The following is a 52,821-nucleotide window of genomic DNA, read 5'->3' on the forward strand; positions in this document are numbered from 1 at the left end:
AATCTAGAAGGATCTTGTCGTGTGTCTATTGGGCTACTCCAAGTGCTTTCTCTAGGTCTAGAGTCGTCGCTTGTAAATGACAATGACAGTATGAAGACAAGTGCTCCTGCAAATGCAATCAGCAACCAAAAAGTAAAGTCATACAATACAGCGCATCCTACAAGTAACGTAAACACGCAAATGAAAAAAATAGTGGCGATGCTGCCCATTATACAGCAGTCACCTTTTGTTTTTTGGTTTGTACAGTTTGTTTTGTTGCTTGTCTTGGAGATTTTGTTGTGAGTTCGAATGGGTCGATGTCGATTGTTTTGATTCCACTGACACAAGAACGAACTAATGACGTAACACATCTGTTGTACGTTTCCCGTGGATCTTCGCAGTTTATTCTTGCAAGATCGTTGACTGAAGTTCTGAACTGTCTGCTGTCAAGGGACAACAGGGAATTCTTTATGATGTCGATTTTTACAACGTCCTCTAAAATTTCTTTGATGATGTTGCTAGTTCTGCCAGGAATTTGTTCTATGACGATTATCACCGGGTCGCTGTACTCTCTTTGTCTTGCCTGCACGTCAAAGTCGATGACGTTAATTGAATCACCGTCCTTTGAGAAGACCGCGCTTCCTCGTGGAATTAATTCTGCACGTCCTGTAGAAAGTTGATTTCTGAAAGAAGTGCTCAGAGTTCCGATGATGTCTCGTATTGCATCCAGACTCACAGGATTGTTAAGAGAGGCAAGGTTGTATCCTGCCTTCTTTATGCCGTTTACTACGTCATCTTGGTGGCTTCCCTCAATTGAGAAGATGGTTTTGTATCCGCTCAAGATGAAGTTACCTCCACGAAACCTTTAGCAGTCCAAAAATAACCAACTACCTTGGGTGATTTTGTGCCTGATTTTGGTTCAACTTTTTGAATCATACTTAGGTAACAGTTACCCCATCTATTAAATATTAGGTAACAGTTACCCCATCATATTTAACCTTACGTAACAGTTACCTAAAGAAGGGATTAGATGAGTATAGAAATTACAAAAAAAGGCAAACAAAATTATGCATATTTCTACCCTGGAAGAAATAAGAAGATCTATCTAGGTCCAATAGATAATCCAGAAAAAATCAATTCACAGAAAGTACTTGAATCACTATCATATGTTACTGAGAAAAACAACCATTATTCTGAAATTGAACAGCAATTGGTCTCATATTTACCATTATTAGAAAAAAACCAATATCTATCGAATCGTTTGATAGAACTTGACAGTTATTCCGATAAGAAACTGATTTCATCATTGTCTGAAGATGCTAGAACCAAGTATTTGGAGAAAAGAACCGCAGAACTTCAGACTAGACTTCGGCAAATAATTCCTATGGAGATTAATCCAAACGCATTAACTCCATTGTCTCCATCAGATATTGATAAAATGTTTGAACTTGAAGAACCTACTCCACATACAGTTTATGAAATTTTTGATGCATTATGGTTATGGTATATTGACAAAAAGAAATCAGGAGAAACACTATTTATTGAATTCACCACATTACAAATAATAATAAAACATAGCAGATACACACTAATGAAATATTTAAAAGAAATGGAAAAACAAAAATTAATAAAAATAAGACAAGACCCTGCAACACGTATAGAACTTAAAGATAGAATTAATGAATTATTTTCAGAGAGAATTGGAAAAACAATCAACATGGCAAGTAAAATAATTCAAGAACGTAATTCTGAAACAATTACAAAACAAACAAAAAATAAAAAAACCAACTGAAAACTCACCGCCTCCTGTACTTCGGCTCGAATATCCTGTATCTTCTGTACGACACTGCGAGCGGTCTCATCGTCGCAACGAGTTTCTCGACTTCGCCGCCGAACTTTCTAATCGACGCAATCTCGGACTCCTTAGACCTTATGGCGCGTCTCAGGAACTTTGAGAAGTCTGTCGGAGTGTACCACTTCGGCGTTCCGTCTACTTTCACGAGACCTCTGTCTTCCAGAGATTCCAAGACGAAGTATATCTTGCTCTGGGGCACACCGCTTCTGCGCGACGCGTCCACAGCCTTCGACCTGCCCGTCACCAGCAGGGTGAAGCAGACTTTGGACTCGTATTCGTTCAGACCGCAGGACATCATCGAGCGGAGAATTTTTCCTTGGCTTCCGTTGAGCAGGTACATCTCACTCACCTCCCGTCTGGGAGAGAGGACTTTCGTCCTCTTTCGTTTCCCACAAGGCTATCCTTCCGATAACCTTCCTCTTCTTGGGGTCTTTTTCTGCTGACTGTATCAAGCCAGTGTAAATCGGTTTGTTCATTTCAAATCCCTCCTGTGGGTTAATCTGGGCCGAGACCATCTCCTTTCCAGCGACGGGCTACCATAATGCAGGAGCGGGTCGAAGACCGGGAAGGAGAATGAAGCGAAGGCCGGGCAGCGGTAAATGCCTAGACTCTTTTAATTGACGCAAATTGACTTTGTAATTGAGCATTTGAAAAAACTCGGTCAAAATCAGAATTTCCAGATATCAAGGTAGTACAGTTATTTTTGGACATGAACCAGATTGTGCTCCATTCAGACAGGCTAAGATCATAGTCAGGATATTCTTTTATGGAATCTACTGAACGCTTGATGCATTCAGAATCAACATATACGATGTGAAAATAGCTAGAATACGGAGGATACAGCGTAGTTATTATTGATTCGCGGGAAATTCCGTGATGTTTGGCCTCAACGGTAACCTCGTTAAGTATCTGGTCAGTAATGATGCAGGATTCGCTCAGAAATGCATTTAGTGGTTCAGTCAAGTAGGATCTAAGTTTTTGTTTTAGTTCTTTGGTATCCTCTCTTTTTAATAATCGTATTAGAACATCAGCATTTACAATTGGTGATCTACCAATGATAGCATCCAATCTTCTACATCACCGGACTTAAGACACAAGTAGTTTGTAGAAAGGATCTTGCATCTTGTCAAATTCGGTAATCTTTCTGGTGGTTGGTTCTGATACAAGATCGGAAAAAACATTAATGATTTCTTTGGCTTTCTTGTGGTCTCCATATTTTACGTCTGCTTCACGTGTGCCTACAGCTGTAATGTTGTCTGGATCCTTGTTAATAGATATCACCATATTCTTGTCATCTACCAAGAGGTAGTGGGTATCAAGTCCTCTCTTTCCTATGTAAAGTTCGTATCCTCTGGAAACGCAGTAATTCTGAAATGTTTTCGGAGTGCGTCCTGTTGCATAAGCATGCACCTTAACTCCGCGTCTTGCGGCATCTTCAGTGGCGTTTCTTACATCATCAAACTTCAAAGAACCGAGTTCTCCTGCAATTATGTAGACGTCATGCCTTGCAGAATCTAACATCTTGACGCATTCTTCACGGAACTTTTCGTCAAACAGACTTTTTTCAATATGGTATTCAGTCATGTGTAATTCACCTAAGCCATCATACTACGATGCTATGTCAAAGGCAGTCTTTGTTCTGGATATACAGTAATTATTATGATATTGGTACAGATAAATGAATACGTATGGCAAAAGTCTGTTTTGACACAGTAATTCCGGTTTGCTCATGCAGTGAATTTTGTTTTGAACTATTTAATGGTATTGAATAATTTATCCAAACTTGAGTGAAATATTGTAAAAATTTGAATTTTAGTAGAAATTTTCAGACGCACAAAATCTACAGATGATATGAAATTCATCTGATAAAATATTTCAAATGAATAACAATGAAGACCAAAACGGAGAAAAGGCAGATATTGAATAAGATTCCAAATTTGGGTTCAGATTGCTCGCACCGTATATGGTGCAGGGCATATAGACAGAGCCTTAGAAATGTCACAAAAATTCTCAGTTTAGAAAAAAACAGTATTAAAATGAGATATTTTAAGAATAAACAAATTAACCATTTTTTGTATAATCTAAAATTAGATTGCTTGATTTCACAGAAACAGGTAAAATGAGACATAATTTGGATGTGATGATTTTAAAACATACTGTATCCAAAATCAAATCATGTTTTTAAATAACATTCAAACAATCTATTCGATACATAAAGAAACTTCTAGTTCATTATTTGATCTAGGAAAACATATTTGTTGTAACTGACTGACCAACACTTGCCATTTTTTTTAATGCTTCATCATCAATTTCAGTTATTATTTTTTCAAACATCATATGTGACATAGAAATACTTGGAAGAATATTGAGTCTTTGTTCATTGAATGTATTTTTGATTAGAATTTTGTTGATTAATGCATTGATTGGCAAGTCATGCTCTTCTGCTTGTGTTTTTAGTTCATCTAGTTTTTTTTTCTAACCTTAAAGTTATTCTTTCAGTGGCAGTTTTTCTAGTTTTTGCGGCTAATTCACGAGATATCATATTTAAACTCCTTCAACATAATATGAGTAATATTTTCATACATTACTACTTTTTCATATGTTCATATATAAAATATTACGTATGCATTCTATAAACGACACAATTCATGACACATAGATAATCAGTTATGTTCATACAGTGTTTTAATGAATAATGTCTACTAGTGCCCAAATAATAGAAACAATCCATAGAAATCCAAGCAAAATCGGCAGATAGATTCCCAACACGATATTTGGTGAAAACCATTTAGTTACAAATTTACTATTTATTGGAACTCCAAAGAAAGGATGAGTTGCAAGATTTTTCTCTCCTTCTCCAATTCCTCTACTTCTTGCATTAAAAATATCTAAATTATTTTTTATATATTCTTCTTTAGAATTAGGATACCAAAAATCATCATTGTCTTCTATGTTTGTAATCATTTTTCTCCAATGATTAGCGCTGTAAACATTTTGTCCAATGATAAAAAGGAAAAAAATAGTAAATATGAAACCAACAATAGCAATAACAAGACTTCCAAAAGAAGTCCATAGAGTCTGGGTGATTACTTGGGTTTTCAAAATAGAGAACGCAGCAAACAAGATTCCATTAAAAATAAGAAACACATTAGTTCGCTCAGATATAAAACGACCTTCATGTATTAGAAGCTGAAATAGTTTATCGTAAAGAAAATGTAAGTCTTCTCTCTTTTTGTCTTCCTTACTCATTAAAAGCAAAAATGTATCATTTGACGTTGGATTTATCTTTTCTTAGTATTAGTACAAAATAGCATTTTTGGCATAATCTGCAGGATTCTGTAATCGGTTTTTATCTAATTTAAAATGTATTAATTGAGTTGTAAATTTTTTCAAGAGATACAATACATCAATATTCTTCAGAAATGCGGTAGATTAAATGTCAATCATCATACTGAAGGCCATGTTGTAATGTATCTTTGACTAAATTCTTTTCTTCCTATTCCAGGTCTAAACAAGTCTTTAACTAACGACGCAGGATTTGTCCATAACATTCCCAGAGCATCATCAGATGAATGACTCAATCCAGGTTTCCACAGCCATGGTGGATTTGCAGATCCTCCGTGAAGTTTTCCATCCTTATCAAAAGTATTGTTTGGTCTTTTCTTCCATCTCTCCCACAATCCCTGTTCTGAGTCAAAGATGTCCACAAGTTCATAATAAAATGACGGATCATATGGAGTTTTTTTCCCTTTTTTCAAGCGTTTAGCAGAATACATAGTTGCTTTTTTTCCAGGATAGTATACGATAACATCGGGGGATTTGTTTAGAACTGCAAGAAACCATCGTACTATTTTGGTTCCAATATTGATGTGTGTTCCAAGGGCATAGAGTCCATGTTTTCCTTCTTCTTGTTGAATCAATGGGTGTTCACCATCTACATCATCGTCAGTCTCCAAATATTCATCAGGGGAAAATTGTTCTCCAGATGATTTTAACAGGTTATTATCATACGAGTATTTCCAAAAATCAAGATGTGCTATTGTGATCATTCCAAGTAGTAATTCACCATTTTCAATTTTTTCTAAAATAATCATACATCCTTCCATGTCATTTGGATGAGTATCATCATCAGCATGATAAAATGAGTACAAGATAAAATAATGAGAATCGGTTTCAGAAACGGCATAGTAGCACACAGGGGTCAAATTCTCAATGAGTGTTTTTCTTAGTCGTTCTCTAATATTTTCAGTGTTCCAGCATTCTTCAGAGGTAGAATTAGGATAGCAGTCAAGATTCACTGCACATAGCAAGTCTTTTTTTGTTTCATAAGATTGAGGGTTTTTGTTCAAACGTATGTACTGATAATCTATTGGAGCCCATCTTAATGCAAGGTCATAATAGTTTGAAGTCACGTCACTATGGATTGATGTATTTTGGATTTTTGTCCGGCGATGTGGAAAACACAGCCCACATTGGCAAGTGATCAGTAAGTTTGAATTTTATTTTTGGATCATTTATGTAAACAGCGCCCATAAAATCAATCACACCACCTTTGACAAATTTTATTGTAGAATCAGGATATTTGTGATATCCAATCTGATCAAAGTGCTTTGTTTTGCTTAGGTTGCTTGGGCTATCTTGTATGTCTTGCTCTATTATCAAGCCCTGTGACTGTAATGCATCAAAGAGACTTTTTAAGATATTTTTTGATTTGCTGCTAGTTTTTTTCATTTCTGTATATACATCTTCAATGTTAAAATCCCCACAAACAATGTAATCAGAATCAAGCTTATCAGTATCAGATGAACTTTTTTTCAAATATTTTGCAATGTTCCGTATCTCTTCTAGTCTATATTGTACGGCAGACCCTGAGCCATAGTAAATATGGACTGTGACTATGATGAAATTGCAGCCATTACTTCTAAATGATGCCATGTATGGCGTACGATCAAACTCCAATTCAGGCGTTACAGTTTCTCTTCCAGAGCCAGGAGACATTACTACTTCTGCAGCAAGTCCAGTAAACTGTACTTTGGACGAATCATATACGAACACTAATCTTTCACTATTTCCAGATGCGTCAGAAAACAAGAAACGGTATTTCTTACCTAGCTGTTTTTGTAGTTTTTCTAATCCACCAAGGGAGTCCTTTACTTCTTGTATTGCAATAATATCAAAATTCTTGCAAATCTCTGAAATGTACAATATTGCCTTATCTTCTTTGTTGTTATTGAAATTTCTAATGTTCCACGTTAGTAATCTAAGATTTCCTTTTGCTGAAATTGGGATATTTGAATCAAATATTTTTTTTCTTAGATTTTTTAGTTCGGTGTTCATATCATAACTCATTTATCATATGTAATCAATGAAAGTTTTTCAAATTGGAGAAGATTTTCAAAATCAGCCATTTCATTATAGCTTTTAGGTATTGGAACAACGGTCAGTGCAATCTTGTTTGTTTTCTTTACTAATTTTTGTAATTGCCTTGTGATTGTAATGTATCGAAATGTGGGTGTGAGTGGGTTTGACCTTCTAATGTCATATGGATCATCGGAATCTTTTTGGGGTATTTTGCAATGCCCAGGTCCGCCATAGCATCGTCCTCCATGACCAAATATGTAAAAAGAACCAACATAGCCAGTACTCTCAGATTTTTTTGTTTTTTCGTTTGCATTTTTGTTGTTTAAAAATACTCTTGCCTCATACGACGGACCAGCATGATTTATCCCATGAAATTCCAGTGTAGCTCTTGTGATATTCTTTGAGTCTTTTAATGAAACTGCAATATCAGTCCTAAAAATTTTAGCATGTATCTCGCTTCTAGCCATTTGATTCTCTACTCCAATTACCATTCACAGTTGTCTCAGTTCCAGCATAATCATATCCCAAATTGAAAATATCCAATGTCTCATCGACAGTCATTCCAAATGGCTCCAAAGACATTTCTCTATAATGATCTGGGATTTCATCAATCCCGTTCTTTTTTTGCCATTCCCACCACAATCTATCAATCATGCAATGGTGAGACCAAAAGATAGGATCAAACGCAGCAGTTGCAATATCAGACATATCCCCTGACACTATCTTACCTTCCTGCCTTGTTTGTCCTCCCGTCCACACATGAATAAATCCGTGTATGTCTTCTAAGGAATCACTGAATTCATCAAAGTGATTATCAGGAATGTCTAAAATTTCTTCTATATCATCTGGGTGCGGTAATGAATCTGATGACCGTAATGATTTTCCTGGAAAACGTCTTGTTTCCCTATCGATATTATGTTCTGGAAATCTCATATGGTAGTTGTACAATGAATTTGGTTCCCCATCTACATCTGTTTCTGAGAACGCATTTGGTATTTTATTTTGTTCTGAGTTAGCAGAGCGCCAATCCCACCACGGCAAAACAACTCCTGGCTCCAAGTCTTGTAGTGCTTTTTCAAATCTATACAGATATGCTCTATGCCATGGTAGAAACAACCTGACGCCGGGCCATCCATCCTTTGCTTGTGGTCCATGCCAACACCAAAAGTTTGGTATGCCGTGAAATCCCGCAAAATACGCATACCCACGATTATCCATTAATCTCATTGCTTTTTTGTAAGCTAAACGAAGTTTTTTTAATTCATCATGAGTTAGATTATTAACATTTTTTCTCAGATTAATTATATCGCTCAAGTAATCCTAACATCGTAAAATAATACTTAAAGTTATTGCGACATCACGTTATTAAACACTATTTTGTTCAGATACAATTGTCTCAAATTTGAGTAAAACCGTAACGCTCCGACGTTAGAGAATCTGAAACAGATCATGCATCTGCAAAGACATTAAGGATTGTAAAGGTTGCAATTATGCACTTATTGATGATGTTTGCATTATTCAAGATAGTAGATATCAGTATAATTTACAATGGCAGAAAGAATAACCATAATGCTAAACAGTGATATTATAAAGAGATTACAAAATGTGCAGGCAAAAAAACTGCGAAAATCTGCATCCTCTGTCAGATTTTCAAGAATCATAAATGAGATTCTAGAAAATGGACTAAAATAACGATATTTGCTTTTTATTCTGATTTGATCGATTTGTGAACTGTTCGTATGTGTCTTTTCAGATTGCCATTTCCTGCAAGTGATTTCTCACAATGAGGGCATTTTATTCTAGAAGCCATCGATTATTTTCATAAAAAGTATGAATATATTATAAGTTATTATACCATAAAGATCAAAACAACATATCAACATGACAAGTTGTATTGTGGTGGATGATGATCAAGACACTGTTAACGTATTTTGCGATATGCTATGTATTATAGAAATAGAAGTTCTTGCCACTGCAAATGATGGTAATCAGGCAGTAATTATGTACAAAAAGCATCATCCGGATATTGTTTTTACTGATTTGTCCATGCCAAAATATGACGGATTTTATGCAATTGAAAAAATCAAAAACATGAATCCAGATGCCAAAATAGTTGCAGTTACAGCAGACTCTACTGCTAAAGAGTCATTATTTCTTGAATCATTAAACGTGACAGTCATTAGCAAACCCTTTGAGATACAGGAAATAAGACAAACCATATCAAAACTCTGCACAAGCGATAAAGACCAAGCACAATTTAAAATTCAATACAAGTTCAATGGAGAAGATACGGTATATTCATGTACAGTTAACTATGAACAATACAAGAACTTCAAAGAACTACCTATCGTGGAAAAGTGTGAAATAATCAAAAAAAGCAAAAAGCAATTTGACAAGTATGCTGATGAGATGCGCAAAGCCATCAATCTGGCAATCAGAAATGATACCAGCCACATTCGCAGACTGTCTGATATGGTAACCTGATTAAACCAAAAAATATTAATATGAAAGTATGAACTAATGAATATCATGACTGGCGTTACCCAACTGTTGGCAAAGTCACTTGAAAAAACAATGCTGAAAAATCTTGGTGAAAATACGGTTCACAAGATACAGGATAGATTATTTGAGAGATATGGCATATCCATAACCCAGTCCATGGAAGAGTTTGAAAAACTAGATTCTGTATTGAGGGAATTTTTTGGAGCAGGAGCTGAGGGACTAGAAAGAAAATTCCTTGAAAGTCTGTGCAGCATTAAATCAAAAAAAGACCAGACACAAAAGAGATTTACCATATATGATCAATCAATTAATCAGTCAATCCTAAAAGCATACAGTGATGATGAGGCATCAAAGATACTAAATGCGTCAATTGGCGAGTCATGGACAATTTTAGAAATGCTAGAAAAATTACAGATTCCGCAGACATCAGGATACAGAAAAGTCAATTCACTAATCGAAGACGGACTCTTGATAAAAGATGGACACGAGATATCTGCAAGCGGACGCAAGACTGACAAATACAAGTCATTGTTTGACAATGTGGAAATTGACATCAAAAACAACAAGGTTACAGTAAATGTCCAGTTTACACAAAACGTTATTGACCAAAGTCCAATACTTCAGACAGTGTATAGTATTTAGTTAAATCAGAACAAAAGATCAGGATAGTTTATGAGTCAGATCTAAAACGAATTCCATAGACATAAAATTGACCACAGAAAGATACGTAAAAGCAGGCATAATTGCAGGAATAGTTTTAGTTGGATTTACAATAGTATTTGGCATATTGCCAAACTCTATCAATAGCTATTCTCAGTACTTTGTATTTACGCCAGATGAGAATTCAATAAAGGAAAAATTTCTTCAGTCAGCAGAGTATAATCTATTTGATAAAAGATTTCCAGATAATACCATTGATTTTTCAATGACAAAATATGATGCACAATTTAGCGCATCTGCTACAAATAAAGAAACTCAAAATATTTTGATGCTTAGCATGTCTATGAATTTTAGTGATGATAGAGTATACAAGTCTGCACAGTGCAGTGCACTTGTAATGAAATCAGGAGTTAGATACAATTCTGATAATGTGATGGTCATGCCATTTTTAGAAACTACAACATGTCTTGATAGCATAAAGCCATAAAATATGATTTATTTTTGTATTTTCTTTTTCTCCAAATGGTTATTTTAGATAATCCCATCTTGTAGTTGTCCTAACACCTGTTTCATCGATAAATGCACAGTCACATTGAGATTGTACATTTGCAATAGAAACACCTAGTTTGGCATAATTAAGCATCAGATAGTTCAAACGATAACATGCATATTGACAAATAGAAAATTACAAATACATGACTTGGTAATGTAATTATCAATTATAAAAAAATGAAGTCAAATATTTTAAAAATTATCGGTATTTCATTCACAGTACTAATCTTAATCGGAGTGGTAGTTTTGTATAATGAGACATATTATTTAGATACAAAAGGAATCATAATCACTCCATTTTCGGATGAAGAAATAAAACTATATCTTGATGAATTCAACATACTCGAGACAGATGTTGTCAAAATTACAGATGAAGATCTGGACAATGTTCCAATAATTGAAAAATTAATTCATCAAGTGGATGCAGGATCAGAGGACAATCTTGATAGAATGACAGGTCTATCGGAATCAGAACTAATAAAATATAAAGAATGGATTGATGGAAAAGAAATTTTTAAAGGGCATCCATTATTTGAATATAATAGCAAATATTATAGAATTCAGTATTGGATTAATCAAGACTTTACAAAATAAGATATATGCAGATTATAAAAAATTCATAGATAAGACTTGAAAGAGAAAAATAAATAGAATCAAAATTTCTCTAATATGTCATAATTTAAACGATCATATAAAAATATTCACGAAAAAGAATTATTAAAAAATGAAAATATTATAGAAATTGGCGTTGTTTTAAAAAAACTACACTTGAAATTATAACCATGAAAATAATGATGTAATTTACAGGCGGATCTAATAATTTTGGCCACGAGCCAAGAGAGTAAAAAACAAACAAGACTTTTCCAACATAATCGCTCTTAGTAATAGGATAATCTATATCTGGAATTGAGGATATGCCATAATCTCCTTTAGTTTTAATTAATTTTGCATCGTCTATTTCAATTATCCTATGTATAAAGATATGATCAGAATCAACAAAAAATTTCTTAAAAGCAATTACATCACCAATTTTCAGACTATTATATGAAACAGGAACTACAAAGACTACATCTCCTTGTTTTAATGTAGGCAACATACTACCACTTGTAATTACATAGAAAGGATTATGGAAATTAACGAATAGAAGCAAGATACAAAACACTACAATAAAACTAAAAATAATTATTTTATATCGAGATAAAAAATGGATCTTGGTTTTATGCATTATCTAAATAGGAAAGACTAGTAAATAATTTTATCGTAATAATGTCCAATGTTATGCAATAAAATTAAAAATAGACAACGTACAAAACAAATGTAAAACAACAGAATAGTAAAAAATAATTGTAAAAAATTATAAAAAATAAAAAGATTGGTAGGAACTACCAATTAATTAGAGTTTCACAGGTAGCACTGTCGCCATCAGATGTATTTCTGCGACATGAATCGGTTCCACTGCCACCAGTTAAGGTGTCTGCAGAACCGTCAGCGCCTGAAGATGAAGAACCATGATAAAGATTGTCATTATCAGCTCCACCATCAATGTTATCTGCGCCATTATAACCGTAGATGTTATCATTTCCACCATTGCCAGTTATTGTATCATTGCCATCATAACCAATGATAATGTCTCTATTTGCAGATCCAACAATTGTATCAGCGCCACTTGTTCCATGACATTGTTCTGTTCCAGGAACAGTAGGACAGTTGATTACCGCTATTGCATTTTGTTGAGCCATAGTGGGTACAACAGACACACCTGTAACAATTATTGCCATTATAGACATGACAACAATAGTTGATGTTTTTTTATTGTTTGACATTTTTCTTGTCATGATTATTTCAATAAATAGAAAGTAATTAAACAACATGAATTACAGTAATTCATAATAGTTAAATAATACAATATGAACATCTTATAAAATTATTTTAGGTAATTATGCATAAAGACTAAACCAGATTCTGTGAGTGAAACAGTATTTTCTGTGATATGTATCAGATCAAGTGTCATAAGCAATTCTAGATATAAAATTAGGCGTGAATAACTTAAATTCGCCTTTTCCATGAGAGGTGTTTTTCGCAGTGGACCATTTTCATGTAATAATTGAAAAAGTATGGTTACTATCTGCATATCAACACGTTTTAATTTTTTACTATTTTTTATTAACATATATAGTATGAAAATAATCACATCATACTAGATAGGCATTGTTAATGAGGGGTGAACAAAAACACATTTTTAAATATTTTGATATGATCTAAAACACTAAAAAGAATAATAAATTGCACAAGCATAAAAAACAGAGATGATTGCAATATATGCAGTGGTAGGATCCGTTTTGATGTTTACATGCATGTTAAATAATATAATATTATAAGGGATCCTAATGACAAATATGACTTCTAAAAACAACAGTAACAAAATATTTCAAATCAGATTTGATTTTTTTTAGTGTCGCGTATCGAGATGAAAGCAAAACTGTGAAAATTGAAAACAAAGAAAATAAAAATGAAATAAAAAAGAATGAAAAAATAAAAATGGTAAATAAAAAATGTAAATGTGATAAAAATGAAATAAAAAAAATTGAGAAAATAATTAATGAAAAAATAAAACAAATGGAGACAAATATGAAAAAATACAAGAAAATAGAAATTGTAAATGTAATAAAAATAGCATAAAAATAGATAGAATGAAAACAGGAATAGAAATTGTAAAAGACATAGTATTGATTGGAAGTGCCCTATTGGGCCTCCTCCCATCTCTAAGAAAGGAATTGATTATGCAAATAATTCATTAATTTGAGTTATCCAAAAAAATTCTTCATTACATGATTTAGATTAATTTCATAGTTTTCTTCTCTGCCGACATAGATTACCTGCTTTGCTCTTTTCTTTATCTGCGCCTTTGTTATCTTGAACTATCTTATGCACGTTGCAATATCTTCCTTGTCCCTTTCGTTTAGTCTGCCGATCTTTGTAATGATGATGTCAAGCGGATCCAGTGTCCTGAGTTTCATGTTTTTCATCTTTGTTCTGACCGGCTTGCTTTTTTCAAGATAGTCCTCTGGCAGGTCCTGGCTGAAGACCATTCCGTTGTTCCACGTATCTACTTTGAACCCGTGTGGGACCAGGTCAAGAACACGGTGAAACTCGCCAAAGTCTTCTGCAGTGATGGTAAAGTCAACGTCTATTGTGGAGGCCTTTGCGTTGTGAAGAGTCATCGCAGTGCCGCCTACTGCAACTACTGTTATCTTGCGCTCCAGTTCCTTGTCCAGCTCCTCAAGAAAGTCCAGCAGCTGCCTCTTATTCAATGACATTGTAGAGCCTCATCTTCTTTTCCATGTCTTTTAGACTCAATTCAATTGCATTCTGGTCTGTCTTTACTTTTTGAACCATGGCATTTGATATTTCCTTCATTATTTGTTGGACTTCTTTTGTAGGTTTGAGTTCATTTAGTACTTTGAGTATATTGTAGAGTTGTTGTATGACTTTGAATTTGCTTGCAAGAAAGACAAGGAGAGAGTAGTTGACTTTTTCATTGTTCTTTGCAAGAATTATCGGTATTGCTTCCAGTCTTCGAATGTTGTCTTTTTTTACCAAGATAGCAGTAACAACATATTCGATTCCAATAGCTCTGCTCTGAATAACTTTGGTTCCCATTTCTTTGTACCCAAATCTTGCCAGATTAAACACAATGTCCTGATCTGAAATTTTTGTAAGCGAAATGGGTTTTTCATCTACTTGTATTTTCATTCCCTTGTCCAGAATGTTTTTTATCATGAGCCAAAATGCCTGGGGGGAGAACAGCACAATCTTGTCATACATTATTTCTTTTATCGGGTTGGCGTCATCGTACCGTATAAAGTTCTCAAAACTTTCTTCGCTGATTAGCAGATAGTCTATGTGGATATTGTGAACCCGTTGTAAAAGATACATTGTCTTTTCAATGTCTTTACTAGGTGAGCTTTGCGTGTCACGTAACAAAATAAACAATTCGAGTCGATTTAGTTTTGCATGTTTTTCCGGCCTGACAGTTATGATCGAACTTATTGCAGGCATGTCTTTTAGGTATCCGATTATCTGCAAAACGAGTATCTGCCAGTCTTTTCTTCCTTCCAAAAAGCGTACTTTTTTTATCAGTTCGACTTGTGCCAGACTGTCAATTAGAAGAGAGTTGTCAAAGTTTAATACTGCAATAGAAGATTTTCCTATTTTTTCAATTCGGATTAGTTCAGATTCTGCCATTTCGTGTATCGATGTATGGATGTTCTTGTAGTCGGCAGACCCGTAGAAGTGATTGGTTTTGTTTTTTATCTCGTTAATTGACATTGGGTTGCCAATCTCTCTGGCAAGTATGTCCAGATCTTGTACGTGTTTTCTTTCATATCTAGGCACCTATCATGGTATTTCTACCATATTACTATGGTTTAATACCATAATATTATGGTAAAAGTACTATAAATACATAGTACATGCTCAGTACAGCCAGGTAAAAACAGAAAAAACTATGCAGTTACAATAAAAGACGATTCAATAAAATTACACATACCACTTGATTTTACGGTTGTTTGCTCATATAGAAAATCATCCATATATTCCGTGTTACATACAGGTTTGTGTTTAAAGATCAACGCAGCCTCTGCTATCTCCCGGTCAGGATTTGAAACAGATGCAAATGAATAACATAATACTTCACCGGATTGTAATTTACCATTCCAACATTCAGTTTTCTTTTCGTGTCCAGATATACGTTCATTTACTTTACTTGATTCGCCTATGTAGATTAGTTTCCTGATTGCAACTGTTTTTTCTGCTGTGTTGTATTTGCAGCAATACACCAAGTATATCCCAGAACTGTTTGGAATTCCCCCACTGTTGATCTCACGCCAGTATCCATCAAACTTCAATTCAATTGCTTTTGCCATAAGAGATATTGGTACAGATGTTATTTATGTGAATATTATGACGATGAAAGTATTTGTACTTGCCAAGTCAATTTGAATCATGGTCAAGATAGTGTGCACCATCAATTTGAAAGGAGGGGTTGGTAAAACATCGATGACCGTTGCTTTGTCAGAATTTCTTGCAAAAGAACATGGCAAAAGAATTCTTGTTGTCGACTTAGATCCTCAAACTAATGCCACCGTAGCTTTGATGGACGATAAAAAATGGTTGGAAAAAGACGAAAGGGGAGAGACGCTCCTACAACTATTCAAGGACAAATTAGATAAGACATCAAAGTTCGAATTAGACAAAGCAATAGTGAGAGGAGTGTCTAATGTTGGTGGGGGGATTGACAATCTTGATTTAATCCCATCTAGTTTAGGATTAATCGAAATTCAAGACACATTGCCAATGATACCTCATGGGAGATTCCATATGACAAGTCCAGTAACAATATTGAAAGACACCATATCCAACAAACTAGATGACTATGATATTGTGTTAATTGATTGCCCACCGAATCTGGGGATAATAACGTTGAACGGATTGTTCATATCAGATTATTTTTTGGTTCCCTGTATTCCAGACATTCTATCAACATATGGGATTCCACAGATATTGAGTCGCGTTAAATCATTTTCCACAGAATCAAACCATCAGGTGACTCCAATGGGAATAGTAATTTCAATGTACAGAGCACAGAGCAGGCTACACAATACAGTAATGCAAGATCTCAAAACCAAAGCAGCGTCAGGAGATTATCCAAAAATATTCGATACTATTATTCCATTAACTGTTAGAACTAGTGAAGCTGCAGATGTAGGAGCTAGCGTCAACACACTTAAACAAAAATATGGATATGGTAGGATATATGATGAATATGATGCACTTGCAAAAGAATTTTTGAGATGTGTGTAATTTATGAACAAAGAAGAAATAAAAAAATTATCAAACATTCTACAGATAATAGCAGACAACTTAGAGAAAGATCCCGATCTGCTAGATAAAATAGAGACCCATTTGTTTAGACTAACAAAAAAATCCAAGAAGACAATAAAACAAAAACAAATTGATTTGTTTGAAATATTATCAAAAGAGGGAGAATCGGCATTGAATGAAAAGCTAAACTCCATGGAACTGATTCAGCTTAAAAACATTGTTCGAAGTTACAGCCTAGACTCATCAAAACTGGCAGAAAAATGGAAAAACAAAGAGAGGCTAATCAAATTCATAGCAAAGAGAATAATAGCTAGGAGTGCCAAAGGAAAAGTATTTTCGACATACTAAGATAGAAGTAATCTGCAAATGGATACTTTATTTCAAATAGTCACAAATACATGAAAAGTATAGGATGGTTGGAATGAAGGCATTTACACCAAGAAAACAAACTAGCGATGAGGTATTCAAGCAATTTGTAGAAGCAACAAGGCAAATTGCAGATGATCTAAACATCACACAAAAAAATGTCAATATAGAAAGATACGAGACTCCGACAGTCGGAATATCATATATTGCAGAAGGGATTAGTAAGAATTATCGATTTACATTTGATCTGAAGACGTGGGCAAAAGGAAAAGATGTTTTAGATGGAAGAATGTCACCTTCTTTAGAAATTTCTTATTCTGATAGTAGCGCACCGTTTTGGGTTCATGAAGATGACTTGAAAGAGTTCATACATCATCCAAATTTCATAAGCAGGTGGGCCGCGTGGGGTGTTTTTAATTTTAATCTGAAACACAATCCTGCAAATTTAGAGTCACTATTTAACGACATGAGCATCAGAGTATACGGAATACCGCAACACACATCTCCAACAATCGGAGAAGCATATCTTCTATTTGGCGGTATTAACAAGTATCATTCTAAAAGATTGCTTGTCTACAAGTTCCGTCATGTCGAACCAGGTGATAAATACAGATCATTTAGCTATGCGTTTCTTTGTTCGCATAACAACTTTCATGATTTTTGGGTATTTTTTCCAAACTGCGGAGGTTTGGATAGCGGAGGAGCTAATGGAGACTTGCAAACTATTGAAGAGTTAATTTCATCTGTAAAGGTAAAAGTAGAAAAGAAAAACTTGGACATAAAGTATGAAGAATTAGAGTCATTTTTAAAAATAAATCTAGTGCATTTAGATTAGAAATAGAAACTTCAGATCCACATATTGTCCGTTACGTATCTTCTGATTATTTTGGAGAAGATTTTGAGGAATCATATTCAAAATTTGAAGAGAGATACAACCAAAAAGACTATGCAGGAGCCATGAGGGATTTGCGTGCTTTGGTACAAGAGGCCATGGAGATTACTTGTGAAAAAAAGAAAATAAGTTTGGGCAACATACAGAATAAAAAAATCATCAACATAACAGACAAAATGAAAAAAGTAGGAATGATTGACGATGTCCTATACAATTGGTTTTTGACATTTAGTTCTGGTGCAAACCTCTCGTCTCATAAAGGATTCCCAACTAGAAAAGACATGCAGAATGGAATAACTCGTAGACGCATAATGACCACTTTTTTCATGGGGACTCATTTGATAAGTGAATTAGCATACATTGTAAACCCTCCAAAACTAATTACAGTCAAGACAAGCAGTGAATTTAAGATAAAAATTTCGAAAAAGAAAGTGCCAACAGACAAGACGCTACACGAGACTTATGATGGAATAAACAAGATGAATATTTGATACAGAAGATCATGCGCACATGCTATTTTTTTGAAACATAATAAATTATCATTCATCTGAAGCTGGAAAATCACCAGGACATTCCTGAAGTTCTCTCACCAAATCATCATCACCCATAACAGGTTCTAAAATAAAGAATCCATCATCATGTTGTTCCGTTCTAATTTCTACAGAACGTGTTTTATCCTCACTTCGTACAAGAAATTGATAAAACCCTAAATTCATAGTTTTTTCTTGATTATCTGTGGAATCAACATATCTGGAAATTTCTTCGGTGTCTTGAACTTTATGTATTTGTGAAGCAGACCAATATTGGTGTACATCTTGTCCTAGACTGTTTTTATGCACAGTTCCAATACCAACAATCACATCGTTATTTCTTCTAGCACATGTTGCAAAACGAATTCCCATAAAAGATTTGAAGGAAAGTGATATTTACTGGTTACTATAAAAAAGTTAGAAAACATAGTTTAACAATTGCCCTAAAAGAAAACTAATTCCAGCTAAAGAAAATATTTCTATTAACTTTGGAAATGGATGTTTGCTTCTTGAACTTGTAGATTGAATATGTTCGCCTAGTTCTTTGATTGTTATTTCATACAAGGATTTATCTAAATTCTTTATTGTTTCACATCTTTTGATGAAACTATCTAAAAGTTCATTTATTGTTATTGAACTGAGTGTATTTTTATTTTCATTAAAATACGTTCTAAGATCTATCACAGAATCAAAATTATAGTTTAATTGAATAGATTTTTGACGCAGATTCTGCAAAACATCCGTAAGATTTGAATCGTATTTTGATATCAAAAAATATCCAGGTATTTCTATAGTTACAACATAACTGATAATGATTGAATATCCAATGAATGCAACAAAATCAATCAATTTAAAATCAATAAAATAAGTTCCAATTGAAACTAATAACACAAACACAAAAGCATTGATGGCAAAAAGAATTGGCAAATGCTTTATTCTTTCATTTTTTTTCAAGTACCCAATTATTATAATGATAATTGAAACAATTATGTGAGATGCGATTATACCGTAGAAAATAATTTGTAATGCATCTGTTAATGCCATCCAATCATTCTACCTTGTTTGAAGAATCGTGAGTCTCTTGTTCAGATTTTTGCTCTGATTGATTATTTTGTTTTTTATTTTGTTTTTCTCGCCAAGAAGTCAAAAGACTTTTGAATGGTTCTTGTGCTTCGAAATTAATCGAGTCGATGATATCTTGTCTTTGAAAGAATTTGGTTGTTCCAACTTTAATCTCTGAAATATATGATTTTTTATCTACAAATGGTGTTACAAATTTTGTCAGATTCTTAGGATCAATTCCAAGATTAGATGACAATTCTCCTGCACTTATTTTTTCTTCAGTTAAATGAAGTACAGCAGCCTTGATTTCAGAGGTTCCTATTATGTTCTTTAGATCATTGATTATGGTTGGTAAATTGGATAGTGTGAGTATTCTATCGATATTACGTGTATTTCCTTTGATAAACTCAACATTATTAGTAGTATCTCGCATATCATTTTTTATTTGCTCTATATCTGCTTGGATCTTCTTGAGTTGTTCTGTCTCGCTATCCTTTGAATTTGATTTACTCATATAATCACCTAAAATCTCTGCTCGTGTACTTTATTGCCGTTTTTCTCTACTGTTTTAATCAAACCTTTATGTCGTAGAATTCCAAGTACTGTGTTTGTGTATTTTTGATCTTTCTGAATGCTTGTCATAATGTCAACAGTTGTATTTGTTCCATCACATAATTTGTAAACAGATTCTTCCACAGAACCAGGTTTTAGTAATTTTGATTTTGCTTCCTCAATCTTGTCTTGATTAGATAAAAGCAATAGTCCTTTGATATCTTCTAGTAAATCTTGAATGTTTGCTAATTTGTCATCAGACATTTTGTCCCTCCACTGGTTCTGTTGATTGTTTTACAGATTCCTTCTTCTTTTTCTTTCTGAGTGTGGTTTGTGTCACGTATATCTGGTTTTCAGTTTTATCTAAGATGACTGCCATATCTCCTACCTTCAGTCCTGCTTTCGTAAGAATTTCTATCTGTTCATTTACTGATTTGTCCTTAATTAGATCAAAGGCAAGAAGTCTTGTTACTGTATCCAGTTTCTTGCTAATGTCTTCCAGTTCTTTACTCATTTTGTTCACCTATTTCTTTAGAGTCTTTTGGCTGGTCGATTTGAACCGGTTTGGAATTTTCTAGTAATACAATCCATGATGCAGGTACGTATGATATACTTCTTGTAGGCGGTTGGTTGTAAGGTCTTTCCACTAAACTTACTCCTTCCAAGGTTTGTAGAAATATGTCTACTGCACGCTTAGTTTTTCCAATTATTTTTGCGATATCATCTGATTGTTTTGTACCGTCGATTAGAACCCAGATTTTTTTTCTATCCTCACTTGTGGCATATTTTTCTAATTCTTTTTCAATTGTAGGACCATTAGTCAAAATCAGAATTTTTGAAATTTTTTTCAGTTCTTTGAGCATCTCTTCGTCATTAGTCATGTGATTCTGCCTCTGTTGTTGATTGTTCATCTTGTTTTGATTGCGGAGTAGATTGTTCTACTCGTTTTGGTAATTCAGGAACATTAATTCCAAAGTCTTCTATGTCAAATGAGCGTTTGAATCTCTTTCCTCCCATCACAGTAACAGATTCACCCAATCCAAATTTTTCCCAAGACTTCCAATAGTTTGAGATTGACATATGAGATATCCCGCCAACTAGTTTTGCTATCTCTTGTGTTCCTTTAGTACTATCGCTCAGATGGTAAATGATCTTCTTAGAGTCGTTTGGTAGCTGGGCCTCTAAAACAGGTTTGATTTCTTTCATTCCTGTAAATTTTGCCCATTTTGAAGAGTCTTTTATTGCGTCTCTAATATCCGTTAAGATGTCATAAACATCTTTCAGTTCAATTGGTTTTTGATTGGAATTACTGTTGCTCATTGTTTCCTTCACTTCCTGCTGCCTGTTCTAATGTTTCATTTGTTTCTGAAGTAGATTCTTTTCCTGTTTTTTGCAATTCAGGAATATTAATTCCAAATTCTTTCAAATCGAATGATTTCTTAAATCTGTTAAAACCATTAACGATTTCATATGACCCAAATCCTAGTTTTTCCCATTCTTGCCAATAATTAGAAACAGATCTAGCAGATATGTTGCCAATTAGTTTTTCAATATCTCTGGTGCTATTCTTTCCGTCGCTTAAATGATAGACCATTCTTTTCAAAGCACTATCCAACTTCAATTCCAAGACAGGTTTGACTTCTTTAATTCCTGAAAATTTTGTCCAGGTAATAAGTTCCCTAAGATCATTATGAATATCCTTCAGTGTTATTTCATCATTAGTCATTTTGATTCTCTCCTACCGTTTCAGACTCGGTTGGAATTTGTTCGATTGTTTTCTGTCTTGATTCCTTCTTTGCGATTGCAGGTATTTCAATGCCGTAACTTTCTAAATCAAAACTTTTGATGAATCGTTCTCCACGACTTACTGGTATTGATTTCATCAACCCTAATCGATTCCAAATACTCCAGTAATTGCTAACAGTTGCAGTAGATCCTCCAGATACTGCAATTATGTCACGAACAGTTCGTCCATCACTCAGATGATAAATGGTAATTTTTTCAGGCGAGTCTAACGTTTTCTTTAGAATTTCTTGCACTTTTTCTACACCGTTGATTTTTGCCCAGACTTTAATTTCTTCAAGTGTCTCCTGATTCTTCTGTAGTGCAGCAACAACGTCATCTAACGTTGCAGGCTTTTGGTCATTGCTCATGACTGGTTTCCTCCAATGTAAAATCAGTGTTTTCTTTTGATTCAAGCGATTTTTGTTTTATTTCAGGTAATGAAAAACCAAACATCTTTGGATCAAATGATCTTTTGAATCGGCTTCCACCGCTGACAGATATTGATTCTCCAAGCCCCATTGATGCCCATTCTTTCCATAACTCAGTAACTTTTGGTTGGTTGATTCCGGTTGTCTTTGCAATCACAGTGCTGGTGTTCTTGCCGTCACTTAGATAGTATGCAAGTGTTTTCTTTTCGTCTGTTAATTGAGATTCAAGTACTTCTTTTACTTGCTTGAATCCCATGAATCGGGACCACTTTGCAATTTCTCTTAACAGTTCAATCTGTTCACTGTTGTCGCTCATTTTCTTCCTCCATGTGATCTTATGTTAGATACTTTCGACCATTTGATAATTTCTCCAAGCAAATGAACTATCTGTTTTTGGTTATTGTCGCTCATTCAAACTCCTCCGTGTTCTCATTGTTGCCAGGTATGTTTACTTGAATTCCAACATCGGCCAACGAAAAAGATCTCTTCATTCTCCTTCCTTCATATTTTTCCGATTTTTCCATGATCCCCATGTTGTGCCATTTCTTCCACAACATTGCGATTTTTGTGCGACCTACATTTGTAATCTTTTCAATGTCTCTAACGCTTTTCTCCCCGTCGCTGAGCTCGTATACTTTTCTCTCTTCATCAGAAGAAAGATTTTTTTCAAAAATTGTCCTCAGTTGTTCCATGCCAGCCAGACGAGTCCATCTTAGATGCTCTGCCATAATACCGGCGATCACATTCAACTTTTCTTCTGTTGCAGACATACTTATTTCACTATAGTTTCAATAGACATTCTAGTATAAATGTCTTCTTTTTCTCTATAAAAATGCCATTTTTTGGCTTTTCTTTATATAACTATGCCTAATTTTATGGATTTAATAACGACGTAATAATCATGTCCATGGTGGGACAATGTAAAATTAAGTACATTTACCCTCAGTTTTGCCGTTAAATTAATCATGTATCTCATAGCCGTATTGTTTTAATAAATTGTCCGTATTTTTAATATAATAAAGATATTTCAAGCGTGATCTAATTCTGATCGTTTGGACAAAAACATTAGAATGACTACTTATACAACATATAATTAAGTAGATAGGATTGAAGTAAAGATGAAGATGTTCTCCAGTATTATGGAAAAACTTCCAAGTAGGCGTGGCCTTCCAGAAAATATTTTTAATAATGACAATTTCAAGAATGATGGGCAGATTCATACCTAGACTTACAGAATGAATCAAAATTGTCATGGTAATTATGACATAACCGATCATATTCTTCCATCAGATCGGTGATGTTGTGCCTCATCCAGGTTTTGTACTGGATCCTTTCAAACTCTTCACGGAGTCGTGTGTCTTCCTTTAGATCAGATGCGGACATTAACGTCCACTTATCGTGAACAAATCCCAAACAGAATCCGAAAACATCGATATCGTAGAGCATGACTTCGCCGAATCTAGAGTACGGATCGTATCCTCGAGCTTCTCCTACTAACTTGCCATTTTCATCGACAAGATACCCTTCAACCTTTTCATCGTTGATTGAATCCCCTCTTGTAGTCTCGGATTATCTTTTGCGCGTTTTCAAAAGACGTGGGCTTCCAGTTCCTGTCCTTTGACGCGCCGACATCAATTATCTCAGAGATGCTGTAGCCCCATTCTGCCATCTGCTCGTCGTTGAGATTTGCGTAACCAAACGCAAGATTCTCCTTTCTATCAAGCTCTGCAATGAGCCAATAGAATCCAATTCGTTCAATGTCCCACTTTTCGTAGATTGTCTTTTTCTCAAAGGGCACTCCGTCAGTCTCGTACAGCGCAGTAATTTCATCTGAAATAAAATCACCTCTCCGGATTTTTTATCGTCTCTCTTTGTGTGTCAAAGTAAAATGCAGTCTGGAAATAATCAATGCATTCTGCAAACATGCTAGTTAGAAACTCTGTTAGTTCTCCCTTGCACTTTGAGACATAGTATCCGCGGCAGAACTGATCAAAGTCAAGCAAGTGTCGTCTTATTCTTTCATAGTCGGACTGCAAGATACCACGGTTTTGGAATCTCCACACCTGATACTGGGCCTCTGTAAGCGACTTGGCCAACTTTTCGTCTTTCTCAAGATTTTGTCCAGTAACTACTTCCAGTCTGTCATCTAACACGGCATCTTGAAATTCGCTTCCATCCCCCACATGATACAACTTTAGCAGCCCCTTTCGCGAATGAGAATCGTAGTTCATCACTTCGCCTATCACTCTTTTCTCATTTACAATGTAGTTTTTTGTGTTGTTTGGCAATAGACTCACCAAAGTATCTATTCAAAGATAGTTTGCAGACACAAAAGACCTTACGGGTGTGCATTTCCGCTAGACAACATCAAATAGTAAATCAAATATTTTGCACGTGTAACAAAAATTTCAATAAATATCCTCAGACTTAGGATTAAGATAGGGTTTATCTATATTTAGCTTTAATTTCTCAAATTCATGAATAATGAATTCGATACGTTTGGAGAAATTATTTTTTTTGTATGAATTTAGCATACCTTGTGCAATTAGTCTACTTCTATGTTGGCCAAAACTTTCTTCATGATTTATGAAATCAGGTTCTTCAGCAATGGCAATTCCTGGAAATATTAATTTCGAAAATATTGAAATTCTGCGATAAAGAAATGAACCATAAGATAAATGAATTTTTTGAAGAAGTGGTAAAATTTCTTTGTAATTAGTTTTTTCAATATACAACACAGATGAATCATTTCGAATATAGTATTTAGGATCAACCAAAGTTTTAAAAATAAAAGGCAGTGACTTTGCAGTTAAATTTTTAGTTAATGTTTTCAAGATTTTTGAAATTCCATCAATGTTTGTATTAAAGTAAATGCGAGTAATATCGTTTTTGAGATTTATTTTGCCAAAATTACTTATCACAGTATAAAATCCATTGGATGAGTTTATCCTATCTTTGGGAAATTTGATTGAAACTATATCTCCTATTTTCAAATGTTTTTTTTGTTTTAAATGATCATCAAGAGAAATCATAAGATGTAAATGGTTTTGCTCAACTATAGCATTTTTTTTAGATTTAGACATTATACGCCATCCAAAATCATAATATCCTGTACATTTGTTGGATTTTTGTAATTTGGATAATAAAACTGGATCATATGAGATTCCATAAATATCATTTTTCAGATATTCTTTTAACAATGTATTTTTTAATCCTGTGTGATATTTTGCATATATGTAGTCTCGTAGTTCGTAAACTTTATTTGTAAAAAAATCATGGTTATTTGAAAAGATTCCTAATTTTTCGTCAAGTGAAAAACCTGCAGATATTTTCAATAAGATCATGATTTAATTCACATTTAAAAAATCTAACATAGAATTAGGATTAGATATGAAGGGTTTTGCAATTAATAAAGATAGAAAATCGGTGGACCCTAATTTTTTACCGAGTAGAGTATTAGAATAAACATATTGCACGAAAAGTAATCCAATGTATTCCATGATTAGTTTTTTATCTAGGAGTAATTTTTTTTGTATTGAAAGCATTTCAAAATAACAAAACCATATTTCGCGAATCATTTTTTGAATTAAAACAAATTTTTTATTTGATCGATAAAGCCAAAAATCCACATCAAAATTTTGAGGTATTTTTTTACTATAGATCCACAATAGAAGAAAACTGGTCAGAAGAGTAGCAAGATCGTATTCAGGATTTCCGATTCCACATAGTTCCCAATCAATAAAAACAGTTTGACGTTGAAAAGGTGGGCAGATTGGTTTCAGTATGTTATCTAATTTTAAGTCTCCATGAATAATGCAAGAAGGATTGTTTATTTTAAGAAGAACAGGAATTTTTTTATAATCTCTATCATTCTGCAAAATTCTAATCAAAGTGGTCAAGTCATCAGAATTATGAGCAACATATTCAGGAGTAATGTGATCAAATGCGGGAACTGATATTTTGAATTTTTTAAAATATGATAAGTTGTTAGATTGTAGTTCTAAATTACTTTCAAGATGAAGTGTTGATAAATTCTCTGCAATAGAGTGTAAAATATTTTTAGAGCATTTTCCAGTTTTTTGTAAATAGTCTTGAAGTGTAATATGTTTTGGCAAATATTCTAATAATAATGATTTATTTTTGATAGGACTACCTAAGAATAGTGGCACAAATTTTTGCACATCAGCAAATTTTTTGTTCATGGAAATTGTTTTGTAAAACATAATTTCATTAGATAATGTCCAATTTGATAACAACATTTTCGGTTGTCCCAATAATTTCAAAATAGTTTTTTCTCCATGTTTTGGAATATACAAAATATTTCGTTTATTCGATTTCTGATATTTTTGATAATTAAAATTTAATTTTGACATCAAAAACTAAATCACATTACTAAATATAAAAAAGAAAATATTTTAAAAAACCTACCTGAGTTTACTATTTCCAGATAACAATGTAACTGAAGCGGCCGTAACTGGAGTACCTGCAACGTTCTTACGACTTTCGGCACGAATCCTAGATTTGATTTCTTGCATTATTGCATCATTCGTATTGAATACACCATCTAATGAATTACGTCTGAGACTCATTCGAAGTGCAGCACACAATGTTGTCATGTATTGTTTTTCTTGAGGGTTGAGTTTGGATTTAAATTTGTTCATTTTTTTCATAAATCCATTGATTGATTTCATTTTTTCATCTATTTCTGCTTTTGATGCAATAGATCTTGTTGGTTTTTTAATGGTAGATTTTTTTTTGGCAATTGTCTTTCTAGATGATTTTTTAGTTACCATATTTTATCATACATTAGGATATTATTAAGTATTTTTTACTTAAACGATGTTTTCTAGTAGGTATTTTTTAGTTGGCATTACAGATTTAAAAAAAACTAATTTGAAGTGAAAGCACCATAAAGAAGTTAAAGACACAATCAAAATTAGAGTATTTTCTCTTTTTTTCTAGACACCCATAATGCAATGTACGCCTTGCCATTATCGGTTTGAATATTTCCATAAAATATTGGAGATTTTAGATTTTGTGAATTTGTCTCCCACAATACAATCTTTCCAATTATTTCTCTATCATAAATTCTCCTGACAACTCCGGTGTATTTTGGAGATTTCTTTTTTGATTCCATTTGATCACTCTTTTTGCAGACAATACCACTCATTTTATCAACAATTGCTAAAATCATTTCCAGCCTTCATCTTCTCTACAAAGGCAGGAACTTTGTGGACAGGCAGAACAGAAACTTGCTTGGTTTTTATTTTCTCAGACAAGTTCTCTAACATCTTTTTGTTCTCTGTGCAAATAATCACGTGTTTGAATTCTGCTTGGTTTCTCTTTAGATTTCCTGAAATATTGGAATCACCAAGTTCAATTTCAATTACTGTGCCAAGTTGCGGAATATCAATGTCTGGCCCTACTCCATTCTTCTTTACATCAAGCCCTTGTTCAGATAATTTTTCAGATATCCAAGAAACATAAAACTCATGGACGACACTTGGGATTTGCCCCTTTCTTTGAAACAGTATTCTTGGGGATCCTCTACCAAGTGGTGCCTTGAGGCGTTCAAGGGTCTTTTTTGCAAGCATTCCATCTACAACACGCACGAATTTCTTGTCATTCCAGCCCAATGACGTTCTTCTCTCATAGACAGAAAGATACGGGTTTTTCTCAATGCTTGTCATGAACTCTGTTTCATCCTGGTCAAATTCTGATTGTGTGATATTGTTCTCTTCTTTGATTGTTGGAATGAAATTTCCAAAAGAAACATCGTCTGATTTTATCAGAAACGGTTCATGATTAATGGTATTTACAATTGCATGTTTTTTTGGTAACTGTACAAATTTTCCAAATAAATATTCTATCTCAACATAATCAAAAAATCCTGCCGACTCTGCAACAAGTTTGATGTCTTCTTTGCTTTGCAGTCTGAATGTAACTTTCGTTGCACAGTTTTTGAAAATGTCTTGCTCGATGTTTGATGGCGACTGTGTGATCAACATCAGTCCGCATCCTCTTTTTCGTAACCTTGTTGCAAACTCTGTTGCAGGCCATGACTCTGTTATGATTAGTTTTTGCAGTATCTTTGGCACAAGTAATTGTGCTTCATCTGCGACAAGCAGATTTCTTACAGAGTATTGGATCTCTCGCCCCAACATCTTTCGCAAATAATATGAAGTCAAGATATTGTAAATCAGTCTAACTTCACTTCCATATGCAACAAGTGCATCTAATTCATGCAAGTCAATTACAACATTTTTCTCATCTAGATTTTCAAATGACGGATTTGATTTCTTGCACAGAAATATTTCCTTTAGGGGACTTCGCATGAAAGGATCCAGTCTTACAAGCAGTGCAGTCTTTGTCTTGTCAAGTCCTGCAAGCCTTTGCTTGTCATATGACTTTATGTTATCAATCAGATCTTGCAAGTTGTTGCTCTGAGAAATTGTTTCTTGCAATACAAAGTTCATCTGGGCCGAGAGATCCAAATACTCTTTTTCAATTCCTTTGAAAATTGTCTGACGTAGCAGTTCACGAATCAGTGCAGGGTCTTTGAGATCAAATGGGTTAATCTTTAGATTCTTGTCTACTGAGTAATACTCTACATCTCCTTTTAGAAGAGGAATGATATTCTTCCATTCTCCTTCCACATCAAGAACCAAGATCTTGATTTTGTTCTGATCTGAGTTTGCAGTCTTTATTGCCAGATTCATGGCAAATCTGCTCTTTCCGGTGCCTGTCTGGCCTGACACCAGTAAATGATTTGCAAGCAAATCTAGCGGAAAGTTGAATTGGAGGCCGTTTGAAAGCGTGCCTAGCCTTTCTCCCCAATAGTCCAAAACAGGAGAATTTTCGATGGAAAATCGCAGAATCTTGCATCTTGGGCAGAACCTCTTCTCTTTTACGAAATTGCCGCAAATGCACTGCCAGTTCACTACCAGACCTCCCTGCAAATATGGCACAGTTTGTAGAGGTTGGGCTTTTGCTGTCGCATTACAACACTTGTCTCAATGTGTTTCATGCAAAAGATCTCAAGGCATCTGTCGCAGATTCTTTTGCAGTTGACACATGTAAGAAGATGGCAAGTGTTGCACTCTCCGTCAATATCACTTACTCTGGAAAGTGACTTGCATATGTTGCATCTTGTCAGGTTTTCCATGTTACCACCTCGCAGAAACAACTTGGACAAAGCAGTTGATCATCGACATACTGCAAACAATGCTCGCAGTTTTTTTTCGTGCATTGATGACAGACACCAAGTGACTTGTATGTGTTAATTGAATGCCCGCAACTCAGAACAATTGCTTCAAAGTCTTCCATCTATTCATCCTCCAAGTCTACAAACCCTCCGCACTTTTTGCAGAAAGGAAATGATTTGAAAAAGATTCCCCACTCTTGATCTTCGCCTCTGTCTTCTTTGCACCTAGAGCAGAATCCTTTCATCAACACAGATTGTTTTCACAATATCAATTGCGTTACGTGTATGCCGTTCCGTCAGATATTTGAATATCAGAAACAAATAATTCAGTACAAAAAACCTGTATTGTTCACAAGTATTCTAACTACAAATGAGACTACCTCCGTGCTCATCTCATTTGTAGTTCAGTATGCTCCGTCTAGACTAGCGGAAACGTAGCGGAAAGGTCTAGACGCAACGTGGATAATATAGGCAGGACAAAGTGATGACGTGACAAGGGCTCACCTGATATATCCACTTGACAAAAGAATAGAGAGCGAGCTGAAAAAGACCAGAGCGGATTCTCTAAACGGAGACATACTGATCAGATTCTACAAGGTGAGAAGTTGTGAGATGACAAAGGCATCTATGCTGATTTATCTAATCCGACTAAACCAGATATCAAGACTGCTAAAGAAGAGATTTGACAAGGCAACAATAGAGGACATTGAGAATCTGGTGTTTGCAATAGAGCAGACAGACTTGGCAAAATCTACAAAAAACAGGACTCGCAGAATCCTCAAGGGATTTTACAGGTGGCTCAAGAAATGCGCACCTGGGCAATTTCCCCCAGAAGTATCGTGGATAGTCACCAAGAAACTGCCCATTGTGACTGTGAAAACAGACGATTTGATATCTTTTGAGGACTGCGTCAAGATCACAGAATGTGCCACAAATCTGCGCGACAGGGCACTGTTTCAGTGCCAGTTAGATGCCGGATGCAGAATAGGGGAGATTCTAACAGTAAAGGTAGGAGAGGTATCGTTCAATGACTATGGGGCAGTATTGAACTCAGATGGCAAGACCGGCGAGGCCCCACTTATCTTGACATGGTCTTCAGGAACTCTGACACAGTGGCTCAACATACACCCATTCAGAGACAACAAGGAATCTCCGCTGTTTCCAAAACTTGGAAGAGCAACACCGCAACAACTTCCATATTCTGGTGCACTAAGCGCGTTTAAGAAATGCGTCAAGAAAGCAGGGTTTGAAAACAAGAGAGTGTGGTTGCATCTTTTCAAACATGTGTCATGCACGTACGACTCGTTTAGGGGAATGCCTCAATCATATAGAAACTACAAGCATCACTGGTCTGCAAACTCTGAGATGAACAAGGTCTACGAACATTTGTCAAATTCTATTATTCCAAAAATACAATCATGGGACAAGACATCAGAAAACATTCAAGAGTCAGAGTCAATAGTGTTAATAGAAAAGTGCAAGCGATGTGAGTTTGAAAATCCTAGAAAAACAAAATACTGCAATCGATGTTCTTTTCCATTAAACGATATTGTATCAATTGAAAACATGATGAAAAGAAAGCACATTGAAACGCTAATTGACAAGTTAGCAGAGGATCCTGAAAATCTGAAGAGACTACTTTCTATTATTGGGTAGTGACATTCTATCGGAAAACCATAGGGATTATAGTTAAACTCCAAAACTTTTGTTTCTATTAGATGAAGCAATCAATAATCAAAAACTCGGAAGTCTTTGATGATTATTATTATCCAAGCATTCTGGTCGGAAGAAAAACAGAAACAAAACAAATTCTTGGATATCTTGAATCATTCTCTAGTGGAAACATGGGCAAAAACATCTATGTTTTTGGGCCTTCAGGTGTCGGCAAGACTACAACAATTAGGTCAGTGTTGAGTAGATTTCACAACAATTCTGTGTTTGTTAACTGCTGGACCAGTAGGACATCACACAAAATAATGGAAGATATACTAAGGCAACTTGGGTTTGTAATACATGGAAGAGAATCTACAACTGAACTTGTCAAAAAATTTGAGAACAGCAAAAAGCGAAATGTCATAATTTGCCTTGATGAGGTAGACCACATCAAAGACCATGACGTATTCTATGTGTTTGCAAGAAATCCTTGTTGTTTGGTATTGATATCAAACAGCGAGCACATGCTATTGAAATTTGATGCTAGGATCAAAAGCAGATTAAACTTTCATGTGATGCAATTTGAGCCATATGAGAATAACCACATTCAGGAGATTCTATCTGAAAGAGTAGAGAAAGGATTTCACGACGATGTTTTGGATTTTACACTAGATGATGTTTCAAAGTATTGCAATGGAGATGCAAGATCTGGAATACAAATTCTGCGCAATGCTGCAATAGATGCAGAGTCAAACAATCTTTCATCAATTACATCTCAGGAAATTCTAATGGCTTCAAGAAACATAAGAAAATACCGTGTATCTTATTTGCTTCAGAAATTAAATGAACACCAGAAAACACTCTATGAGATTCTCAAGGAAAACAAGTCGATTGAATCAGGTAAGCTTTTTGATGAGTATTGCAAAAAATCGGACAATAAGATAACAGATAGATCTTATAGAAACTATATGCAAAAGATGGTGGAATTTGGTTTGGTAAAAGAGATCAGTTCTGGTAGATGGAAGAAATATTCCATGATATGATTATAGTTCTGTTTTGGTGATGTGTATTTGGCCATCCTCTCTAACGAACATTATCTTGTCGCCTTCTTTTAGATTGGCTTCTTCTCTTACTTTCTTTGGAATCGTGACCTGAAACTTATGGCTGAGAGAGCTCATTCCTAACACTTCTTTTTTTGATTTTGTACTCATTTTACTTCCTTTACAAGTAAAGAAAGTAGGTAAGATTGATTAACTAGTCCAAAGAAAGTAAAGAAACCTTGAGAAGTAAAGCAAATTATGGCATATTTGCATCTTTTTTGAGCATATTTTTCATAATTATCTCAATTCCGTCAATTTCAGCACTCGAAGAAAACGGAGTTATTGAAATGCCATTTACAAACAATCCTCCCTCGATTGATGGAAAATGGACAACTGAAAGTGAATGGAACGATGCAACTATAGTTAATTTGAACAAGGAACAACACGAAGTTTTCTTACTGGTCAAACATGATAGAGATTTCATTTATTTCATGTTTGATGCAATCACTGATCAAATAAAATATGAAAAGGGTGTAGACTCTGCTCATGAAACATATCTTATGTTTGATACAAACAATGACGGTGGAAATATTATGCAAACGGATGATTTTCGTTTCTTATTTGGTGAAGACTTTAGCTCTGACAAGATCCTAGAAAATTACAAAATTCTCAATAAATTATCTGTAGGAGATCCTGGTGGAGATGATGAACATTCTGGAAGATACATTAACACGCCCCGAAATTTTCAATACGAATTTTCCTTTTCTAGTTTGAATAGTCAATTCGAAGCAGGAAGAGATCACTATATTCATGAATATCGAATTCCAATTGCATTCTTACATGAATCAGATGTCTATGGATTTGCCGCAGGATATCGTCTTGGAACAATATCTCCAACAGCAGACAATTTGATATTTATTACTTGGCCGCCAACTTTACAAAAATCTTCAATTCCAAATCAATTTGGAAATCTTGTTTCACCTGAAAATAAAATTACAATTCCACCAATCCCTATACTATCTGTCTCTGCAAAAGAATTATCATTTGGTAATGTAGGTGTGTCTGAGAAAAGTTTTCCAAAAAGTGTAACAATTTCAAATAAAGGAACTGGTTTGCTGAATGTTAATACCATAAGAGGATCACCTGAATTTACAATATCCAATATCAAAACACCGTTGGAACTTCAGCCCGGACAAAGTGCTTCATTTGATGCAATATTTGCTCCGATTTACATAGGAGAAAAATCAGGAAAAATCATCATTACAAGTAATGACTTAACAAGTCCAACTCTAACAATTTCAGTAGACGGCCAAGGTGCAGAAAAAGGAAGTACACTAACAGGTGGTGGCGGATGCCTTATTGCAACTGCTACATTTGGAAGTGAATTATCTCCACAAGTTCAACAGCTAAGAGAACTTAGAGACAATACCATTCTAGAAACTAAATCAGGAACTAATTTCATGTCTAGTTTTAATGAATTCTATTATTCATTTTCACCCGTAATCGCTGATCTAGAAAGAGAAAATCCAGCATTCAAAGAACTAGTCAAAATAACCATTACTCCAATGCTTTCGAGTTTGTCAATTTTGAATTACGTCGATATAGATTCAGAGACAGAAATGATAGGGTATGGTATCGGAATAATACTGCTTAATGTTGGAATGTACTTTGGACTGCCCACCGTGGCAATAATTGGATTAAGAAAAATCAAATGTGATTGAGATTATCCAATCAGATTATCACATCTAATCTGATGGCACCATGTCTTTCCCAACCATTTTGATCAACAATAGCAAAACATTATCAGTTAATTTTGTATTATCCATTACAGTGGATATGTAACATTGACAAATCCACCATCACATATTATCAGGTTAGTTACTGAACTGGAAATTATCTACGTTTCTAGCGATTTTCGGAAAGAGAATTGGATCCGTTACATTTGCACAACGTGCACCCCCACAACGAATGCAATTCTCATTCAGAAAATCTCGTATCCAAATTATCTTTTCAATTAAAAAATGGTTTTCTGTGTTTCATTAGATATGTTGCAACATCTAGTTCCTTTTGCAGGGAATCGAATATTTTAAGAACTGAGGACCATGCCTTTGTGATCCGATATCCCGTTCTCATCGGCCTGGCAGAAGTGCCAGTCATTTTTCAGTATGATCATGACCCATTTGGAAGGGTTCCTATGAAAGCGCTTCCTCAGAAATCAGTTTGCCTGTTTTGAAAATCTTCTTCTTGCCGCCTGAACCTGAACCATTCTGGAGCGTCATTAATGTCGTCTACCATGAGGGGAATTCCAATACCACAGAAAATCTGAGATAGTTCTTCTGTGGCTCGTTTTGTCTTTTCATCCTCACTTAGGAGAGAAACAACAACCGACGCAAGACCTGTACCGGTTAGTATCGTTCCAACTGTTCCGTGATGGACTCTCCGACCTGCTATGTACTGTTTGGGTGGATTTTCTTGTGAATTCCAAGATTTGAGCAGATCCTCAGTTAGATTTGAAAAGATATCAAAAGTGCTCCGTTTTTTTCCTGATTTGGATTTCATGTTTCTTAATTTTTAAGTTGTTTATCGGTATTACCATAACTTAGATTGAATAATATTTAACTTTTTGAAAAAATCTATCTATGGATACTGTAAGCGCTCCAATTCGCTTTCTGTCGTTATTCAAAAATCATCAAAAAAAGTATCCGCCCCATTGTGGGCCAAACCCTAGATTTAATGTCTGGGCGTCGAAAAATTTGACTAGGCCATTTCTCGGTGCTCATATTATCATAAAATATTAATTTTAATAATACAGAATAACCTGAAGACTATCAAAAAATACCCGATAGTGGAATTATGCAAAAATGTTTGTTCAAATGAACGCACAATTCTGGTGTTTGTTCAGATGAATACTTTCCAATTAAAATTTCAACTGCAAAATACATTCAATCAAAATTGAAGCAAATGATAAATATCATGAAATTAATAACATCATACTATAATATTTGATGAATAATGGTAAAAAAGAAACTACAAAGATTCGATCTCAAGGTGTTGCTGCGTCTACTTGCAGTAGTGTATGAATCCGGGCACGAAAAAAGAACAAACCTAGCACTTAATGCAAGACTACACTACGATACATGCGTGTCATATCTTGAGATGCTAGAGTTTCTGGGATTTGTAACCAAGAGTAACAGGTATCCACACCATGTCTATGACATTACACCTCATGGGATTTCACTGTGCAAGAAGAAACTGGATGCGGAGTTTGATAAGAAATACAATGACATTCCGACAATTCTGGACTGATACTTACCATATGGGCACTATCTATATGGGTAGTACGCGATCTAGTAGTGCCCATATACGGAGCGCGGCTTATTAGTATATTCAGATATTGGAAATGACAATGACTAGAAAGAACGCAAAACTACTCTCTATGTTAACTATGCTAGGTGTTATGTCGATAGGCATAACTCCTGCGTTTGCCGCAAGCTCTGTATCTACAGGACCTTGGTCAACATTGCAAGAAATTCCAAGTTATACATCTTCTGCATGTACATTCTCAGATGATGCATGTGCAGATGCCACAACTACTGGAGACAATTCACTTGTATCTAGAGGTGATAACTTCGTCTGGAATGTATCTACAGCAAGAAACAACATGTCAAAGAGTCCAAATACACAAGGCTCGCTTCCTGAGCTTACGACATCTGCAACTCCTGTAAAATACAAATTTGATATCGACTACGACGGTGATCACACTGTTGCTGCTGGACATCTAGGTTGGTACGAATACGGAGCTGATATAATGAAAAAATCAGGCAGTGACTGGGTAAAAGTCACAGGTTGTTACTTTACTGTAAGTGGGGATGGTGCAAAATCTGGCACTCCAAGTAAAACTTGCCAAATAACAAATTCTGGTACTAATACCTATCAGATGGGAACAGATCACGAAACCGTCGCTCCTGCATATCTGTTTGGTAGTACTGATGTGATTGATTACTATTCTGGCAGTTACCACGCAAATACTGACAGATTGGAGATCTGCACAAGTTGCTGAGGAATAAGAAATGAAAAGAAAAAATATTAGCATTTCAATTATTGCTTCTGCAATTCTTGTATTGGCATTAGGTGTTGGAATCTATGGAACAGAATCAGCTCAAGCTGGAAAGATAACCATAGACGAATCAAGCAGTGAACTCATGCATTTTTCACAAATTGATGCAAGTGCACTAAATGAAAATAGAGTACTCACTGTAAATCGTGGTGAAACAATACAAATCCCTGTAGCAATACATGCTGCAATGGAGAAGTCTAAAAACCTTAAATTTGGAATTACTTCTGATGGACAAGAAACAATTCTTGCACTCACTGGTGAATCTATTTTACCAGATGGAATTAGAGCAAACTCAGACAAGTCTTCTTTTGGATTTGAGGCCTTAGAACAAGTAGGAGTAACACAAAGAGATTCTGCAAACATAACCATCAGTATTGATGTCAATGCAAAGGCAGGCGAGTATCCTCTTTCTCTTGTCCTTTACGAAAAGAAAGGCGACAATGCAGAACAAGTTAGAGAATACTTTACTCTCAAAGTAGAGTAATCACCCTCTTCTTTTTATTATGCAAATTTTTTATTGTCATGATGGAAACTCAAATTGACAAAAAAACAATCATTTTGTTTGTAGCAATTGTGTTGTCTGTAATTGGAATATTTTCTTTTATTTTGTATCTAACTATTGGCATTCCTTGGGATTTCTATGTAGAATGTATTCAAAATGGAATGCTTCCGTCAGGAACGCGTGCCAATCATGCCTGTATTGAGATATAGAATTGAATTTATTTTATAATTACAACACAATTCAGAATCAAAATTAACAAGAGTTACAATAATGATTATGATGATCTTGACAAAAAACTAAGCCTTTTCAATCGAACATTTCAGTTCCACAGTGAAATCAAATCTCTTAAATTTGAACTGTTATGGGAGTACTAACCATCTGATTTGAATTCATGAAAAATAAAATTACAGTGAAACAGTAACAAGAAAAAAGAGTAGGAGTTTGAAGTACTCCAGTAACTTTCTACCGTCATTTAAAATCATCAGAGTATCTGTGCCCATAGTGAGCACAAATCCCTCCCGGTCCACTCCTTTATCAGTCCATAAATAAGATTTTTCTATTAGAATGAGTATGGAAGAATTTGATGATCCATTGATGTTATTTCAAGATGCCCTACCAAATCGCCTAACTAGGGATAGATATGAACATCGACTAGATTTGTTTTTCAAGTTTTTAGAAATTGATGGAGATTCGCCTGAAATTAGAGCTGAAAATTTTACAAAAAAAGCAGTAGATCCAAAATGGACGACTTCTGTTATTTTGAAATATATCAGAATGCACAAAGAAAGAGCCGAGAAAAAAGAAATCTCAACTGCAACACTTCCAAATTACTACAAGCCAATAAAATTATTTTGTGAAATGAATGATGTTGCATTAAATTGGAAAAAAATAACACGCGGGATACCTAAAGCCAAAAATATGCTACGGATAGAATTCCAACATTAGAAGAAATCAAACAATTAATCAGATATCCAGATAGAAGATTAAAACCAGCTATTCTTGTTATGATGTCCTCAGGAATCAGGATAGGGGCTTGGAATTATTTGAGATGGGGCGACATAACACCCATTGAAAGAAATGGTGAAGTGTTAGGAGCAAAATTAATCGTTTATCGTGGAGAAGCAGAAGAATATTTTACATTCATCACTCCAGAAGCTTATGAAGCAATACAAGAATACATTGATTTTAGAATTGCACATAGAGAGAAAATTACAGAAAAATCATGGGTTCTAAGAGATGAATTTGATGTTGCAAAATCAAGTAGAGGTATTGCGACAATTCCAAGAAAATTACAAAGTTCAGGATTAAAGAGACTGATAGAGCGAGCTTTATGGGCTCAGGGGTTAAGAAAGCCACTAGAAAAAGGCGAAAAAAGACATGAGTTCAAGACGGATCATGGATTTAGGAAATATTTCAAGACGATATCTGAAAAACACATGAAATCACTCCATGTAGAAATGCTAATGGGTCATGCTACAGGTCTTGCAGATAACTATTATAGAATATCAGAGGACGAAATGCTTGAAGAATATACTAAAGCAGTTCCAGCTTTGAGTGTATATAATATTCCAATAGAATATGAAAATGAACAAATCAAAAACATGCAAAATGAGATGATGCGTTTGAAGTTTGATTTGGTAAAAGTTCTCAGAACTTTAAAAGAATCAAATTTAATTTCAGATGACGATATCAAGACAAAATTTATGACAATGCAGAATCATGTCAAATTTGATAAAGAGTTCATCATGGTCAAAGATACAGATGGAATGGATATAGCATTTTAGAGAAAAACGTAGTTCCTATTAATTCACTAAACTTAACATTGATAAATTCTGCAATCTAAAACAATTAGTACATTTTAAAGCCTTTCTTATATTATAAATTCGAATAAAGGAAATTTCCACATAGTCTTTATCCATTCTTGTATTGGGAAGGAATTCTCGATCTTTTTTACCGCATTTAGGACAACGGGCAATTCCATTCCCTATTACATGTTCAAAATTTGCACATGAATCACAAATTCTTTTATTTTTCTCTACAATCATATCTTCCATATCATTGGTTCTCATACAACCACATTCACAGTCACAAATTGTCATTACCATACATATGATCTTTCTACGTAATAAAGTTTTAACAATTTTCACGTTAGACATGTAAAATGTTAAAATAGTTTAAATATTGAAGAAACAACACATTCCTATTGAAAGAAGAAATTTTACAAATCAACGAACTTAATGAATTAGCGAAAAATCTAAGACTTTCTACCTATGAAAGTATGACTTATTTCACATTACAAAGATCAGAAATCCCATTATCAGTCATTGAAATAGAAGAATCATCTAAAAAAATATTTGAAAAGAGACTTCCAGTTACCAAAATCTATGAGGCATTAAAAACTATAGAAGATTATGGTTTAGTAGAAAAGGTGGAAACAAGTCCTCTCAAATACAGAGCAATTCAAGGACCAGAACCACTAAAAAAATTAGTCAAAAATTTTACTGAAGAACAGAAAAATGCACTTTTACGTAAAGAGGAAGAAACCATTACACAAATTCAAAAATTGTATGAAAATTACGCATCTACCAAAACTAAGCGATTTATCTGGCGTATTTATTCAAAAGATGAAGCTGAAAAAATTACTATCGACATATGCAGTAGAGCAAAAAAAGACATACGAATAATGACAGAACATGGTGGATGGATAACAAAAAATGATTATTTTCTAGATCTTTTAAAGAAAAAAGATGCAGATGGAATAAAAATTTGGACTTTAATTTCCGATAATAAATTTGTAGAACGTGAACGACGTAAAGAAAGAGATGAATTTGAAAAATTCATAAAATCTTTAAAAAACGCTAATCATTTTTGTTATAAACCTGCTGCACTACGTGCAACAATTGTAGATAATCATGAATGCATATTTTTTATTTTGAATGATGCAGGGATAGGAGATCCAAATGAGGCTAATATGTTAATTTATTATACTGGAATTCAATCAGTGGGTCAATCTGTAGCAGATTTTTTTAACATGAAATGTCTTGCTCTTAAACAAAATCTCCTGAAAAAATTTATTCAGTCAGATGAATCATTATCAATATATAATGATCTGCTTTTTGGTTAGGCTACAATCACGAATTAATCGATCATAAGTTCAAATCTTTCAAGTTTTGAATTTTGATTTATCTATATTAATAGATCATGATATATCATGATCAATGGCTACAATTTCAGCAAATGTCACAAAAAAAGAAGCAGATGCAATAAGAGAATATGCCAATGCATGTGGCGAAACAATGTCAAATCTAATACGAAAGTGTTTGATTTCAGAAGCTGTTTTTAGAAATTTTTATGGTGATGCAAATGACTATAATTTTGGAATAGAAATTCCAGATTGCACATCAGGTGAGAAAGAGAGCAAAATCGAATTAGACACTCACAATAGGATTAGAAGAATTTTAGGATTAGAAGAACAAATAGAAATTTAATGAAATATATGATAAAACATACGTACTTTTTTATATCATACAACAAAATAATATTACAGATTATAATGAGGTATTAAAAAAATGGCAGACACAAGAGTAAAGTTAAGTTTTCCAGATGGTACATCAATTGAGATTGAAGGAACTGAAATCTTTGTTGAAAAACATTGGGCAGAATTAAAAACACATATTGTCTCTGCATCACAGAACCATAATGTACCGAATAGACCAAATAAAATAAAAGATACCAATAAAAACGCTATAAAATCAAAAAAGAAAAGTGCTGTTAGTCCTATTCCAATTAATTTGAAGGGAGATGGTAAAAAACAATCATTAAAAGAATTTTACAAAGAAAAAAACCCAAACACTAATCAAGAAATTATCACAGTGTTTGCATATTATCTAAACAAATTTTGTGATATACCAAATATGGAATATGGTCATGCACTATCATGCTATATTGAAGTAGGAATAAGAAAACCAACAAATTTTGAAAGTTTGTATAACAATATCAGAGCAAGAACGGGTTATATTGAAACTGGAGAAACACGGTATTCAGCCAAGATTAGTATTTCTGGCGAAAATTTTGTTGAACATGATTTACCAAAACAAGTTAATAAAAAATAGGCATTAAAATTGGATGCTGAAAAAATTAAGAAGTTTGTTAAATCAATACATGATTTTGATAGTCTAGATAAATCCCATATGATTCTTTATTTTGGGTTATATTTACAAACAGAAGAAAACTATGAAAAATTTACAGCAAAAGCCATCAATGAATGTTTTGATGTTTTTGATTATGAAAAACCAAAAAACACTCAAGATTTACTAAACAAACTACATAATAGAAACGGACACTTGATTCCAAAAAATGGTGGATATAGAATTAAAAAACAAACAGCAGATGAACTCAGATCTCAAATTTCAATAAACAATCCAGTTCGTCTTGAAAGAGTTTTCAAACCAGGAGAAATGTATGATTTCTATAAATTAATTCAAAGTATAACAATGTCAACACAAAAAAGTGTTTTTATTGTTGATGCTTATGCTAATGAAGATGTCATAGATCTGTATTTAGATAAACTTCCTGTTGGGATTCAGATGTATATTTTAACAGATTGCCCAAAAGGAAACTTCATGAATGTTGCAAGTAAATTTAAACAAAAACATGGAACAAATTTTGTAGTCAAAACTCATAAATCGTGTCATGACAGATTATTCTTTTCAGATAAAACATGTTATGTAATAGGACAATCCATAGACAGAGCTGCAAATGACAAACCAACCTATGTATGTGAAATTGAGAATGGGGGAATATTTAGAAGTGTATTTCAGGATTTATTTAACAAAGGAAAAACAATAATTTAAAATTCAAAAAGAAAATAAGAATTTAGAAGAATCCACGAAATAAACCGCTATCAGCACTCATACCTCCCGGTCCATCCCTCTAGCCTCCTTTTTCAAGTTCCAAAACCATAGAGTAAAAGACAGTGTAATCTTAATTCAAAATGCAAGTCCCAAAAATGAGAATTAATGATCGCATTTATTAGAGTACCAAAAAACGTGATCGCATTGGAATCTATCTGCATGCACTGTGGAAACTCTTGTGAGGATAATGATAAATTCTGTTCTCAAAATTGTAGGGATTCACACATCATTGAGATCACAGTAAGAATTAATGAAGCGACTCAAAATGATAAGAGTCATACTAAAAAAATCAGCGAAGACAATTAAAACTAAAATCAATATCTACGTTTTCTGTAAGATATTTCATCTTCATCCTTTTTCATTAATACTTTTTTTCTTTTTACTGCCTCTTCAACCTCAGCAAGAAGTGTCTCTTTTTCTTCTCTAAGTAATTGTTCTACGGTCTTTTCTTTATCTTCCATATCTCATTTTTCCCCAAAATTACTTGTTTATGAATCAAGCATCTAACGCATTTTTTCGTCAATTGGATTTGGCTTTCTATGTCCCGAGAGGTAACAAGTAGATTTTGTCGACACTGTTTATTCTTTTAAATTTGGCATTTTTGTATGAAATAACTAAACAACCGAAAAACAACCTCATTTAGCCACTGAAGGTAAACAAAGAGAAAAAATCTCAATAGCCCCGATCGTTTACACAGAATCTGAAAAAATCATATTAGTGTAATATTTTATTACATATTTTTTATGAAATTCCCAAAACTTGGAAATTCTAGTTAGACTTAACTAATATAGGAAAAAACGACGAGTAATGAAATTAGTTTGTATGCATTGTGGAAATTCCTTTGAAGGAGACAATACCAAATTCTGTTCTCAGAGTTGTAGAGATTCATACATAATGGATATCGAAAAAAGAGTTAAGGAATCAGTAAAAAATGATTCTAGCCACACTAAAGAATTAAGTCGTGATTTTTAATACTAACACAGATAATTTGAACAAATTAACCATGCAGAGAACAATCAGAAATTTTTGCCTCAGTGTAGACCCATATACTATGGCAAATGATCTTCATTACAGATATTTATTTAGACATCTTTGATTGTTCTCTAATTTTTGATAGAAATACATCAGTCATTTGCAATAATCGATTCATTTCAGAATCACCTATAGTCATCGTAGTCCTCCATTATTTGTTCTCTTATCTTCATGAGAACATGTTTTGTCATTTTTAGCAAATAGTTGATTTCAGAATCATCAAGATTATCACGTCCTTGTTCATAGGAACTTTTTGAAATATTGCCAACTTCCTGCTCTAAACTAGATAGGGTCAAGACTGTACGAATCAATATAACATCTCTCCTTTTTCCCAAGATAAATCAAATAACGAACTCATCATGTCGACTATAGTTTCAGATTCATTATCAAAAAGAGTCAACTCTAAATTCATCTAGATTATGATTATCAGTATTAGATATAGGTCAAATGGAAATTTTTTACGCATATGGGATCCAATTTGGAAAATATCATCAAATCAGCATACTGTAAAAACATCATCATTATTTGCAGATATTATTTTTTATTATCCAAACAGGTTGTTAATTTTGCAAAAACATTAGTATTATAACCAAGAAATTCCATTTATCATGACATGATAAAAATAAGCATCATGCATTTTGTGTTAATATTATTAGTAGCAACATGGTTTGGATATACATCAAATGCTACTGCCACAGATACATCTGAAGATATAACAATCACACAAATTAATGATGAAATAAGTCTCCAAAAGACAATTTCAACAATGCGTATACCTGAAGATAAATCACTCTCATGGGGAAAAGTAAAGGGTGATGCTTCTGATTATGTTGAGAGGTATCCAGTAATAATTCAATTTTTCAAAGGAGATGAACCAGTACATGTAGCTCAGGTTAAAGTCAAGGGAGATGGTTCCTACGAATACAAATTCAAAATAAGAAATACTGATCAAAACACTGGTGAAATAGTAGATATTTTTGAAGGAGAGTACACTGTAAAAATATTCAAGGTCATTCACACCAAATCACAAATTTAGAAAGTCATAGAATTCATATACAGTTCAAAGAACTTTAAGAACTAGAATATGAGTAAAAATTTTTGGCATGATATAGAATCAGGAGTAGACATTCCAGAGATTGTTAACGTAATAGTAGAGATTCCAAAGGGGTCCATGAACAAATATGAATATGATAAAAAACACAACATGATAAAACTAGACAGAGTATTATTTTCACCATTTCATTATCCAGGAGATTATGGTTTGATTCCTCAGACACTTTCAGAAGATGGTGACCCACTTGACGCTCTTGTATTGGTAACAAATCCAACATATCCAGGAATTCTAATTGAGGCAAGACCGATTGGATTGTTACAAATGAAAGACGATGGAAATCCAGATGACAAAATTATCTGTGTTTCAACAAATGATCCAAGATATCTTCATACAGTAGACATTACAGATGTGGAAGACCATTTCCGCTCAGAGATTGGGCATTTTTTCCAGGTCTACAAAGATTTGGAAGGGAAAAAAGTCGAGATATTAGGTTGGAAAGGAGCTATAGAAGCAAAAGAGATCATTGTAGAATCAATCAAAAGATACAAAGAGACTTTGAAAAAATATTAAAAATTAAGATATGCGTATTTGTTTTAACAAATACTGTATTTTAATGACTATTCGTCATCTAGAATTATCCAAGATAATCCCATTATAGATTCCCAAGCAGGTGGGGTATCAGTATGATTTGTCATACAATACAATTACAAAATTTACTTAAAACACTCGCGTATGAATCATACATAGAAATTATCAGCACACCCTAAATACTAATTTTGAAAATCAATACTAATTGGAACTCTCACCAAGTACCGAATCGGTTTGGGTCTTAAGTTCCAGTTAAAAATTTCTTTGAATATTTTAATTTTTAGGCATACAGCATGCATTTTTTAATAGATGTAAAATATGATTATCGTATGTCAGAGTACAAATTGGAGAGATGGGATCTTTCAGAACTTACAAAGGATCCAAAGAGCCCAGAATTTCAAAAACAAATTAAAGAATTAGAGGAAATGGCAAAGAGATTTGAAAAAATAAAATTAAAACTAGACCCTAAAATGTCATCAAAAAAATTTATCGACATATTACATGAAGTAGAAGATATTTCTGAAAAAATGAGCAAAATTGGAGGATATGCGTCATTACAATACTCTGCAGATACACAATCAGATGAAGCAACCTCACTAATTACTAGAATGTCAAAATTAGGTTCAGAAATTTCAAATAAAATTTTGTTTTTTGATTTATGGTGGAAAACTCAAGTTGATGATAAAAATGCAAAAAGACTGATTAAAGATTCAGGTGAACTTTCAGAATATCTCAATCATAAAAGACTATTTGCAAAATATGCTTTATCGGAACCAGAAGAAAAGATCATCAATACTTTAGACGTTACAGGAATTTCTGCCCTTGTAAAACTGTACGATAAGATGACTAGCGCATATGTATACAAAATGAAAGTTGGCGGAAAAACAAAAAAGATGACACGTGAAGAGATTACAAATTACATTAGAAGTACAAATGCAAAAGTCAGAGAGACAGCATACAAGACAATTTTAACAAAATATACTGAAAACAAGGGAGTAAATGGAGAGATATATCAGAATATTGTTTTGAATTGGAAAGATGAAGGAATCGAAATTCGAGGGTACAAGTCGCCAATCTCTATGAGAAATATTGGAAACGATGTAGATGATAAAACCATAGAGTCACTTCTAACAGTATGTAGAAAAAATTCTCCGGTATTTCAAAAATTCTTTTTACAAAAAGCAAAAATGCTAAAAATGAAAAAATTACGCAGGTATGATCTGTATGCTCCTGTAGCAACCCACATGAAAGAGAAAAATTATCAATATGATAAATCAGTAAAGATTGTTTTAGAGTCACTTGGAAGATTTAGCCCCAAACTAGAAGGGTTTGCAAGAAAAGTCTTTGATGAAAAACATGTGGATTCATCCATAAGACCTGGAAAAAGAGACGGTGCATTTTGCAGCACATTAACTCCAAAGATCACACCATATGTTCTAGTTAATTTTACTGGAAAAACCAGAGATGTTTTCACACTAGCTCACGAGTTAGGCCATGCCGTTCACAGTCAAGCAGCACAAGACAGATCAATTCTTGTTCAAGATGCTCCGTTACCTCTAGCTGAAACCGCATCCACGTTTTCGGAATTATTACTATATGATAATTTATCAAATAAAGTAACAAATGATGAGAAAAAAATAATGCTAGCTGAAAAAATTGATGATCTTTATGCGACAATTATGCGCCAAGCATTTTTTACTATTTTTGAAGTATCAGCACATGAGCAAATTGGAAAAGGAACCATAGTGGATGAGATTTCAAAGACATATCTTCAAAATCTAAAAGAACAGTTTGGAAATTCAGTTGTCATTTCAGATGATTTTGCAATAGAATGGAGTTGTATACCTCATTTTTACCACACGCCATTTTATTGCTATGCATATTCATTTGGAAATTTACTTGCACTAACATTATTTCAAAGATATAAAAAAGAAGGAAATAGTTTCGTTCCATCATACATCGATATTCTTGCTGCAGGTGGCTCAAAGAAACCAGAGAAGTTGTTGGCAGAGCATGGATTTGATATCAGATCAGAGAAATTTTGGCAAGACGGATTTGATTATGTCCAAAGCCAAGTAAAAGCACTTTCAGCATTAAACTAGAGTTTTAATAATATGGGGCTGGCAGTCCAACGCATGGACTGCCAGCTTGTTCCCCGAACGGTTTGAATTCGATGTCAAATTGAAGTTCAAAATTATCTGATTTAAATGTTTGAAACTATCCCCAGTCTATTTTTCTTGATTTTAGTTTTCGAATAGAGCCAGCCAAAATACCAATAGTAATCCCAATATGATAAAGAAAGTACAAAAAGACTTCAAAAGTACTTGGCGTTAGATCAGTGAATCTACTAAGACCGGTTAATAGTAAAATAAGTAAGCTAAAAAACAAAACAAAAATTTTGGTGGCACCATGGATAGGTGCAAATTTCATCAATACAAAAGTCATAACAGTTACAGATATGGCAAGAACCGCCAAGAATCCAACATTCAATCCAAATACAAGAAAAATCAGAGAGGTTATCTCTCCAGGATTATTTGCCTGAAAAATGCTAGAGATATCAATTTTTTCAGTGGATGCAAACCTAGGAACACTCAAGATGGCATTTGCAAGAAACAAGAAAAATAAAGAGACAGAGACAGTCTTCACATGATTTTGTAGACGTGGAAATCGCAAGAGAATTGCTTTTCCCAAAATAATTCCTTGAAAAATTCCAATTCCAAATGCGCTTACTATTGCAACTACTGAAAATATAGGATTTTGAAAGACTTCAACTAAGTATGGAGCTAGAACCACATCTAAAAAATAATATGAATTGCAATATTAGGTACCAGATAGAGAGTTTTAGTAAAATTAGCAAAAAAATTTCATCAAAGATAAAAGGCTTGATGAATAAAAAGAGAGTAAATTTAATAATTTCATTATAAAAAAGTCAAACCTATGCAAAAGATCTTGATTTTGTTTGGATTGATAGGAGTGTTGATTGGCATGACAGGTTATGCATATTCACAAGAAACTAGTCTTGCTACATTTCAAGAGACCGCACAGATAATTATCGATAAGAGCATATCTCAAAACGTTACAGCCTCAATTGCCTTACAAAGTACAAGCATTCAAGAGATACAAATTCCAGCAGAATTGGAGCAAAAAATTAGAGAAGATAGAAGAATTACAGCAATAGTTGTAACAAATGAGAATCATTGTATTTTAGGTGTTTTTGACGAGTCATGTATCATCATAAATGTTGCAAGAGACCCAGAAGATAAAGGCATTTTAGCAATACAAAATACTACAAAAAGAGTCGCATCGTTATTTATCGATGATGTGAATCAGGCATTAGATACAGAAGCAAAATTTCATTCAGTATTCATTCAAAGTGGAGATGAAACAAGCAAGGCTTTAGAAACATCGGGGTCTATTTCAGGCAAAGGAACTGTATCTGCAGTGTATACGATGCCCATGGAAGACACTGCTTCAATGTATGAAAAGATCTCAGCATTACTTTTACCAAGAGAGATTAGAGACAGGGGAGGATTTTATGACATAGCAAAGAACCTATCAAAAGAAGAAAATGCAAAAATAACATTTTCTATAATACCAATAGAAAATAAATCATTATTGCAATTAAAATTATCAGTAGATTATCCAAATACTGCTTCATCAATAAATGAAATCAATCCATTAGAATTGTTGAAAACAAATGAATTGAAAAGATCAGAGTACTTTTCATCAGGATTTTATCCATTAAATTCAATATTACAAGTAGTAGTGCTATCACCAGAATCAACTAACGTATCAGATGTGAGAGGAAATATCATACCATCACAGTTAGTTGACGGTGAAAAAATCCCTACTGAAATTACAAAAGAAGGATGGATTTTTGATCCTGAACAAGGAAAGAGAATTCAGGGGAAATTTATTTTTGGGGAAAGAAAATCAATTGATAAAAATGAATTAATATTTTCATTAGGAGGTAGTCAGTTATCTACGCCTAAAATTGAAACATCATTTGATGAATCAATTGTAATTGTAATAATAATTTCAATTATTGCAATTGGCGCTGCAATATATTATCTTAAAGGGTATAGAAAGTAATTACACTAGCAAAACAGCAGCTGCAAAGACAGTAGTCCATTTTCCATCTTTGTCGCCTTTTGTTGATTGAGTAACATTTTGTGTTTTGTAAATTTGACCAGAGATAGTCCATTGTTGTCTTTTTTCATCCCAACTTTTATCAATATCAAATGGAATTCCAAGTGAAGATGCAAGCATTTGTGCTGCAATGTCTTCAGCATAATCACCTGACTGTTGTTCATTTTGTCCAAATGATTCGTATTCAGAAAGATATCCGTAACGATTAGTATCTTTAGGTCTGGCAATACCAACTGAAGCAGAACACAGTCTTTGTGGCTCATTTGTTTGATTTTTAGAATAAATTGTAAACAAGATTTGTCCAGGTTTAATTTGCTTAAGACCTTCATTTCTTGATATTAATTTTGCATTTGGCGGGAATATACTAGAAATCAAAACCAGATTAGTACCAGCAATCCCTGCATCTCTTAGAGCATATTCGAAACTTGTCAATCTGTCTTCATGAACGCCTTTACCTTTTGTAAGAAATAATTTCTTTGCAACTAAATCTAGCAATTCTTTTTTGATGAAACAGTTTTATTATTTATACTTTGATTGAAAAATCTAAAAACAGGTTTTAAAAAATATCAATTGGTTGTAACACCATATCATAATGTTTCAAGATGTCTCCTCATTTACAAAATTGTTCTATAGAAATTTACCATATTTGTGAAAAAATGAGATGATTTTAAGGCATTATTGTACCTAAAGTGAATTTGAATAACGGAATAATACACAACCATAAACAAGGTTATCATTTAAAGGCATACCAGTTATTGATGAGTTAGATTTTTTACATAATATAAGAGCAGTATGAATTATGTTGGAGGATTTTTTTCAATCAGATACTTTTGTGATTGGATATTACATTCTAACTGTAGGGGCATCATTACTTCTCATCAAAGAGACTAGGAAAAGAATTACTGATCTTAAAATCGGAATTGGTTCAATAAAATATGCGCCAATTCCATTTGGGATTTTATTTGCATACATCGTTTTTGCTCATGATTTTGTGGAAACCATACCAATTCTAAATTGGAGTTGGTTAGGGTACAACATTGCGTTTGGTCCATTTGCAGATCAAGGGTTTTGGGGAATAGTTCCGTTTATCCCATTGTTAGTGTACATGTTTATTCACATCAACTATGTAGAAGAATTGTATTTCAGAAAATCAAAGAAGATGGTAGTAGTTTGGGCATTGATCCATATTGCCATGGGAATTAAAGTACACATGGCACTGTTACTTTTGCCAATAGGATTTTTGTTCAAATATATTTATGATAAAAAGGGAATTAATCATTCATTTGCAATGCATTTTGCAACAAATATTCTAGTCATTATCGCGCTTTTTCTTTCGTTTATTCTCTGATTGTGGTGTCTGATTAAGAAAGACCCAACCGAAAAATCCACCCAGTGATATATTGATGACGCCCATAAATGTAATCAATAATGAAGTATTTGGTGGTGCGACTTTCAGACCCACAACAATACCAACAATACCAGTTACAAAAAACATCATCATTAAGACTTTGAGTCGTAAAGGATTGACGTATTTCATGGATAATTTATGGATTATTTGACACTATTATAATCTGATGTAATAGATCCATCAAATAATTTCAGAAGTTTTTTCATAACTCATGATACGTAGATCTTTGAAGATATTCGGTAACACTTTAAAGATCCGAAATTTTTATTGGATTTTGTGCCAATATAGCTCAGCCTGGTTAGAGCATCAGATTTGTAATCTGAGGGTCGTGGGTTCGGATCCCATTATTGGCTTTTTAATTTTTATAAAAATAACTTCAAAAGAGTAAAAGAAAAAACGACGTTAAGCGTATTTCAGCCTAATATCTTCCTCTATTTTCAGATCTTGGTTTTCTATGTTTTGGTAAACATTCTTTGCAGAATACATCTCTACCTTCTATTGGTTGAAAAGGTACTTGGGATTCTTTTCCGCAATCAGAACATGTACATGGGTACATTTTTCGGTCATCTACTGACATTGCTAGAGATACTTATGAGGGAATATAAGAACTGTTAGAAAGAAAAATAGGCAATACGAATAAGTATGTAACAATTGAAGCAAGCCTAAATGGATTCAGATGTAGAATCAAATCACAGTGGGAAAAAAATAGCGAATAAGTCGGTTTTTAATATTTTAGTGATTTCAATAATTGGAGTTAGTTTGATAGCTGCATTTTTTGCAGGTTCTTTTATTAGTTTAAAATCAGAGCAGGTAACAAAATCAGAATTAAACAATGCAATTGCAAGTCTTGAAGCAAAGATTTCAAAAAATCAGATACCAGCACAGCCAAACATACAACCAATCAAGATATCTGCAGATGACGACCCAGTCATTGGAAGCCAAGATGCACCGATTACCATAATAGAGTTTTCAGATTTTCAGTGTCCATTTTGTGCTAGATTTCAAATTCAAACCCTTCCATTAATTTTAGAACAATACGTAGAAACAGGAAAAGTGAAATTTGTGTTTAGAGATTTCCCAATTCAATCTAGTCATCCTAATGCAATGCCAGCAGCTGCTGCATCAGAGTGCGCAGATGAACAAAACAAATTTTGGCAGTATCATGACATGTTATTTGAAAACCAAGGAATTTGGAATAAAATGGATTTTACATCTGCAATTACAGTCTTTAAAGAATATGCAATAGAATTAGAGTTAAATCAAGAACAATTCAACGCTTGTCTAGATTCTGGCAAATATGTCAATGAGATCAACAATGATCTAACAGATGGAAGAAATTATGAGATCACTGGAACTCCTGGATTTTTCATTGGAAATGAAAAGTTGGGATTTGTAAAAGTAAATGGAGCCCAACCCTTTGAGGTATTTCAAGGCATAATAGAGTCTCAGCTCAACTCTTAAATCAGAACAAGCGTTTATTAGACCTAAAAATGACTTTAGTATATCGGAATAATGACGAGTGGGCAATGAGCTTTTTCGTCATTGCTTTAGAGAAGAAAACAAAATGACAAAATTTCAAGATTTAGGATTAAGAGAAGAATTACTGAAAGGGATTCGTGAAATGGGATTTGATGAAGCATTTCCTATTCAAGAAGCCGTTATTCCAGTATTACTTACAGGAAGAGATGTCGTAGGACAAGCTCATACTGGTTCTGGTAAAACAGCGGCATTTGCTTTAGCAATGCTTCAAGAGATACAACCAAAAAAAGGCATCCAGGGTTTGGTGATGGCTCCAACAAGAGAGCTTGCAATGCAAATTTCATCAGAGATAAAGAAATTTGGAAAATATACTGGAATTAGAGTAGCAACAGTTTACGGAGGCCAAGGAATGGGATTACAATTAGATGCATTAGATAGAGGGGTAGAGATAGTAGTTGCAACTCCTGGAAGATTAATTGATCATCTTAAACGTGGCTCAATTGAACTAGGAGATATCACTCACATCGTTTTAGATGAAGCAGATACAATGTTAGATATGGGATTTGTTGACGATATTCAGTTTATTTTAGATCTTGCTCCAGAAGAGAGAGTAATGTCATTGTTTTCAGCAACAATGCCAACGGAAATTTTAAGATTATCTGAGGACTATCTAAAGAATCCTAAACAATTTTTGCTTGATGCAGATGATCTTAGCGGAGAAGGTATAGACCAAGCATACCTGGTAATTAAAGACAGAGATAAAATGAAATATCTTATTGATTTTATCAAACCACTTAAAGGTCAGATCATAGTTTTCTGTTCTACAAAATATAGAACCAGAGATGTAGCAAAATATCTTCATCAAGAAAAATTTGATGCAGTTGCAATCGAAGGAGACATGTCACAAAGCAGGAGAGAGCAATCAATGTCTAAATTCAGAAGCGGTAAAGTAGACATTCTTGTTGCAACCGATGTAGCATCAAGAGGAATCGATGTTCCAAGAGTAGAACTAGTAGTAAATTATGATGTTCCAAATCAAGAGATGGCATATTTCCACAGAATTGGAAGAACCGCAAGAGCAGGAGCAAAAGGAAGAGCAATCACACTAGTATCATACTCATCTGTAGGAGATTGGAATTTAATTAAACGCCAAATCAAAGTACCGCTAACAGATTTGAATAAAGAGATGGGAATAGAAATTTCAATTCCTGACCCATTAAAGAGACAATCACCATCTAGAAGATTTGGAGGATCACAATCAAGATCTGGGTATTC

At 33.9% G+C, this 52,821-nt stretch carries 81 protein-coding genes, 1 tRNA gene and 1 pseudogene (2 of these 83 running past the window's edge); 36 read left to right on the forward strand and 47 right to left on the reverse strand.

The annotated features are described in order from the left end of the window. Both DSQ20_RS07115 and DSQ20_RS07120 read right to left on the reverse strand, forming a co-directional pair. A protein-coding gene (locus DSQ20_RS07115; RefSeq protein WP_179365103.1) for a hypothetical protein crosses the window boundary here: on the reverse strand, nt 1-209 show its 5' portion. The gene continues 61 nt to the left of window position 1, outside the view; the window shows 209 of its 270 coding nt (coding positions 1-209); its start codon is at nt 207-209; its stop codon lies beyond the left edge, outside the window. Beyond that, nucleotides 209-820: a hypothetical protein gene (locus tag DSQ20_RS07120; protein WP_179365104.1), complete on the reverse strand. Its 612-nt coding sequence runs from the start codon at nt 818-820 to the stop codon at nt 209-211. Before DSQ20_RS07120 ends, DSQ20_RS07115 begins: the two co-directional genes overlap by 1 nt. Before the next feature lie 189 nt (nt 821-1,009). On the opposite strand from DSQ20_RS07120, the gene DSQ20_RS07125 reads away from it, so the two are divergent. Beyond that, nucleotides 1,010-1,771, forward strand: coding sequence for a hypothetical protein (locus tag DSQ20_RS07125; RefSeq protein ID WP_179365105.1), 762 nt, complete (start codon nt 1,010-1,012; stop codon nt 1,769-1,771). Nucleotides 1,772-1,775: 4 nt separating this feature from the next. Here DSQ20_RS07125 and DSQ20_RS07130 read toward each other — a convergent pair whose 3' ends face one another. The 6 genes from DSQ20_RS07130 to DSQ20_RS07155 all read right to left on the reverse strand — a co-directional run bounded on the left by DSQ20_RS07130 (nt 1,776) and on the right by DSQ20_RS07155 (nt 4,798). After that, entirely contained in the window at nt 1,776-2,174 is a 399-nt protein-coding gene (locus tag DSQ20_RS07130; protein WP_179365106.1) for a TrmB family transcriptional regulator, read from the reverse strand. A gap of 1 nt (nt 2,175) precedes the next feature. Next, nucleotides 2,176-2,349: a hypothetical protein gene (locus tag DSQ20_RS07135; protein ID WP_179365107.1), complete on the reverse strand. Its 174-nt coding sequence runs from the start codon at nt 2,347-2,349 to the stop codon at nt 2,176-2,178. An 88-nt stretch (nt 2,350-2,437) separates the two neighbouring features. After that, a complete protein-coding gene (locus DSQ20_RS07140; protein WP_179365108.1) occupies nt 2,438-2,902 on the reverse strand; it encodes a hypothetical protein in 465 nt (154 codons plus the stop codon). Nucleotides 2,903-2,920: 18 nt separating this feature from the next. Then, the gene (locus DSQ20_RS07145; protein WP_179365109.1) at nt 2,921-3,418 is read right to left on the reverse strand and encodes a hypothetical protein; all 498 of its coding nucleotides are present in this window, start codon (nt 3,416-3,418) and stop codon (nt 2,921-2,923) included. A 657-nt stretch (nt 3,419-4,075) separates the two neighbouring features. After that, on the reverse strand, nt 4,076-4,264 hold the full coding sequence (locus tag DSQ20_RS07150) for a hypothetical protein (RefSeq protein WP_179365110.1): 189 nt from the start codon (nt 4,262-4,264) through the stop codon (nt 4,076-4,078). Nucleotides 4,265-4,519: 255 nt separating this feature from the next. After that, nucleotides 4,520-4,798 (reverse strand): hypothetical protein, encoded by a 279-nt coding sequence (locus tag DSQ20_RS07155; RefSeq protein WP_179365111.1) that lies wholly within the window; start codon nt 4,796-4,798, stop codon nt 4,520-4,522. 64 nt (nt 4,799-4,862) lie between these two features. On the opposite strand from DSQ20_RS07155, the gene DSQ20_RS07160 reads away from it, so the two are divergent. Next, nucleotides 4,863-5,027, forward strand: a complete 165-nt coding sequence (locus tag DSQ20_RS07160; protein ID WP_179365112.1) for a hypothetical protein — start codon at nt 4,863-4,865, stop codon at nt 5,025-5,027. A 253-nt stretch (nt 5,028-5,280) separates the two neighbouring features. Here the strand turns inward: DSQ20_RS07160 and DSQ20_RS07165 are convergent, their stop codons facing one another. From DSQ20_RS07165 to DSQ20_RS07180, 4 genes are read right to left on the reverse strand one after another with little or no spacing between them, the layout of a single operon-like run. After that, on the reverse strand, nt 5,281-6,246 hold the full coding sequence (locus tag DSQ20_RS07165) for a hypothetical protein (RefSeq protein WP_179365113.1): 966 nt from the start codon (nt 6,244-6,246) through the stop codon (nt 5,281-5,283). A 4-nt stretch (nt 6,247-6,250) separates the two neighbouring features. Beyond that, nucleotides 6,251-7,171, reverse strand: a complete 921-nt coding sequence (locus DSQ20_RS07170) for an endonuclease/exonuclease/phosphatase family protein (protein ID WP_179365114.1) — start codon at nt 7,169-7,171, stop codon at nt 6,251-6,253. A gap of 8 nt (nt 7,172-7,179) precedes the next feature. Beyond that, nucleotides 7,180-7,662: a hypothetical protein gene (locus DSQ20_RS07175; protein ID WP_179365115.1), complete on the reverse strand. Its 483-nt coding sequence runs from the start codon at nt 7,660-7,662 to the stop codon at nt 7,180-7,182. Next, nucleotides 7,655-8,509, reverse strand: a complete 855-nt coding sequence (locus DSQ20_RS07180) for a tyrosinase family protein (RefSeq protein WP_179365116.1) — start codon at nt 8,507-8,509, stop codon at nt 7,655-7,657. Before DSQ20_RS07180 ends, DSQ20_RS07175 begins: the two co-directional genes overlap by 8 nt. A 234-nt stretch (nt 8,510-8,743) precedes the next feature. Here DSQ20_RS07180 and DSQ20_RS07185 point away from each other — a divergent pair, with 234 nt between their 5' ends. Beyond that, complete coding sequence (locus DSQ20_RS07185; RefSeq protein ID WP_179365117.1) at nt 8,744-8,887, forward strand: hypothetical protein; 144 nt, start codon at nt 8,744-8,746, stop codon at nt 8,885-8,887. Between the two features lie 13 nt (nt 8,888-8,900). Here DSQ20_RS07185 and DSQ20_RS07190 read toward each other — a convergent pair whose 3' ends face one another. Then, the gene (locus DSQ20_RS07190) at nt 8,901-9,005 is read right to left on the reverse strand and encodes a C2H2-type zinc finger protein (protein WP_179365118.1); all 105 of its coding nucleotides are present in this window, start codon (nt 9,003-9,005) and stop codon (nt 8,901-8,903) included. A gap of 71 nt (nt 9,006-9,076) precedes the next feature. On the opposite strand from DSQ20_RS07190, the gene DSQ20_RS07195 reads away from it, so the two are divergent. The 4 genes from DSQ20_RS07195 to DSQ20_RS07210 all read left to right on the forward strand — a co-directional run bounded on the left by DSQ20_RS07195 (nt 9,077) and on the right by DSQ20_RS07210 (nt 11,503). Further along, on the forward strand, nt 9,077-9,679 hold the full coding sequence (locus tag DSQ20_RS07195) for a response regulator (RefSeq protein WP_179365119.1): 603 nt from the start codon (nt 9,077-9,079) through the stop codon (nt 9,677-9,679). 45 nt (nt 9,680-9,724) lie between these two features. Next, nucleotides 9,725-10,339 carry a transcriptional regulator gene (locus tag DSQ20_RS07200; RefSeq protein WP_179365120.1) on the forward strand — a complete coding sequence of 205 codons (615 nt, stop codon included), beginning with the start codon at nt 9,725-9,727 and terminating at the stop codon, nt 10,337-10,339. A 67-nt stretch (nt 10,340-10,406) separates the two neighbouring features. Then, on the forward strand, nt 10,407-10,844 hold the full coding sequence (locus tag DSQ20_RS07205) for a hypothetical protein (protein ID WP_179365121.1): 438 nt from the start codon (nt 10,407-10,409) through the stop codon (nt 10,842-10,844). A 242-nt stretch (nt 10,845-11,086) separates the two neighbouring features. Beyond that, the gene (locus DSQ20_RS07210; protein WP_179365122.1) at nt 11,087-11,503 is read left to right on the forward strand and encodes a hypothetical protein; all 417 of its coding nucleotides are present in this window, start codon (nt 11,087-11,089) and stop codon (nt 11,501-11,503) included. 139 nt (nt 11,504-11,642) lie between these two features. Here the strand turns inward: DSQ20_RS07210 and DSQ20_RS07215 are convergent, their stop codons facing one another. The 3 genes from DSQ20_RS07215 to DSQ20_RS11020 all read right to left on the reverse strand — a co-directional run bounded on the left by DSQ20_RS07215 (nt 11,643) and on the right by DSQ20_RS11020 (nt 13,079). Further along, entirely contained in the window at nt 11,643-12,134 is a 492-nt protein-coding gene (locus tag DSQ20_RS07215) for a signal peptidase I (protein ID WP_255458187.1), read from the reverse strand. 157 nt (nt 12,135-12,291) lie between these two features. Beyond that, on the reverse strand, nt 12,292-12,744 hold the full coding sequence (locus tag DSQ20_RS07220) for a hypothetical protein (protein ID WP_179365124.1): 453 nt from the start codon (nt 12,742-12,744) through the stop codon (nt 12,292-12,294). Nucleotides 12,745-12,833: 89 nt separating this feature from the next. Beyond that, complete coding sequence (locus tag DSQ20_RS11020) at nt 12,834-13,079, reverse strand: winged helix-turn-helix domain-containing protein (protein ID WP_179365125.1); 246 nt, start codon at nt 13,077-13,079, stop codon at nt 12,834-12,836. A 311-nt stretch (nt 13,080-13,390) separates the two neighbouring features. On the opposite strand from DSQ20_RS11020, the gene DSQ20_RS07230 reads away from it, so the two are divergent. After that, on the forward strand, nt 13,391-13,588 hold the full coding sequence (locus tag DSQ20_RS07230) for a hypothetical protein (RefSeq protein WP_179365126.1): 198 nt from the start codon (nt 13,391-13,393) through the stop codon (nt 13,586-13,588). 239 nt (nt 13,589-13,827) lie between these two features. On the opposite strand, the gene DSQ20_RS07235 is transcribed toward DSQ20_RS07230, so the two are convergent. From DSQ20_RS07235 to DSQ20_RS07245, 3 genes are all read right to left on the reverse strand, one after another. Further along, nucleotides 13,828-14,226 carry a DUF6036 family nucleotidyltransferase gene (locus DSQ20_RS07235; RefSeq protein WP_179365127.1) on the reverse strand — a complete coding sequence of 133 codons (399 nt, stop codon included), beginning with the start codon at nt 14,224-14,226 and terminating at the stop codon, nt 13,828-13,830. Further along, a complete protein-coding gene (locus DSQ20_RS07240; protein ID WP_179365128.1) occupies nt 14,213-15,304 on the reverse strand; it encodes a hypothetical protein in 1,092 nt (363 codons plus the stop codon). Before DSQ20_RS07240 ends, DSQ20_RS07235 begins: the two co-directional genes overlap by 14 nt. Nucleotides 15,305-15,414: 110 nt before the next feature. Then, entirely contained in the window at nt 15,415-15,834 is a 420-nt protein-coding gene (locus DSQ20_RS07245) for a GIY-YIG nuclease family protein (protein ID WP_179365129.1), read from the reverse strand. A gap of 79 nt (nt 15,835-15,913) precedes the next feature. Between DSQ20_RS07245 and DSQ20_RS07250 the strand changes: the two genes are divergently transcribed. The 4 genes from DSQ20_RS07250 to DSQ20_RS07265 all read left to right on the forward strand — a co-directional run bounded on the left by DSQ20_RS07250 (nt 15,914) and on the right by DSQ20_RS07265 (nt 18,541). After that, on the forward strand, nt 15,914-16,771 hold the full coding sequence (locus DSQ20_RS07250; RefSeq protein ID WP_179365130.1) for a ParA family protein: 858 nt from the start codon (nt 15,914-15,916) through the stop codon (nt 16,769-16,771). Between the two features lie 3 nt (nt 16,772-16,774). Next, nucleotides 16,775-17,140 carry a hypothetical protein gene (locus DSQ20_RS07255; protein ID WP_179365131.1) on the forward strand — a complete coding sequence of 122 codons (366 nt, stop codon included), beginning with the start codon at nt 16,775-16,777 and terminating at the stop codon, nt 17,138-17,140. 73 nt (nt 17,141-17,213) lie between these two features. Then, entirely contained in the window at nt 17,214-17,993 is a 780-nt protein-coding gene (locus DSQ20_RS07260) for a hypothetical protein (protein ID WP_179365132.1), read from the forward strand. A gap of 122 nt (nt 17,994-18,115) precedes the next feature. Next, nucleotides 18,116-18,541 (forward strand): hypothetical protein, encoded by a 426-nt coding sequence (locus DSQ20_RS07265; protein ID WP_179365133.1) that lies wholly within the window; start codon nt 18,116-18,118, stop codon nt 18,539-18,541. A gap of 48 nt (nt 18,542-18,589) precedes the next feature. Here the strand turns inward: DSQ20_RS07265 and DSQ20_RS07270 are convergent, their stop codons facing one another. The 18 genes from DSQ20_RS07270 to DSQ20_RS07355 all read right to left on the reverse strand — a co-directional run bounded on the left by DSQ20_RS07270 (nt 18,590) and on the right by DSQ20_RS07355 (nt 29,252). Then, the gene (locus DSQ20_RS07270; protein ID WP_179365134.1) at nt 18,590-18,952 is read right to left on the reverse strand and encodes a hypothetical protein; all 363 of its coding nucleotides are present in this window, start codon (nt 18,950-18,952) and stop codon (nt 18,590-18,592) included. 45 nt (nt 18,953-18,997) lie between these two features. Next, nucleotides 18,998-19,624, reverse strand: a complete 627-nt coding sequence (locus tag DSQ20_RS07275; RefSeq protein ID WP_179365135.1) for a hypothetical protein — start codon at nt 19,622-19,624, stop codon at nt 18,998-19,000. Between the two features lie 4 nt (nt 19,625-19,628). After that, nucleotides 19,629-20,156 (reverse strand): hypothetical protein, encoded by a 528-nt coding sequence (locus DSQ20_RS07280; protein ID WP_179365136.1) that lies wholly within the window; start codon nt 20,154-20,156, stop codon nt 19,629-19,631. A gap of 8 nt (nt 20,157-20,164) precedes the next feature. After that, a complete protein-coding gene (locus DSQ20_RS07285; protein WP_179365137.1) occupies nt 20,165-20,458 on the reverse strand; it encodes a hypothetical protein in 294 nt (97 codons plus the stop codon). Next, a complete protein-coding gene (locus DSQ20_RS07290) occupies nt 20,451-20,708 on the reverse strand; it encodes a hypothetical protein (protein ID WP_179365138.1) in 258 nt (85 codons plus the stop codon). Before DSQ20_RS07290 ends, DSQ20_RS07285 begins: the two co-directional genes overlap by 8 nt. Continuing rightward, nucleotides 20,701-21,075 (reverse strand): hypothetical protein, encoded by a 375-nt coding sequence (locus DSQ20_RS07295; RefSeq protein WP_179365139.1) that lies wholly within the window; start codon nt 21,073-21,075, stop codon nt 20,701-20,703. Before DSQ20_RS07295 ends, DSQ20_RS07290 begins: the two co-directional genes overlap by 8 nt. Then, nucleotides 21,068-21,514 (reverse strand): hypothetical protein, encoded by a 447-nt coding sequence (locus DSQ20_RS07300; RefSeq protein WP_179365140.1) that lies wholly within the window; start codon nt 21,512-21,514, stop codon nt 21,068-21,070. The genes DSQ20_RS07295 and DSQ20_RS07300 overlap by 8 nt, the downstream gene beginning before the upstream one ends. Continuing rightward, nucleotides 21,501-21,920, reverse strand: a complete 420-nt coding sequence (locus tag DSQ20_RS07305) for a hypothetical protein (protein WP_179365141.1) — start codon at nt 21,918-21,920, stop codon at nt 21,501-21,503. Before DSQ20_RS07305 ends, DSQ20_RS07300 begins: the two co-directional genes overlap by 14 nt. Continuing rightward, nucleotides 21,913-22,347: a hypothetical protein gene (locus DSQ20_RS07310; RefSeq protein ID WP_179365142.1), complete on the reverse strand. Its 435-nt coding sequence runs from the start codon at nt 22,345-22,347 to the stop codon at nt 21,913-21,915. Before DSQ20_RS07310 ends, DSQ20_RS07305 begins: the two co-directional genes overlap by 8 nt. Continuing rightward, nucleotides 22,337-22,723, reverse strand: coding sequence for a hypothetical protein (locus DSQ20_RS07315; protein WP_179365143.1), 387 nt, complete (start codon nt 22,721-22,723; stop codon nt 22,337-22,339). Before DSQ20_RS07315 ends, DSQ20_RS07310 begins: the two co-directional genes overlap by 11 nt. Nucleotides 22,724-22,814: 91 nt before the next feature. Next, the gene (locus DSQ20_RS07320; RefSeq protein ID WP_179365144.1) at nt 22,815-23,177 is read right to left on the reverse strand and encodes a hypothetical protein; all 363 of its coding nucleotides are present in this window, start codon (nt 23,175-23,177) and stop codon (nt 22,815-22,817) included. A 764-nt stretch (nt 23,178-23,941) separates the two neighbouring features. Next, nucleotides 23,942-24,205 carry a hypothetical protein gene (locus DSQ20_RS07325; RefSeq protein WP_179365145.1) on the reverse strand — a complete coding sequence of 88 codons (264 nt, stop codon included), beginning with the start codon at nt 24,203-24,205 and terminating at the stop codon, nt 23,942-23,944. A 43-nt stretch (nt 24,206-24,248) separates the two neighbouring features. Then, complete coding sequence (locus DSQ20_RS07330; protein WP_179365146.1) at nt 24,249-24,704, reverse strand: hypothetical protein; 456 nt, start codon at nt 24,702-24,704, stop codon at nt 24,249-24,251. 111 nt (nt 24,705-24,815) lie between these two features. Next, nucleotides 24,816-25,751, reverse strand: coding sequence for a T3SS effector HopA1 family protein (locus DSQ20_RS07335; RefSeq protein ID WP_179365147.1), 936 nt, complete (start codon nt 25,749-25,751; stop codon nt 24,816-24,818). Between the two features lie 3 nt (nt 25,752-25,754). Next, on the reverse strand, nt 25,755-26,780 hold the full coding sequence (locus tag DSQ20_RS07340; RefSeq protein WP_179365148.1) for an aminoglycoside phosphotransferase family protein: 1,026 nt from the start codon (nt 26,778-26,780) through the stop codon (nt 25,755-25,757). 51 nt (nt 26,781-26,831) lie between these two features. Continuing rightward, the gene (locus DSQ20_RS07345) at nt 26,832-27,200 is read right to left on the reverse strand and encodes a hypothetical protein (RefSeq protein ID WP_179365149.1); all 369 of its coding nucleotides are present in this window, start codon (nt 27,198-27,200) and stop codon (nt 26,832-26,834) included. Between the two features lie 143 nt (nt 27,201-27,343). Beyond that, nucleotides 27,344-27,601, reverse strand: coding sequence for a hypothetical protein (locus DSQ20_RS07350; protein ID WP_179365150.1), 258 nt, complete (start codon nt 27,599-27,601; stop codon nt 27,344-27,346). Next, entirely contained in the window at nt 27,582-29,252 is a 1,671-nt protein-coding gene (locus DSQ20_RS07355) for an ATP-binding protein (protein WP_179365151.1), read from the reverse strand. The genes DSQ20_RS07350 and DSQ20_RS07355 overlap by 20 nt, the downstream gene beginning before the upstream one ends. A 41-nt stretch (nt 29,253-29,293) precedes the next feature. Here DSQ20_RS07355 and DSQ20_RS07360 point away from each other — a divergent pair, with 41 nt between their 5' ends. Beyond that, complete coding sequence (locus DSQ20_RS07360; protein ID WP_179365152.1) at nt 29,294-29,539, forward strand: hypothetical protein; 246 nt, start codon at nt 29,294-29,296, stop codon at nt 29,537-29,539. Nucleotides 29,540-29,733: 194 nt separating this feature from the next. On the opposite strand, the gene DSQ20_RS10820 is transcribed toward DSQ20_RS07360, so the two are convergent. Next, nucleotides 29,734-29,856, reverse strand: coding sequence for a hypothetical protein (locus DSQ20_RS10820; RefSeq protein WP_255458188.1), 123 nt, complete (start codon nt 29,854-29,856; stop codon nt 29,734-29,736). Nucleotides 29,857-30,100: 244 nt separating this feature from the next. On the opposite strand from DSQ20_RS10820, the gene DSQ20_RS07365 reads away from it, so the two are divergent. Together DSQ20_RS07365 and DSQ20_RS07370 are read left to right on the forward strand one after the other, a co-directional pair. Beyond that, nucleotides 30,101-31,267, forward strand: a complete 1,167-nt coding sequence (locus DSQ20_RS07365; RefSeq protein WP_179365153.1) for a tyrosine-type recombinase/integrase — start codon at nt 30,101-30,103, stop codon at nt 31,265-31,267. Nucleotides 31,268-31,329: 62 nt separating this feature from the next. Next, on the forward strand, nt 31,330-32,307 hold the full coding sequence (locus tag DSQ20_RS07370) for a Cdc6/Cdc18 family protein (protein WP_179365154.1): 978 nt from the start codon (nt 31,330-31,332) through the stop codon (nt 32,305-32,307). Here DSQ20_RS07370 and DSQ20_RS07375 read toward each other — a convergent pair whose 3' ends face one another. After that, complete coding sequence (locus DSQ20_RS07375) at nt 32,308-32,475, reverse strand: AbrB/MazE/SpoVT family DNA-binding domain-containing protein (RefSeq protein ID WP_179365155.1); 168 nt, start codon at nt 32,473-32,475, stop codon at nt 32,308-32,310. A 68-nt stretch (nt 32,476-32,543) separates the two neighbouring features. On the opposite strand from DSQ20_RS07375, the gene DSQ20_RS11025 reads away from it, so the two are divergent. Further along, nucleotides 32,544-34,025 (forward strand): CFI-box-CTERM domain-containing protein, encoded by a 1,482-nt coding sequence (locus DSQ20_RS11025; protein ID WP_179365156.1) that lies wholly within the window; start codon nt 32,544-32,546, stop codon nt 34,023-34,025. Between the two features lie 487 nt (nt 34,026-34,512). On the opposite strand, the gene DSQ20_RS07385 is transcribed toward DSQ20_RS11025, so the two are convergent. Then, the gene (locus DSQ20_RS07385; RefSeq protein ID WP_179365157.1) at nt 34,513-34,863 is read right to left on the reverse strand and encodes a hypothetical protein; all 351 of its coding nucleotides are present in this window, start codon (nt 34,861-34,863) and stop codon (nt 34,513-34,515) included. Between the two features lie 489 nt (nt 34,864-35,352). Between DSQ20_RS07385 and DSQ20_RS07390 the strand changes: the two genes are divergently transcribed. The 6 genes from DSQ20_RS07390 (at nt 35,353) to DSQ20_RS07415 (ending at nt 38,707) form a co-directional block, all read left to right on the forward strand. Further along, complete coding sequence (locus DSQ20_RS07390; protein WP_179365158.1) at nt 35,353-35,610, forward strand: winged helix-turn-helix domain-containing protein; 258 nt, start codon at nt 35,353-35,355, stop codon at nt 35,608-35,610. Nucleotides 35,611-35,710: 100 nt separating this feature from the next. Beyond that, nucleotides 35,711-36,364, forward strand: coding sequence for a hypothetical protein (locus DSQ20_RS07395; protein WP_179365159.1), 654 nt, complete (start codon nt 35,711-35,713; stop codon nt 36,362-36,364). Nucleotides 36,365-36,374: 10 nt separating this feature from the next. Continuing rightward, a complete protein-coding gene (locus tag DSQ20_RS07400; protein ID WP_179365160.1) occupies nt 36,375-36,905 on the forward strand; it encodes a hypothetical protein in 531 nt (176 codons plus the stop codon). 41 nt (nt 36,906-36,946) lie between these two features. Next, nucleotides 36,947-37,132, forward strand: coding sequence for a hypothetical protein (locus DSQ20_RS07405; RefSeq protein WP_179365161.1), 186 nt, complete (start codon nt 36,947-36,949; stop codon nt 37,130-37,132). A 361-nt stretch (nt 37,133-37,493) separates the two neighbouring features. Beyond that, nucleotides 37,494-37,868: a hypothetical protein gene (locus DSQ20_RS07410; RefSeq protein WP_179365162.1), complete on the forward strand. Its 375-nt coding sequence runs from the start codon at nt 37,494-37,496 to the stop codon at nt 37,866-37,868. A gap of 5 nt (nt 37,869-37,873) precedes the next feature. Beyond that, nucleotides 37,874-38,707, forward strand: a complete 834-nt coding sequence (locus DSQ20_RS07415; RefSeq protein ID WP_370464203.1) for a hypothetical protein — start codon at nt 37,874-37,876, stop codon at nt 38,705-38,707. An 18-nt stretch (nt 38,708-38,725) separates the two neighbouring features. Here DSQ20_RS07415 and DSQ20_RS07420 read toward each other — a convergent pair whose 3' ends face one another. Further along, entirely contained in the window at nt 38,726-39,022 is a 297-nt protein-coding gene (locus DSQ20_RS07420) for a hypothetical protein (protein ID WP_179365164.1), read from the reverse strand. 104 nt (nt 39,023-39,126) lie between these two features. Here DSQ20_RS07420 and DSQ20_RS07425 point away from each other — a divergent pair, with 104 nt between their 5' ends. The 5 genes from DSQ20_RS07425 (at nt 39,127) to DSQ20_RS07445 (ending at nt 42,142) form a co-directional block, all read left to right on the forward strand. Then, nucleotides 39,127-40,047, forward strand: coding sequence for a TrmB family transcriptional regulator (locus DSQ20_RS07425; protein ID WP_179365165.1), 921 nt, complete (start codon nt 39,127-39,129; stop codon nt 40,045-40,047). 94 nt (nt 40,048-40,141) lie between these two features. Next, nucleotides 40,142-40,411 (forward strand): hypothetical protein, encoded by a 270-nt coding sequence (locus DSQ20_RS07430; RefSeq protein ID WP_179365166.1) that lies wholly within the window; start codon nt 40,142-40,144, stop codon nt 40,409-40,411. Nucleotides 40,412-40,492: 81 nt separating this feature from the next. Beyond that, complete coding sequence (locus DSQ20_RS07435) at nt 40,493-41,035, forward strand: hypothetical protein (RefSeq protein WP_179365167.1); 543 nt, start codon at nt 40,493-40,495, stop codon at nt 41,033-41,035. Between the two features lie 9 nt (nt 41,036-41,044). Next, the gene (locus tag DSQ20_RS07440; RefSeq protein WP_179365168.1) at nt 41,045-41,776 is read left to right on the forward strand and encodes a hypothetical protein; all 732 of its coding nucleotides are present in this window, start codon (nt 41,045-41,047) and stop codon (nt 41,774-41,776) included. 204 nt (nt 41,777-41,980) lie between these two features. After that, entirely contained in the window at nt 41,981-42,142 is a 162-nt protein-coding gene (locus tag DSQ20_RS07445) for a hypothetical protein (RefSeq protein WP_157832754.1), read from the forward strand. Between the two features lie 8 nt (nt 42,143-42,150). Here DSQ20_RS07445 and DSQ20_RS07450 read toward each other — a convergent pair whose 3' ends face one another. Next, nucleotides 42,151-42,297: a hypothetical protein gene (locus tag DSQ20_RS07450; RefSeq protein ID WP_179365169.1), complete on the reverse strand. Its 147-nt coding sequence runs from the start codon at nt 42,295-42,297 to the stop codon at nt 42,151-42,153. A 346-nt stretch (nt 42,298-42,643) separates the two neighbouring features. Between DSQ20_RS07450 and DSQ20_RS07455 the strand changes: the two genes are divergently transcribed. Continuing rightward, a complete protein-coding gene (locus tag DSQ20_RS07455; RefSeq protein WP_179364829.1) occupies nt 42,644-42,808 on the forward strand; it encodes a hypothetical protein in 165 nt (54 codons plus the stop codon). Nucleotides 42,809-42,993: 185 nt separating this feature from the next. Here DSQ20_RS07455 and DSQ20_RS07460 read toward each other — a convergent pair whose 3' ends face one another. Further along, entirely contained in the window at nt 42,994-43,179 is a 186-nt protein-coding gene (locus tag DSQ20_RS07460) for a hypothetical protein (RefSeq protein ID WP_048109888.1), read from the reverse strand. A 302-nt stretch (nt 43,180-43,481) separates the two neighbouring features. Between DSQ20_RS07460 and DSQ20_RS07465 the strand changes: the two genes are divergently transcribed. The 3 genes from DSQ20_RS07465 (at nt 43,482) to DSQ20_RS07475 (ending at nt 46,612) form a co-directional block, all read left to right on the forward strand. Continuing rightward, nucleotides 43,482-43,904 carry a hypothetical protein gene (locus DSQ20_RS07465; RefSeq protein WP_179365170.1) on the forward strand — a complete coding sequence of 141 codons (423 nt, stop codon included), beginning with the start codon at nt 43,482-43,484 and terminating at the stop codon, nt 43,902-43,904. 48 nt (nt 43,905-43,952) lie between these two features. Further along, a complete protein-coding gene (locus tag DSQ20_RS07470) occupies nt 43,953-44,492 on the forward strand; it encodes an inorganic diphosphatase (protein ID WP_007550985.1) in 540 nt (179 codons plus the stop codon). Nucleotides 44,493-44,839: 347 nt separating this feature from the next. Further along, complete coding sequence (locus DSQ20_RS07475) at nt 44,840-46,612, forward strand: M3 family oligoendopeptidase (RefSeq protein WP_179365171.1); 1,773 nt, start codon at nt 44,840-44,842, stop codon at nt 46,610-46,612. 115 nt (nt 46,613-46,727) lie between these two features. Here DSQ20_RS07475 and DSQ20_RS07480 read toward each other — a convergent pair whose 3' ends face one another. After that, entirely contained in the window at nt 46,728-47,303 is a 576-nt protein-coding gene (locus DSQ20_RS07480) for a hypothetical protein (RefSeq protein WP_179365172.1), read from the reverse strand. Between the two features lie 144 nt (nt 47,304-47,447). On the opposite strand from DSQ20_RS07480, the gene DSQ20_RS07485 reads away from it, so the two are divergent. Beyond that, on the forward strand, nt 47,448-48,602 hold the full coding sequence (locus DSQ20_RS07485) for a hypothetical protein (RefSeq protein WP_179365173.1): 1,155 nt from the start codon (nt 47,448-47,450) through the stop codon (nt 48,600-48,602). Here the strand turns inward: DSQ20_RS07485 and DSQ20_RS07490 are convergent, their stop codons facing one another. Continuing rightward, entirely contained in the window at nt 48,603-49,154 is a 552-nt protein-coding gene (locus tag DSQ20_RS07490) for a pyruvoyl-dependent arginine decarboxylase (RefSeq protein ID WP_007550991.1), read from the reverse strand. It lies immediately after the preceding gene. 304 nt (nt 49,155-49,458) lie between these two features. On the opposite strand from DSQ20_RS07490, the gene DSQ20_RS07495 reads away from it, so the two are divergent. After that, on the forward strand, nt 49,459-50,007 hold the full coding sequence (locus DSQ20_RS07495) for a hypothetical protein (RefSeq protein ID WP_007550993.1): 549 nt from the start codon (nt 49,459-49,461) through the stop codon (nt 50,005-50,007). Here the strand turns inward: DSQ20_RS07495 and DSQ20_RS07500 are convergent. Then, complete coding sequence (locus DSQ20_RS07500) at nt 49,969-50,196, reverse strand: hypothetical protein (RefSeq protein ID WP_237698808.1); 228 nt, start codon at nt 50,194-50,196, stop codon at nt 49,969-49,971. The two genes, DSQ20_RS07495 and DSQ20_RS07500, sit on opposite strands and share 39 nt — an antisense overlap. A 149-nt stretch (nt 50,197-50,345) precedes the next feature. On the opposite strand from DSQ20_RS07500, the gene DSQ20_RS07505 reads away from it, so the two are divergent. Continuing rightward, nucleotides 50,346-50,420, forward strand: a tRNA-Thr gene (locus DSQ20_RS07505). A gap of 65 nt (nt 50,421-50,485) precedes the next feature. Here DSQ20_RS07505 and DSQ20_RS07510 read toward each other — a convergent pair. Next, a complete protein-coding gene (locus tag DSQ20_RS07510; protein ID WP_007550994.1) occupies nt 50,486-50,644 on the reverse strand; it encodes a CxxC-x17-CxxC domain-containing protein in 159 nt (52 codons plus the stop codon). Between the two features lie 89 nt (nt 50,645-50,733). Here DSQ20_RS07510 and DSQ20_RS07515 point away from each other — a divergent pair, with 89 nt between their 5' ends. Next, nucleotides 50,734-51,528 (forward strand): DsbA family protein, encoded by a 795-nt coding sequence (locus tag DSQ20_RS07515; protein ID WP_179365174.1) that lies wholly within the window; start codon nt 50,734-50,736, stop codon nt 51,526-51,528. A gap of 103 nt (nt 51,529-51,631) precedes the next feature. Further along, nucleotides 51,632-52,821: pseudogene (locus tag DSQ20_RS07520) on the forward strand (DEAD/DEAH box helicase); it runs 156 nt beyond the window's last position.

Source organism: Nitrosarchaeum sp. AC2 (assembly GCF_013407385.1).
Classification (GTDB): Archaea; Thermoproteota; Nitrososphaeria; order Nitrososphaerales; family Nitrosopumilaceae; genus Nitrosarchaeum; species Nitrosarchaeum koreense.

Excerpts from the sequence above, each read along its gene's own strand:
- DSQ20_RS07250 (WP_179365130.1), top strand. The coding sequence starts at position 15,914 with ATGGTCAAGATAGTGTGCACCATCAATTTGAAAGGAGGGGTTGGTAAA.
- DSQ20_RS07275 (WP_179365135.1), bottom strand. The coding sequence starts at position 19,624 with ATGGCATTAACAGATGCATTACAAATTATTTTCTACGGTATAATCGCA.
- DSQ20_RS07435 (WP_179365167.1), top strand. The coding sequence starts at position 40,493 with ATGGCAGACACAAGAGTAAAGTTAAGTTTTCCAGATGGTACATCAATT.
- DSQ20_RS07260 (WP_179365132.1), top strand. The coding sequence starts at position 17,214 with ATGAAGGCATTTACACCAAGAAAACAAACTAGCGATGAGGTATTCAAG.
- DSQ20_RS07485 (WP_179365173.1), top strand. The coding sequence starts at position 47,448 with ATGCAAAAGATCTTGATTTTGTTTGGATTGATAGGAGTGTTGATTGGC.
- DSQ20_RS07125 (WP_179365105.1), top strand. The coding sequence starts at position 1,010 with ATGAGTATAGAAATTACAAAAAAAGGCAAACAAAATTATGCATATTTC.
- DSQ20_RS07190 (WP_179365118.1), bottom strand. The coding sequence starts at position 9,005 with ATGGCTTCTAGAATAAAATGCCCTCATTGTGAGAAATCACTTGCAGGA.
- DSQ20_RS07385 (WP_179365157.1), bottom strand. The coding sequence starts at position 34,863 with ATGAAATCCAAATCAGGAAAAAAACGGAGCACTTTTGATATCTTTTCA.
- DSQ20_RS07235 (WP_179365127.1), bottom strand. The coding sequence starts at position 14,226 with ATGTCATTGAATAAGAGGCAGCTGCTGGACTTTCTTGAGGAGCTGGAC.
- DSQ20_RS07255 (WP_179365131.1), top strand. The coding sequence starts at position 16,775 with ATGAACAAAGAAGAAATAAAAAAATTATCAAACATTCTACAGATAATA.
- DSQ20_RS07420 (WP_179365164.1), bottom strand. The coding sequence starts at position 39,022 with ATGACAATTTGTGACTGTGAATGTGGTTGTATGAGAACCAATGATATG.
- DSQ20_RS07170 (WP_179365114.1), bottom strand. The coding sequence starts at position 7,171 with ATGAACACCGAACTAAAAAATCTAAGAAAAAAAATATTTGATTCAAAT.
- DSQ20_RS07395 (WP_179365159.1), top strand. The coding sequence starts at position 35,711 with ATGACTAGAAAGAACGCAAAACTACTCTCTATGTTAACTATGCTAGGT.
- DSQ20_RS07245 (WP_179365129.1), bottom strand. The coding sequence starts at position 15,834 with ATGGCAAAAGCAATTGAATTGAAGTTTGATGGATACTGGCGTGAGATC.
- DSQ20_RS07300 (WP_179365140.1), bottom strand. The coding sequence starts at position 21,514 with ATGAGCAACAGTAATTCCAATCAAAAACCAATTGAACTGAAAGATGTT.
- DSQ20_RS07285 (WP_179365137.1), bottom strand. The coding sequence starts at position 20,458 with ATGTCTGATGACAAATTAGCAAACATTCAAGATTTACTAGAAGATATC.
- DSQ20_RS07470 (WP_007550985.1), top strand. The coding sequence starts at position 43,953 with ATGAGTAAAAATTTTTGGCATGATATAGAATCAGGAGTAGACATTCCA.
- DSQ20_RS07310 (WP_179365142.1), bottom strand. The coding sequence starts at position 22,347 with ATGAGCAATGACCAAAAGCCTGCAACGTTAGATGACGTTGTTGCTGCA.
- DSQ20_RS07410 (WP_179365162.1), top strand. The coding sequence starts at position 37,494 with ATGGAAGAATTTGATGATCCATTGATGTTATTTCAAGATGCCCTACCA.
- DSQ20_RS07510 (WP_007550994.1), bottom strand. The coding sequence starts at position 50,644 with ATGTCAGTAGATGACCGAAAAATGTACCCATGTACATGTTCTGATTGC.
- DSQ20_RS07370 (WP_179365154.1), top strand. The coding sequence starts at position 31,330 with ATGAAGCAATCAATAATCAAAAACTCGGAAGTCTTTGATGATTATTAT.
- DSQ20_RS07400 (WP_179365160.1), top strand. The coding sequence starts at position 36,375 with ATGAAAAGAAAAAATATTAGCATTTCAATTATTGCTTCTGCAATTCTT.
- DSQ20_RS07340 (WP_179365148.1), bottom strand. The coding sequence starts at position 26,780 with ATGTCAAAATTAAATTTTAATTATCAAAAATATCAGAAATCGAATAAA.
- DSQ20_RS07270 (WP_179365134.1), bottom strand. The coding sequence starts at position 18,952 with ATGGGAATTCGTTTTGCAACATGTGCTAGAAGAAATAACGATGTGATT.
- DSQ20_RS07475 (WP_179365171.1), top strand. The coding sequence starts at position 44,840 with ATGTCAGAGTACAAATTGGAGAGATGGGATCTTTCAGAACTTACAAAG.
- DSQ20_RS07220 (WP_179365124.1), bottom strand. The coding sequence starts at position 12,744 with ATGACAAGAAAAATGTCAAACAATAAAAAAACATCAACTATTGTTGTC.
- DSQ20_RS07155 (WP_179365111.1), bottom strand. The coding sequence starts at position 4,798 with ATGATTACAAACATAGAAGACAATGATGATTTTTGGTATCCTAATTCT.
- DSQ20_RS07305 (WP_179365141.1), bottom strand. The coding sequence starts at position 21,920 with ATGACTAATGATGAAATAACACTGAAGGATATTCATAATGATCTTAGG.
- DSQ20_RS07335 (WP_179365147.1), bottom strand. The coding sequence starts at position 25,751 with ATGATCTTATTGAAAATATCTGCAGGTTTTTCACTTGACGAAAAATTA.
- DSQ20_RS07280 (WP_179365136.1), bottom strand. The coding sequence starts at position 20,156 with ATGAGTAAATCAAATTCAAAGGATAGCGAGACAGAACAACTCAAGAAG.
- DSQ20_RS07350 (WP_179365150.1), bottom strand. The coding sequence starts at position 27,601 with ATGATTTTAGCAATTGTTGATAAAATGAGTGGTATTGTCTGCAAAAAG.
- DSQ20_RS07455 (WP_179364829.1), top strand. The coding sequence starts at position 42,644 with ATGAAATTAGTTTGTATGCATTGTGGAAATTCCTTTGAAGGAGACAAT.
- DSQ20_RS10820 (WP_255458188.1), bottom strand. The coding sequence starts at position 29,856 with ATGAAAGGATTCTGCTCTAGGTGCAAAGAAGACAGAGGCGAAGATCAA.
- DSQ20_RS07315 (WP_179365143.1), bottom strand. The coding sequence starts at position 22,723 with ATGAGCGACAACAGTGAACAGATTGAACTGTTAAGAGAAATTGCAAAG.
- DSQ20_RS07160 (WP_179365112.1), top strand. The coding sequence starts at position 4,863 with ATGAAACCAACAATAGCAATAACAAGACTTCCAAAAGAAGTCCATAGA.
- DSQ20_RS07405 (WP_179365161.1), top strand. The coding sequence starts at position 36,947 with ATGGAAACTCAAATTGACAAAAAAACAATCATTTTGTTTGTAGCAATT.
- DSQ20_RS07145 (WP_179365109.1), bottom strand. The coding sequence starts at position 3,418 with ATGACTGAATACCATATTGAAAAAAGTCTGTTTGACGAAAAGTTCCGT.
- DSQ20_RS07210 (WP_179365122.1), top strand. The coding sequence starts at position 11,087 with ATGAAGTCAAATATTTTAAAAATTATCGGTATTTCATTCACAGTACTA.
- DSQ20_RS07265 (WP_179365133.1), top strand. The coding sequence starts at position 18,116 with ATGAGGGATTTGCGTGCTTTGGTACAAGAGGCCATGGAGATTACTTGT.
- DSQ20_RS07375 (WP_179365155.1), bottom strand. The coding sequence starts at position 32,475 with ATGAGTACAAAATCAAAAAAAGAAGTGTTAGGAATGAGCTCTCTCAGC.
- DSQ20_RS07320 (WP_179365144.1), bottom strand. The coding sequence starts at position 23,177 with ATGTCTGCAACAGAAGAAAAGTTGAATGTGATCGCCGGTATTATGGCA.
- DSQ20_RS07500 (WP_237698808.1), bottom strand. The coding sequence starts at position 50,196 with ATGAAATACGTCAATCCTTTACGACTCAAAGTCTTAATGATGATGTTT.
- DSQ20_RS07465 (WP_179365170.1), top strand. The coding sequence starts at position 43,482 with ATGATAAAAATAAGCATCATGCATTTTGTGTTAATATTATTAGTAGCA.
- DSQ20_RS07215 (WP_255458187.1), bottom strand. The coding sequence starts at position 12,134 with ATGCATAAAACCAAGATCCATTTTTTATCTCGATATAAAATAATTATT.
- DSQ20_RS07185 (WP_179365117.1), top strand. The coding sequence starts at position 8,744 with ATGGCAGAAAGAATAACCATAATGCTAAACAGTGATATTATAAAGAGA.
- DSQ20_RS07430 (WP_179365166.1), top strand. The coding sequence starts at position 40,142 with ATGGCTACAATTTCAGCAAATGTCACAAAAAAAGAAGCAGATGCAATA.
- DSQ20_RS07290 (WP_179365138.1), bottom strand. The coding sequence starts at position 20,708 with ATGAGTAAAGAACTGGAAGACATTAGCAAGAAACTGGATACAGTAACA.
- DSQ20_RS07135 (WP_179365107.1), bottom strand. The coding sequence starts at position 2,349 with ATGGTCTCGGCCCAGATTAACCCACAGGAGGGATTTGAAATGAACAAA.
- DSQ20_RS07495 (WP_007550993.1), top strand. The coding sequence starts at position 49,459 with ATGTTGGAGGATTTTTTTCAATCAGATACTTTTGTGATTGGATATTAC.
- DSQ20_RS07175 (WP_179365115.1), bottom strand. The coding sequence starts at position 7,662 with ATGGCTAGAAGCGAGATACATGCTAAAATTTTTAGGACTGATATTGCA.
- DSQ20_RS07200 (WP_179365120.1), top strand. The coding sequence starts at position 9,725 with ATGACTGGCGTTACCCAACTGTTGGCAAAGTCACTTGAAAAAACAATG.
- DSQ20_RS07295 (WP_179365139.1), bottom strand. The coding sequence starts at position 21,075 with ATGACTAATGACGAAGAGATGCTCAAAGAACTGAAAAAAATTTCAAAA.
- DSQ20_RS07450 (WP_179365169.1), bottom strand. The coding sequence starts at position 42,297 with ATGGAAGATAAAGAAAAGACCGTAGAACAATTACTTAGAGAAGAAAAA.
- DSQ20_RS11020 (WP_179365125.1), bottom strand. The coding sequence starts at position 13,079 with ATGTTAATAAAAAATAGTAAAAAATTAAAACGTGTTGATATGCAGATA.
- DSQ20_RS07345 (WP_179365149.1), bottom strand. The coding sequence starts at position 27,200 with ATGGTAACTAAAAAATCATCTAGAAAGACAATTGCCAAAAAAAAATCT.
- DSQ20_RS07195 (WP_179365119.1), top strand. The coding sequence starts at position 9,077 with ATGACAAGTTGTATTGTGGTGGATGATGATCAAGACACTGTTAACGTA.
- DSQ20_RS07130 (WP_179365106.1), bottom strand. The coding sequence starts at position 2,174 with ATGTACCTGCTCAACGGAAGCCAAGGAAAAATTCTCCGCTCGATGATG.
- DSQ20_RS07515 (WP_179365174.1), top strand. The coding sequence starts at position 50,734 with ATGGATTCAGATGTAGAATCAAATCACAGTGGGAAAAAAATAGCGAAT.